Genomic DNA, 56,294 nt, shown 5'->3' with positions numbered 1-56,294 from the left:
TCGGCCGCTCCCAGCGCGGCGTCGATGCTGGAGGCGAAATCGCGCTGCTGTTCGTCGAGTTCGAAGTTCATTTGCTCTTCCCCCCGGAGACCTCACGCGGCAACCCGAGCAGGCGCTCGGCGATGATGTTGCGCTGAATCTCGTTGGTGCCGGCGTAGATCGGACCGCCCAGGGCGAACAGCAGACCTTCGGTCCAGGAGTCGACGATCTCGGCGTCGGCGCCCTGCATGTCGAGCGCGGTCTGGTGCAGTGCGACGTCGAGGTCCGACCAGAACACCTTGGTCACCGACGATTCCGCGCCCAGCTCACCACCGCCGGCCAGCCGGGTGACCGTGCCGAAGGTGTGCAGCCGGTAGGCCTGGGCCTTGATCCAGGCGTCGGCCACCCGATCGGTGAACACCGGGTCGCGGTCGGATTTCCACAGCGCGACAAGCCGTTCGGCCGGGGCCAGGAATCGGGCCGGGCTGCGCAGCGACATGCCGCGCTCGTTGCTCGACGTACTCATCGCCGCCCGCCAGCCGTCGTGCACGCCGCCGATGACATCACGGTCGGGCACGAACACGTCGTCCAGGAAGATCTCCCCGAACCCGGTGTCCCCGCCGAGCTGTGCGATCGGCCGCACGGTGACACCGTCGGCCTTCAGGACGAACATGAAATATGTCAGGCCCTTGTGCCGCTGGGCTTCCGGGTCGGACCGGAACAGGCCGAAGCCGCGCTCGCCGAACGGTGCCCGGGAACTCCAGATCTTCTGACCGTTGAGCAGCCAGCCGCCGTCGGTCCGGGTGGCCGTCGACCGCAGAGAGGCCAGATCGCTACCGGATTCCGGTTCCGACCAGGCCTGCGCCCAGATCTCCTCGCCGCTGGCCATCTTCGGTAGCACCCGGTCGAGCTGCTCGTCGGTGCCGTGCGCGAACAGCGTCGGCGCCAGCATGGAGGTGCCGTTGGCGCTGGCCCGCCCCGGTGCGCCGGCGCGGAAGTACTCCTCTTCGAACACCACCCACTGCAACAGCGTGGCGTCCCGGCCACCGTACTTTTTCGGCCACGCGATCACCGACAGCCCGGCGTCGAAAAGGACTTTGTCCCAACGCCGGTGCTGCTCGAACCCCTCGAGGGTGTCATAGGACTTGGTGGGGAACGCGTCCCGGTTGGCGGCGAGAAACTCCCGGACCTCGGCCCGGAACGACTCGGTCTCCTCGTCGAAATGCAGATCCAACTCAGTTCCCTCCGCCCATCTCACGCAGCATCGGTTTGACCACTTTGCCTCCTGGGTTTCGCGGCAGAACGTCGAGGAAGGCCACCGACCGGGGCACCTTGAAATTCGCCAGATGCTCACGGGCGTAGGCGATCACCGCGGCCTCGTCGAGTTGTGTTCCGGGCTTGGTCACCACGAAGGCCTTGCCCACTTCACCGAGCCGGTCGTCGGGCACCCCGATCACCGCCGAGTCGGTGACACCGTCGAGGCGCGCCAGCACCTGCTCGATCTCGGCGGGGTAGACATTGAACCCACCGCAGATGTACATGTCTTTGAGGCGGTCGGTGATGGTCAGGTTGCCTGCCGCGTCGAGGGTGCCGATATCGCCGGTGTGCAACCAGCCGTCGGTGTCGATCGCGGCGGCGGTGGCCTCCGGGTCGTCGAGATAGCCGAGCATCACGTTCGGCCCGCGCAGCAGTACCTCACCCGATTCGCCAAGGCGCAGTTCGAAGTCGGCGATGGGCCGGCCGCAGGTGGTGGCGACGGTGACGGCGTCGTCGTCGGGCCGGCACATGGTGCCGAAGCCGCTGGCCTCGGTCAGGCCGTAGGCCGTGAGCACGATGTCGATGTCCAGCTCGGACTGCATCCGCTCGATGAGCACCACGGGCACCACCGCCGCGCCGGTCACCGCGAACCGCAGCGAGCTCAGGTCGTAACTGCTGCGGCTGGGATGGTCGAGCAGCATCTGGTAGATGGTCGGGGGGCCGGGCAGCACGGTGATCTTGTGCTCGGCAACCGCTTTCATGGCCTGCTCGGGATCGAAGGTCAGCTGCGGGATCAGCGTGGCCCCCGTCTGCAGGCAGGCCAGGATGCCGGCCTTGTAGCCGAAGTTGTGGAAGAACGGGTTGATGCACAGGTAGCGGTCGGCGCTGGTGACCTGACCGCAGGCCGCCCAGGCGGCCGAGGCGTCCAGCGACTGCCGGTGCGCGCAGCGCACACCCTTGCTGCGCCCGGTGGTACCCGAGGTGAACAGGATGTCGGAGACGTCGTCGGGGCCCACGGCGGCGGCGCGGGCGTCGACCGCGGCCAGCGCCTCTTCTGTGTCGCCGTGCGCCACGAACCCATCCCAGGTGCCGTCGTCGGCGTCGATGGGGATCCGGACGATATGGCGCAGCGCCGGCAGCGCGGCCCGGTCGAGTTGCGCGGTGCGGTCGGCGCCGAGGAACTGCCCGGCGGCGAACAGCAGCGGGGCCTGCGTGCGGGCCAGGATGTCGGCCGCTTCGCTGGCGGTGTAGCGGGTGTTCAGCGGGACGACGACGGCGCCGGCGTAGTGCGTGGCCAGCGCGGCGACCACCCAGTGCCAGGTGTTGGGGGACCAGATCGCGACCCGGTCACCGGGCTGCACACCGTGTTCGATCATGGCGCCAGCCGCCACCCGGACCTCGTCGCGCAGCTGCCGGTAGGTGAGGCTGCGCTGGTCGGTCACCACCGCGTCATGGTCGGGAAGCCGCCCGGCCACCCGATCCAGCACCGCTGGAACGGTCCGCGGTTCGCTCGTCATTGACGCTCCTCTAACAAAGCAAGTGCTTGGTAGGTTAGCCTACAAGGGTGATAGAGGTCGAGGACTTCCGGGCCGAGGTCCGGCAATGGCTCGCCGAGAATCTCGTCGGCGAATACGCAGCGCTCAAGGGCCTCGGCGGTCCCGGGCGGGAGCACGAGGCCTTCGCGGAACGCCGCGCGTGGAACCAACATCTGGCGGCCGCCGGCCTCACCTGCTTGGGCTGGCCCGAGGAGCACGGCGGGCGCGGCCTGACCGTCGCGCACCGGGTGGCGTTCTACGAGGAGTACGCCAAGGCCGACGCCCCCGACAAGGTCAATCACCTTGGTGAGGAGCTGCTCGGACCGACCCTGATCGCGTTCGGCACCCCCGAGCAGCAGCAGCGTTTCCTGCCGGGCATCCGCAACGTCACCGAACTGTGGAGCCAGGGCTATTCCGAGCCCAATGCCGGCAGCGACCTGGCCAACGTGTCGACCACCGCGACCCTGGACGGTGACGAATGGGTCATCAACGGGCAGAAGGTGTGGACCTCGCTGGCGCACTGGGCGCAGTGGTGCTTCGTGGTGGCCCGCACCGAGAAGGGGTCCAAGCGGCACGCCGGCCTGTCCTATCTGCTGGTGCCGCTGGATCAGCCCGGGGTGCAGATCCGCCCGATCATCCAGCTGACCGGTGACTCGGAGTTCAACGAGGTGTTCTTCGACGACGCCCGCACCGAGGCGTCGCTGGTGGTGGGGCAGCCCGGCGACGGCTGGCGGGTGGCCATGGGCACACTGACCTTCGAGCGCGGCGTCTCCACCCTCGGCCAACAGATCCGTTATGCCCGTGAGCATGCCAATCTGGTCGAGCTGGCCAAGCGCACCGGCGCGGTCGACGATCCGCTCATCCGGGAGCGGCTCACCCGATCCTGGACCGGGCTCAAGGCCATGCGGTCCTACGCGCTGGCCACCATGGATGTCGAACAACCAGGCCAGGATTCCGTGTCAAAGCTGTTGTGGGCCAACTGGCATCGCGAGCTCGGTGAGATCGCCATGGACGTCCGGGGGATGGCCGGGCTGACGCTGCCCGACGGCGAGTTCGACGAATGGCAGCGGCTGTACCTGTTCTCCCGTTCGGACACCATCTACGGCGGATCCAACGAGATCCAGCGCAACATCATCGCCGAGCGGGTGCTCGGCCTTCCCCGAGAGGCAAAGGGATGACCGACCTTTCAGTTGCACCGCAGGAGATCGAGGGACATGGCCTGCTGACGGGCAAGGTGGTGCTGGTGACCGCCGCCGCGGGGACCGGCATCGGGTCGACGACGGCGCGGCGCGCCCTGCTCGAGGGCGCCGATGTGGTGGTCTCCGACTACCACGAGCGCCGGCTGAACGAGACCAGGGACGAACTGGCCGCACTCGGCCTGGGCAAGGTCGACGCGGTGGTCTGTGACGTGACCTCCACCGAAGCCGTCGATGCGCTGATCACCCAGGCGGTGGCCGCGGCCGGCCGGATCGATGTGCTGGTCAACAATGCCGGCCTCGGTGGTCAGACACCCGTCATCGACATGACCGACGACGAGTGGGATCGTGTCCTCAATGTCACGCTGACCTCGGTCATGCGCGCCACTCGGGCCGCGCTGCGCTACTTCCGCGACGCCGGGCACGGCGGCGTCATCGTCAACAACGCCAGCGTGCTGGGCTGGCGCGCACAGCACTCCCAGTCGCACTACGCCGCCGCCAAGGCCGGAGTGATGGCGCTGACCCGTTGCAGCGCAATAGAAGCCGTCGAATACGGGGTGCGGATCAACGCCGTGTCACCCAGCATCGCCCGGCACAAATTCCTGGAGAAGACGTCGTCGGCGGAACTGCTGGACCGCCTCGCCGGTGACGAGGCTTTCGGCCGAGCCGCCGAACCGTGGGAGATCGCGACCACCATCGCCTTCCTGGCCAGCGACTACTCCAGCTACCTGACCGGAGAGATCATCTCGGTGTCCAGCCAGCGCGCCTGACCATTCCGCCAATTTCCGGCCCGGTGTCGGTTAGCGTGCGAATTCATGCAGCAACTCTCGGCGTGGATGGGTGCGGGCCTGGTCACCGCAGGTGTGTCTGCGGCGATGCTGGCCGGTGCGGGTGTGGCCGCGGCCGACACATCCACCGGATCCGACACCGGAACCTCCTCGGCGAGTACCAGTGAGTCGAAGACCGACGAGTCCAAACCGGCTGACACCAAGACTCCGGCTGACACCAAGACACCCAAAACGGAAACCGACGGCCAGGATTCACCCAAACCGCCGACCACGCATCGCAAGAAGAAAAAGGCCGACGCCCAGACGAGGGCCTCCTCGGCCACCACGGCCGAGCCCGCCACCCCCTCGGTGCGTGCCACCTCGGTACCCAAAGAGCCGTCTACCCCGGCTATTTCGGCCTACGCGGCCCCGCTCGCGGCGGCGAGCGGCAACGCCGTGCCGCGGGTGCCGGCGGTGGTCGGGCTTGTCCAGTCCGTCGTCACCGGGGTCGCCCGCCAGGTGCGGGTGATCGTCAACGGGGTCAGCGCGGTCACGGTGGCGGTGGTGCGCGCCGCGCAGACCGTGGTCACCGGCCCGCCGCCGAAGTCGTCGGCCGAAGCATTCCGGCGTTTCGTCTACGCGCCGGTTCACACGGTGGCCGAGGCATGGATCGATACCGAGCTCGGCCGTCAGGTCAACGGTGTCATCAACAGGGCCGCCGGATCGTACGTGATCGGTGACGGAGCCGACGGCACCGCAGCGCATCCCGACGGCGGGGCGGCCGGTTGGTTGCTCGGCGACGGCGGCAAAGGCTGGAACAGCACCGAAGCCGGGGTGGCCGGCGGGGCCGGTGGCAAGGCCGGACTGCTCGGCAACGGCGGTGAGGGTGGCAACGGCGGAACCGCGGCGGCCGGCGGCCGGGGTGGCGCCGGTGGTCTGCTGATGGGTATCGGCGGCGACGGCGGAGACGGTGGGGCAGGCCAGGTCGGCGGTGCCGGTGGATTCGGCGGCGACGCAACCGGTTTGGTGTTCGGCATCGGCGGTGCCGGCGGGGACGGTGGTGCCGGACCCGATGGCGGCAGGGGCGGCAACGGTGGGGACGGCGCGCGGCTGCTCGGCAACGGTGGCGACGGCGGGGATGCCGGTAAGAGCGGCGTGGGCGGAACTGCCACCACGCTGCCGGCCCTCGGTGGTGCCGGCGGCAATGGCGGCCTGCTCGGAACACACGGGGACGTCGGGCATTTCGGGACCGGCACGGTGATCCCGGGGAGTTCGGGCACGGGCCTGTCCACCACCGGAACCTGGATCACCAACAGCGACGGGCAGGTCGTCATCCTGCACGGCGTGAACGAGGTCTACAAGATCGCGCCCTATGATCCGGCCGCCAGCGGCTTCAGCGAGGATGACGCGGAGTTCTTGGCGGCCAACGGGTTCAACGTGGTGCGCCTGGGTGTCATCTGGGCGGCGGTGGAACCCGAACCCGGCGTCTACGACACCGCTTACCTGGCGTCGCTCGAACAGACCGTGCAGATGCTGGCCGATCACGGCATCTACACGCTGCTCGACATGCACCAGGACCTCTACGGTGGCACCTTCGCCGGTGAGGGCGCGCCCGAGTGGGCGACGCAGACCGGTGGGCTGCCCAACCAGAACTTCGGTTTCCCGGGCAGCTATTACCTGAACCCCGCCATGAACTACGCCTGGACCCGGTTCTGGAACAACGCCGAGTCGCCGACCGGGCTCGGGTTACAGGACGCCTACGCCCAGATGTGGGAGAACGTCGCGAGCCACTTCAGCGGCAATCCGGCCGTCATCGGGTACGACGTGATGAACGAGCCGTTCCCCGGCTTTTCCTGGTTGCCGACGCTGCTGGGTAGCCCGCACTTCGGATACCAACAGTTGACCCCGTTCTACAACCAGGTGATAGCGGCCATCCGGGCCGTCGACCCGACCACGGCGGTGTATATCGAGCCGGCCAACCCGGCGGTCTCCGAGATCCTGGACATCCTCGGTTTCCCCACCATGCTGGGCACCGTCGACGACCCGAATGTCGTGTTGGCATTCCACGACTACTGCGGCGGGCCCAGCCTGAGCGCGCTGTGCGGATACATCGCCAAAGCCCTGGCCCGCGGCGCGCACGATTACGCCGAGCACCGCGACATCCCGGCGTTCATGAACGAGTTCGGGGCCACCAGTGCCAGCGGTGATCTGACGGCGCAGCTGCGCGCCGCCGACCGCTACCTGATGAGCTGGGCGGTGTGGGCCTACACGGGTAAGGGCGATATCACCACCAGCGGAACGCACGACGATGAGGCGCTGGTCTATGACCCGGCGTTGCCGCCGACCGGTGACAATGTCAACACGGGCAATCTGAAGCTGCTGTCGGCGCCGTATCCGCAGGCCGTGTCGGGCACCCCGACGTCGTGGAGTTACCGCGACGGCACCTTCCGGTTCAGCTACTCGACCGCCAAGGCCGACGGTTCGGGGAGCTTCCCGGCCGGGGCGCAGACCACCATCTCGGTGCCCGCCGTCCAGTTCCCCGACGGGTATCAGGTGAGCGTCACCGGCGGGCAGGTGGTCTCGGCGCCCGGGGCGGCGCAACTGGTCATCGCCGCCGACGGGGCGGGCGCGGTGAGCGTGGTCGTGACGGGTGCGGGGGTGACGCCGGCATCGGCATGAGCCAAGCCATCAACCACATATTCGACCTAGCAAGCGCTTGGTTGCTATGCTGCGGAGATGGGGACGGAACCGCCCGGTCAGCCGGCGAGCAGGCGTGACGAGCTTCTCCAGCTCGCCGCGACGATGTTCGCCGAACGGGGCCTCAAGGCGACCACGGTTCGCGATATCGCCGATTCCGCCGGCATCCTGTCCGGCAGTTTGTACCACCATTTCAAGTCCAAGGAGCAGATGGTCGAGGAGGTCCTCCGGGACTTCCTGGATTGGCTGTTCGCCAAGTATGAACAGATCGCGGCCTCCGAGGACAGTCCCCTGGAACGACTCAAGGGACTGTTCCTGGCGTCGTTCGAGGCGATCGAGCACCGGCACGCGCAGGTCGTGATCTACCAGGACGAGGCCAAGCGGCTGTCCGCGCTGCCGCAGTTCGACTTCGTCGACAAGCGCAACCGGGAACAGCGCAAGATGTGGCTGGACCTGCTGAATCAGGGCGTCGCCGACGGCTCGTTCCGGCCGGACCTCGATGTCGACCTGGTCTACCGGTTCATCCGCGACACCACCTGGGTGTCGGTCCGCTGGTATCAGCCGGGCGGACCGCTCACGGCCGAGGAAGTCGGCCGGCAATACCTGGCCATCGTTCTCGGCGGCATAACGAAAGAGGAGATCAATCATGGGTGAGGCGTACGTCATCGATGCCGTTCGCACCGCGGTGGGCAAGCGCGGGGGATCGCTGTCCGGAGTACATCCGGTCGACCTGGGGGCAGCCGCCTGGCGCGGACTGTTCGACCGCAACGATCTGGATCCCAGTGCCGTCGACGACGTGATCGCCGGCTGCGTGGATGCCATCGGAGGCCAGGCCGGCAACATCGCCCGGCTGTCGTGGCTTGCCGCGGGCTACCCCGAGGAAGTTCCAGGGGTGACGGTGGATCGCCAGTGCGGATCCTCGCAGCAGGCCATTTCCTTTGGCGCCCAGGCCATCATGTCCGGCACCGCCGACGTGATCGTGGCCGGTGGCATGCAGAATATGAGCCAGATCCCGATCAGCTCGGCGATGATCGTCGGTGAGCAGTTCGGCTTCACGTCACCGACCAACGAATCCAAGAGCTGGCTGCACCGCTACGGCGACCAGGAGATCTCGCAGTTCCGCGGCTCCGAAATGATCGCCGAGAAGTGGAATCTGTCCCGCGAAGACATGGAGCAGTACGCGCTCACCAGCCATCAGCGCGCACAGGAGGCCATCCGGGCCGGCTACTTCGAGAACGAGATCATTCCGGTTGACGGATTCGTCACCGACGAAGGCCCGCGTGACACCTCGTTGGAGAAGATGGCCGGGCTCAAGACCCTGGTCGAGGGTGGCCGGCTCACCGCGGCGATGGCCAGCCAGATCTCCGACGGTGCCAGCGCGGTACTGCTCGCCTCGGAGGACGCCGTGAAGACGCACGGGCTCAAGCCGCGCGCCCGCATCCACCACATCAGTGCCCGCGGCGCGGACCCGGTGTACATGCTCACCGGTCCGATCCCGGCCACCCACTACGCGCTACAGAAGACCGGGCTGTCCATCGAGGACATCGACACCGTCGAGATCAACGAGGCGTTCGCCCCCGTGGTTCAGGCGTGGCTGAAGGAGACCGGCGCGGATCCGGCCAAGGTGAACCCGAGCGGCGGCGCCATCGCGCTGGGCCATCCGCTCGGCGCCACCGGTGCCAAACTGTTCGCCACCATGCTGAACACGTTGGAGCGCACCGGCGGTCGTTACGGTCTGCAGACCATGTGCGAGGGCGGCGGCACCGCCAACGTGACCATCATCGAACGGCTCTGAGCGCCCGGCCGGCGGTCAGCCGTCGACGATGACGAAGGACTTGCGGATCGTCTCCCGGACGACCCAGGTGCCACGCCATCCGCGCGGCAGGACCAGCAGTGAACCGGGACCGATGTCGGCGGCGGTCCCGTCTTCGCCGGTCACCGTGCCGTACCCCGAGATGATCTGGCACACCTCGGTATTGGCGCTACGGTCGGCGGTGAACTCGCCGGGTCCGCATTCCCAGACCCCGGTGGACAGGGTTCCCGCCGCCCACACGTCGAGGGTGGCTTCCAGCTGATTGCTGCGGCTGGTCGGCTTGGGTTCCGGTGCGGGCAGTTCGGTCTCCGTGACGTGCACGTGGCGCAGGCCCACCGGGCTGTGCGGGTCGCTCGGTTCGGCAGGCACCATGCGGTCCTTCGCCCTCAACGTCCGGTGATCATGTTTGCGATACGGGCAATCCGGCTGGTGGCCGGGAGATTACGCTCGCTTTCCCGCCGATCGGCCATCCGGTACAGCACGTACATGCTCTGCACGCCCAGCCACCGCAACGGTTCCGGTTCCCAACGGCGGACGCGGCGGCCCACCCACGGCAGCCGGGTCAGCTCGGTGTCATGGCGCAGCACCAGGTCGGCGAGGGTGCGGCCGGCGAGGTTGGTCGTGGTCAATCCGCTACCGACATAGCCGCCGGCCGTCCCCAGACCGGTCACCGGATCCAGGTCGACCGTTGCCGTCCAGTCCCGAGGCACACCGAGCACCCCGCACCACGCGTGCACGATGGGAACCGACCGCGTCGCGGGGAACATGTCGTGCATCAACTCGGTCAGCGCGTGGACCGTCCAGTCCTGGGTGGCGCCGTCGATATCGGTGCGCGAGCCGTACCGGTAGGGAATCCCCCGCCCACCCAGGGCGATCCGGTTGTCGGCGGTGCGCTGGGCGTACATGTACCCGTGCGCGCAGTCCCCGAGCAGTTCCGCACCGCGCCAACCGATCTCGTCGGATGCCTGCGCAGGCAGCGGCGCGGTGATCACCATCGAGGAGTTCATCGGAAGCCAGTCGCGTCGCTGCCCTTCCAGGCTCGCGGTGAAGCCCTCCAGACAGCGCAGCACCACCGGCGCCCGGACCACCCCGTGGTCGGTGACGGCGCGGCCCTGCTCGATCCGGGTGACCGTGGTGTTCTCGAAGATCGTGACACCGGCGTCCTCGACGACTCGGGCCAGGCCCAGCACCAGTTTGGCGGGTTGCACCCGCGCGCAGTGCGGACTGTACAAGCCGCCCAGTGCGCCGGCGACCTTGATGCGCTCGTCCAGTTCGTCACGCGACAATGCGACGAAATCCTCCGGCTCTGCACCCCATTGCTGTTCGTAGCGCAGGGTCTCGTACATCCGGCCCAGCTGCGCACGCGACCGGGCGACCTCCAGCAGGCCGTCCTTGACGATATCGGCGTCGATCCCTTCGGCCTCGGTGACGGCGATGACGTCGTCGACGGCAGTCCGCATGGCCCGCATCAGGTCGGCCACACCCTCACGGCCGTGCGTCGCCGCATAGGCGTCACGGTTGCCTGCCAACTCGGCCGACAACCACCCGCCGTTGCGGCCGGAGGCGCCGTATCCCGCGAACTCCTTCTCCAGGATGGTGATACGCAGGTCGGGCTGTTGCCGCTTGAGGTAGTACGCGGTCCACAGACCGGTCAGGCCCGCGCCGACGATACACACGTCGGCCTCCTGGTCGCCCGGTAGCGCGGGCCGCCGCTCGGGGAGACCGATCGATCGGTACCAGTACGACACACCACCATTGATGAACTGCGTCGGGGTGTCGGAAGGCATCTGGGAAGGCACCTCGGATGGCACTGATGTACTCCTGTTCGTCTTCGTCACGTAAGCCGGTGCGGCAGAGCGCCCTCGCCGAGGGGCACTCCTCATATCGTCGGCGGGCTGACGATCCAGAGAAGTTCGGCGCGTTCGGCGCTGTGGTTGTGGACGGTGTGCGGCACCGATGTCCGGTATTCGGCACTGTCACCGGCCTCGAGCTGATGCATCGCCCCGTCCAGCTCGAGCACGATGCTGCCGGAGATGACGAGCATGATCTCCTGCGAGTCGTCGTGCACGTAGGCGTCTCCCGCGCTGCCACCCGGGGCGAACTCGGCGACATAGACCTCAAGATTGCGCAAAGGCTTCTGGGACAGCAGGTATTTGGCGCTGGTATCCGAGACGTGGATCTCCGGCCGGTCCCGCCTGCGCAGGATGCGGGCGCCGTGCGCATGGTGGTCGGTGAACAGGTCGGGCAGCGTGACACCGAGTTCCTCGCACAGCCGGCGCAGGGTCCCGACGCTGGCGTTGACCTGACCGCGCTCCAGCTGGCTGAGGAAGCCCGCCGACGTCGCGGCCCGGCCGGCGAGTTCGCGCAGAGTCAACTTGCGGGCCAACCGGAATTCGCGGATCCGCGCACCCAGATCGGATTCCGCCGTCGCGGGGGTCGCGGCGACACCCGCGTCCCCAGATTGCATCAAGGTGAGACGTCCGTTCGTGGTTGCAAACAATGCATTCTGTATCACTAAACAAAGTGTTCGTCGAACGTATGGCATCGATGGCGGTGACGCAACCCCGACGACGGAATCGGCATGACCACGACCGCATCTATCGCTCAGATGATTCGCATCGACGATGGTCGTTGGACCTGCTCACGCCGCCCTGGTGTCATGGAGGGCATGAAACGAACCCTGATCCGTGCGGCCGGGATCGTCGTGCTGGCCGCCGTCACCGGCGCGGCGTGCGTGCTGGAGGCAGTCGCCGCCTGGCCGATGCGCTGACATCGGTCCGCCGTTCGGCCGGAGCCTCGGCGCTAGGGTTGAGCATGGGCAATTCGGGGGAGAATTCCGCAGCCGATGCGGTTCAGAACGAGAGCCTGCTGACCGTCGCCGTCGCGCTCGGCGCGAATGTGCTTATCGCCGTTGCCAAGACCGTTGTCGCCGGGCTCACCGGGTCGGCGTCGATGTTGGCCGAGTCCGCGCACTCGTGGGCCGATACCGGCAATGAGGTGTTCCTGCTGATCGGTACCCGCCGGTCGATGAAACCGGCCGATGCCGACCACCGGCTGGGGTATGGCCGCGCCGGTTATATCTGGTCGATGTTCGCGGCCTTCGGCCTGTTCACGGTCGGGGCCGCGGTGTCGGTCTGGCACGGCGTGCAATCACTCGGCGGTGAATCGGAGGCGACCTCATATGGCTGGGCGTATGCGGTCCTCGGGGTCTCCTTCGTGCTGGAGGGCACATCGTTTCTGCAAGCGTTGCAACAGACCAGATCCGGTGCCGCGCAACGCCGGATCCATCCGTTGCGGTACGTCCGGGTGATGTCCAACCCGATGTTGCGCTCGGTGTTCGCCGAGGACCTCTCGGCGTTGATCGGGATCGTCATCGCCGCGGCCGGCATCCTGGCCCATCAGCTCACCGGGGCCGCGGTCTGGGATGCCGTCGGCTCCATCCTGGTGGGCGTCCTGTTGGGCGGGGTGGCGCTCTTTCTCATCGGCCGCAACATGGACTTCCTGACCGGTGAAGCCGTCACGCCGCTGGCCCGCAACACGGCGCTGCAAGGCCTGCTGGACCACCACGATGTCGAGCGGGTCAGCTACCTGCACATGGAATGGGTTGGTGCCGATCGGATCTACCTGGTCGCCGCCGTCGACCTGGTCGGGGATGCGGCGGAATCCAACGTGGCCGCCCGGTTGAACGCCATCGCCGACGAGCTGCAGTCGCGGCCGACCATCGTGCGGGCGGTGCTGACGCTCACCCGGCCCGGTGACACCACCGATCTGCGCCCGGGTGAGCTTCCGGACTGGTATCGCTGACCGATCACGAATTCTCTCCGACGGTAGGCATCGGCGCTCGACGTCGAGCAGACTGGGGTCATGACCGACCGAGGGACCGAGGACAGCGACACCGACCGGCACCGCCCGGAGTTCCACCCCTATCACCACCCGGCCGCCGGCTGGGGAGCCGCCGTCAGCGTCACCAAGTTCCTGGCACGTGAGCGTGAACCCTTCGACGGACCCCGCGCCATCATGAAGATGAACCACGAGGACGGTGGGTTCGACTGTCCCGGCTGTGCGTGGCCGGACGACCTCAAGGGCCTCAAGCTCGACATTTGCGAGAACGGCATCAAACACGTCACGTGGGAGATGACGCACAAGCGTTGTGGGCGGGAGTTCTTTGCCGCGCATACGGTCTCGGAGCTGGCGAACTGGAGTGACTTCGCGCTGGAAGACCAGGGCCGGCTGACCGAACCGATGGTCTACAACCCGGATACCGACCACTATGAGCCGATCGGCTGGGCGGATGCGTTCGCCTTGGTCGGCGCCGCCCTGGCCGGCCTCGACGATCCGAACCAGGCTGCCTATTACACATCGGGCCGACTCGGCAACGAAGCGACCTTCCTCTACCAGCTGATGGCCCGCGAGCTGGGGACCAACAATCTTCCCGACTGTTCGAACATGTGTCACGAGGCCAGTGGCCGCGCGATGCAGGCCGCGCTGGGCACCGGTAAGGGCACCGTGGACCTGGCCGACTGGGAGACGGCCGACGCCCTGTTCGTTCTCGGGGTCAACGCCGCGTCCAACGCGCCGCGGATGTTGACCGCGCTGTCCGAGGCCTATCGCCGCGGCGCGCAGATCGTGCACATCAACCCGCTCGTCGAGGGCGGCGCCACCAGGACCATCATCCCGCACGACTTCCTGCGGATGGCGACGTTCAAATCGACCAAGACCAGCACCTTGAACCTGCAACCCAGGATCGGCGGCGATCTGGCCCTGATCCGTGGCATCGCCAAAGTCGTTCTGGAACAGTCGAAAACCGACCCCAAGGCGCTCGACGCGGAGTTCATCGAACGCTTCACCGCCGGATTCGAGCAGTACCGTGACGTGGTCGAAGCCACCCCGTGGGACGAGATCGAAGCGAAATCGGGCGTGTCCGAGCGCGATATCCGCGCTGCGGCCAAGATCTACCGGGACGCCGACCGCAGCATCATCAGCTGGTGTCTGGGCGTCACCCAGCACGAACACGGCGTCGACACCGTCCGCGAGATCGTCAACCTGCTGCTGCTGCGCGGGAATCTGGGCCGGGAAGGCGCCGGCCCGTCGCCGGTACGCGGCCACAGCAATGTGCAGGGCAACCGCACCTGCGGTATCGATCACCGACCCACCGAGGAATTCCTGGACAGGCTGGCCGAGGTCTGCAAGATCGACCCGCCCCGCGCGCACGGACTGGACACCGTCAGGACCATCGAAGCCATGCACAGCGGCGCACTGAAGGTGTTCGTGGGTATGGGAGGCAATTTCGCCGCCGCCGCACCCGACACCGAATACACCTATGCCGGGCTCCGGAAATGCGAGCTCACCGTGCAGGTCAGTACCAAACTGAACCGTAGTCACGTCGTCCACGGCCGCCGTGCGCTGATCCTGCCCTGCCTCGGCCGGACCGAGAAGGACCACCAACGCTCGGGCGTGCAGTCGTCGTCGGTGGAGGATTCGATGAGCATGGTGCATCTGTCCCGGGGGATGAAGAAGCCCGCATCCCCCGAGCTGATGTCGGAGCCGGCCATCATCGCCGGTATGGCGGCGGCGGCCCTTCCCGGCAGCGCCACCCCGTGGCAGTGGTACGTCGAGGATTACGACCGGATCCGCGACACGATGGCCAAGGTGCTCGACGGATTCGAGGACTTCAACAGGCGGGTCCGCCTGCCGCTGGGGTTCCGGATCAAGCAGCCGGCCCGCGAACTCGTCTTCCTGACTCCCTCGGGCAAGGCCGAATTCTGGGCGCCCCCGCTGCCCGACGACGGTGTCGCCGAAGACAGCCTGATCCTTGCGACACTACGGTCGCATGACCAGTGGAACACCACGGTGTACTCCGACAATGACCGCTACCGCGGTGTGAAGAATCTGCGCACCCTGGTGTTCATGAACGCCGAGGACATGGCCGACCGCGGAATCCGGGAATTCGACGAGGTCGATATCGTCGCCACCGCACGTGACGGCAGTACCCGATCGCTGCGCCGGTACAAGGCCATCCCGTACAGCATCCCCCGGGGGAACGCCGCCGGCTATATGCCGGAGATGAACGTGCTGTGCGCCATCGGCGACTACAGCACGCAAAGCGATCAGCCGATCATGAAGAACATCAAGGTCCGGGTGGAGCGCTCGGGCTGACCCCGGCGACGAGCGCCGCCGGAGTCAGGCCTGGATGTACTTGGCGGCCGACTCCAGATGTTCGATCGCCTCGGCGACGATCGCCGGGACCAGTTCGGCGCAGGTCGGCAGGTCGTCGAGGATGCCGGCCACCTGGCCCGAGGCCAGCACGCCGGCCTCGGTGTTGCCCTCGACCAGCCCGGCCTTGAGCAGCATCGGGGTGTTGGCCGCCATCACCACCTGCGACCAGGTGAGGTCTTTGCCGTGCCGCATCGCCAGACCGTCGGTGATCATCGACTTCCAGGTCATGCCGGACATCTTCTTGAACTTCTGGGCGTTGGCCACCGCGGCGGCCAAACCCCGTACCGGCGAACCGCTTTCCAGCTTCTCGACCAGGCCGGTGCGCAGCACGCGGTGCGGCATCCCGTCCACCCGGGTGGACACCACGGTGCCGTCCAGCGCCGCATCCAGGTAGCGGCGCTTGACCGCGTCGGGCACCGTCGAATCCGCCGTCAGCAGGAAGCGGGTGCCCATCGCGACGCCGGCCGCGCCGTACGTCAAGGCGGCGGCGAGTCCGCGACCGTCGAAGAACCCGCCGGCGGCCACCACCGGCATCCCGGTGTCGGCGACCGCGTCGAGTACCGACGGCAGCAGCAGGGTGGTGGCGATCGGACCGGTGTGGCCGCCGCCCTCACCGCCCTGCACGATCACCGCGTCGGCACCCCAGCTCGCCACCTTCTTGGCGTGCTTGGCCAGCCCCACCGACGGAATGACCACCACGCCGGCGTCTTTGAGCTTGGCGATCAGGTCGGGCTTGGGGGCCAGGGCGAAGGAGGCGACTTTGACTCCTTCGCGGATCAGGAGGTCGACGCGGTCGTTCGCGTCGCCGGCGTCGGCACGGATGTTGATGCCGAACGGTTTGTCGGTCGCGGCCTTGACCTTGGTGACGGCGGTCCGGAGTTCCGCGAGCGTCATGGTCGCCGACGCCAGGATGCCCAGGCCGCCGGCATTCGAGGTCGCGGACACCAGCCGGGCGCCCGCGACCCAACCCATCCCGGTTTGGACGACGGGGTGCTCGATGCCGACCAGTTCGGTCAACGGGGTCTTCAAGCTGGTCACAGCTTGACCTCTGTGTCCCGCAACGACTTCGGATCGATCACCTCACGCAGCAGGCGCTGCTCCTCGGTATCGGGCAGTCGGGTGGTCTCGGCGTCGCCCAGGCCGTGCACCTCGAACGAGGTGTTCTCGGCGACCTGTTCGGCCTCGACGCCGGGATGCAGCGACACGGCCCGCATCTGGTGCTCCGGACCGTTGAAGTCGAACACCCCGAGGTTGGTCACCACCCGGTAGATGTTGGCGAACCGATAGGCGGGGTTCTTCGGATCGACCTTGTCCCAGCCGATTCCGGACACGATATCGACCTTGTCGGTGAACACGCGCTTGGAATGGTTGCCCACCCAATAACTGGTGGCGTGGTTGATCGAGTTACCGGGCGCGCCGCGCACCCCGAACATCTGGCGAGTCGGGTGCTGGATCGGCCCGAACGCCGACAGGTTCTGGTTGCCGTACCGGTCGATCTGGTTGGCGCCCATCACCACGTGGCGCTTGCCCCAGGCCAGGGTCTCGAAGACTCGGTTGAACGGCATCCAGCCCTCGATCGCGGCGGCCGCACCGATGGCCGGGGTGTCGGCGATGATGCGCGCCTCACCGTCGGTCAGCACGATGTCGGGGGAGAAGGTCAGCCGGGCCAGCCGGGCACCCACGGACACGATGGTGGTCATCGGCGACACCATGATCTCGCCGGCATCGCGGAACAATTCGGCGCACGCGACGGCGCACACCTCGGCACGGGTGGGGGTCATCGGTTGGCCTCCTCGGCGAATTTACGCACGGCGGCTTGGTAGTCGTCCTCACTGCCGGACAGGTACGTCGTGACGAACTGGGCCCAGGTTTCGGCGGAGCCCGCGGCCTCGGCGTAGTGCCGCTGGAACTTCTCAGCCCGCCGGTAGTCCGGCTCGTTGGTGGTGAAGTGCGCACCGCCCGGTGCCTCGACGACGGCGTCGACCATCATCCGGTTGATCAGCAATGCCTGCGGCGGAACGGCTTTCACCAGTTCGTCGGTGGAGACGACGCGTTCCACCGACAGCAACCGCCGCTGCGCGGACATCAGGAACAGGTCGTCGAAGTAGGGGTCGATGCCGGTGTAGGCGGCATTGCCCCGCTCGTCGCCGAGGTTCATGTGCACGAACGCCGCGTCCAGGTTCAGCGCCGGCATGGCGATGAGTTCCTGGTCGTCGTAGGGAGATTTGACGGTCTTGAGTTCGTCACCCCAGAAGGTGCGGACATCGCTGCCCAGGCCGGCTCGGATCGGCAGGAACGGCAGCCGCTGGGCGGCGGCCTGCAGACCGCAGCGCAGCATGCCCTCGTCCATCTCGCGGGCCTCGATGGCGCCGCTGGTACGGGCCTTGGCGAACCACGGATCGTAGAACGGCGGCGAGTCCAGTGACACGAAGCCGTAGTACACCCGCTTGACCTTGCCCGCCGAGCACAGCAGGCCCAGATCGGGGCCGCCGTAGGTGACGACCGTCAGGTCCGTCACGTCGGTGCGCAGCAGTGCGCGGACGAAGGCCATCGGCTTGCGCCGGGAACCCCAGCCGCCGATGCCGATGGTCATGCCGCTCTCGATGGAGGCGACCGCCTCGTCGAGCGTTGTTCTCTTGTCAGACATTATTTCCCCGCTCGCTTCGCTCGTACCCGCCGAATCATGGCTATTTGGCCCCCTTGTCGGTACCGGCGAAGGCATCACGGTGCTCGTCGGACACGCCGGCGAGGTTGAGTTCGAAGGTGAACCCCTGTTCCATCCGGTATCTCGCGTTGACCGGCTGGACGTCGATGAAGTTCAGCGCCTCCTTGGCGGCCCGGATCACCCGGGTGTCCTTGTTGGCGATATCGCGCGCGACCCGCAGGGCCGACTCGTCGAGGTCGGCGCGCGGCACCACCTCGTGTACCGAGCCGAAGTGGTGCAGGGTTTCGGCGTCGACGGTGGCGGCGGTGTAGAACAACCGGCGCATCAGGTGCTGGGGCACCAGGCGGGACAGGTGAGTGGCGGCCCCGAGGGCGCCGCGCTCCACCTCGGGCAGCCCGAACTTGGCATCGTCGGAGGCGACGATCACGTCGGCGTTGCCCACCAGTCCGATACCACCGCCGACGCAGAAGCCGTTGACGGCGGCCACCACCGGCACCTCGCATTCGTACACCGCGCGGAAGGCGTGGTAGCAGCCGCGATTCGCGTCGATCAGGGCGGTGAAGCCCTCGGTGTTCTGCATCTCCTTGATGTCCACGCCGGCGTTGAAGCCCCGGCCCTCGGCTCGCAGGATCACCACGTGGGTGCTGCGGTCGCGGCCGGCGGCGGTGATGGCGTCGCCGAGTTCGAACCAGCCGCGGGAGGGGATGGCGTTGACCGGCGGGTAGTTGACGGTGACCGAGACGATGCCCGGCTCGACTGTCTCGGTGGTGATGGTCTTCGCTTTTTCTGACACGGTCACTTCCTGAAGGGGTCGCTACCTAAGCAAGCACTTGCTTGGTACGCTAGCACAGTGACCGACGCGGCTGGAATCAATCTGCAACTGGCGGGCCGGGTGGTCCTGGTGACCGGCGGGGTGCGCGGGGTCGGCGCCGGGATCAGCTCGGTGTTCGCCGCCCAGGGCGCCACCGTCATCACCTGTGCGCGCCGTCCCGTCGAGGGCCTGCCGTACGAGTTCCATGCTTGCGATATCCGCGACGACGAATCCGTCAAGGCCATGATCGACGCGATCGTCGCGGCGCACGGCCGCCTCGACGTCGTGGTCAACAATGCCGGCGGCTCCCCGTACGTGCTGGCCGCCGACGCCTCGGCGAAATTCAGCACCAAGATCATCGAGCTGAACCTGATCGGCGCGCTGTCGGTATCCACCCACGCCAACGCCGTCATGCAGGCCCAGGGCAGCGGCGGGTCGATCGTCAACATCTCCAGCGTCAGCGGGCACCGGCCCACGCCGGGCACCGCCGCCTACGGGGCGGCCAAGGCCGGCATCGACAACCTCACCTCCACCCTGGCCGTCGAATGGGCGCCCAAGGTGCGGGTCAACTCGGTGGTGGTCGGCATGGTCGAGACCGAGCAGTCCGAACTGTTCTACGGCGACGCCGGGTCGGTGGCCGCCGTGGCCGCCACGGTCCCGCTGGGCCGGTTGGCCAAGCCCGCTGACATCGGTTGGGCCGCAGCCTTTTTGTCATCCGAAGCAGCGTCGTATATCAGCGGAGCCACGCTCCAGGTGCACGGCGGCGGGGAGCCGCCGACCTACCTGGCGGCATCCAGCGCCAACAAGTAAAAGGAGAGAACAACAATGGGTTTGCTCGACGGCCGCGTGGTCATCGTGACGGGCGCCGGCGGCGGCATCGGCCGCGCGCACGCGCTCGCGTTCGCCGCCGAAGGCGCGCGCGTGGTGGTCAACGACATCGGTGTGGGCCTGGACGGGTCGCCGGCCGGCGGTGGCAGCGCCGCGCAGGCCGTCGTCGACGAAATCGTCTCCGCCGGAGGCGAAGCCGTCACCAGCGGTGCGAACGTCGCCGACTGGGCGCAGGCCGAAGGCCTGATCCAGACCGCGGTCGACGCGTTCGGTGGACTCGACGTCCTGGTCAACAACGCCGGCATCGTGCGGGACCGGATGTTCGCCAACACGTCGGAAGAGGAGTTCGACGCCGTCACCGCCGTGCACCTCAAGGGACACTTCGCCACCATGAAGCACGCCGCCGCGTACTGGCGCGCCCAGTCCAAGGCCGGTAACACCGTCGACGCCCGCATCATCAACACCAGTTCCGGGGCCGGCCTGCAGGGCAGTGTCGGGCAGGCCAACTACAGCGCCGCCAAGGCGGGCATCGCCGCCCTGACCCTGGTCGCCGCCGCCGAGATGGGCCGCTACGGCGTGCGCGTCAACGCCATCGCGCCCTCGGCGCGCACCCGGATGACCGAGACGGTGTTCGCCGACATGATGTCCACGCAGGACCAGGATTTCGACGCGATGGCCCCGGAGAACATCTCACCGCTGGTGGTATGGCTGGGCAGTGCCGAATCCCGCGACGTCACCGGCCGGGTGTTCGAGGTCGAGGGTGGCGTCATCCGCGTCGCCGAGGGCTGGGCGCGTGGTGCCGAGATCGACAAGGGCGCCCGCTGGGACCCGGCCGAACTCGGGCCGGTGGTCGGCGACCTGTTGGCCAAGTCGCGGACCCCGCTACCGGTGTACGGCGCCTGAGCGGCGGCCGTCGGCCCCCGGCGCGACCGGGGGCCGGTTACGCCGGGTCGCAGATGACGATCGGGATCTTGCGGTCGGTGTAGGACCGGTAGTTCGCGAAGTCGGCGTACATGGCGTCCAGCTTGGGCCAGTACTCGTCGCGTTCGGCGTCGGTCGCGTCGCGTGCGATCAGGTTCAGCTTCTCTTTCTTGGTCTGGAAGCTGATGTTCGGGTTGGCCTTCAGGTTCAGGTACCACATCGGGTTGGTGGCGCGACCGCCCTGCGAGGCGACCAGGACGATCCGGCTGCCCTCCTGCAGGAAGAGCAACGGACTGTCCCGCAACTCTCCGGTCTTGCGGCCCGTCGTGGTCAGGATGCCGACCTCGGCACCGCGCAGGAACTTGTTGGCCAGCTTGCCGCCGGACTTCTTGAACAGCCAGGTCTGGGCTCGCGACATCCACTTGATCGCGGTGCCCGTGGCCGGGGCGTTGAGCCGTTCGACCTGCTTGGCATTGAGTGGGCGAGGCGGAGTGGCCATGTCTGCGGTCCCTATCGGCCGATGAAGGGGGTGAGTTTGGCGTTGATGTGGTGGATCAAGCCATCGGATTCCGGGATCAGGAACGTCTCGTCGACGTGCGAGCACACCCGCCGGCCGAACAACCGCGGCTTGGTCAGCACATCGAACCGGGCCCGCACATGATCACCGTCGACGGAGAACTCCGGCGGCGTCGTCGCCTCGATGATCTTGAACTGCGGGCCGTTGTTCAGGCTGCGCCGCAAGTGATCTCCGGAGCGACCGGTCTTGACCCCCATCTCGATGCGGATGCATCCCGGCGCGAACGGCACCTCGTCGGCGCGGTGGGTGACCAAGGCATCGATATACGCCTGTGCCGCTGCGATGCGGTCTGCTTCCGTAGCTGGCACCGGCCGGACTCAGATCCGCTCGATGATGGTGCCCGTGCTCAGCGCCCCGCCGGCACACATGGTGATCAAGGCGGTGCTCTTGCCGGTGCGCTCCAGCTCGTGCAGGGCCGTGGTGATCAGCCGGGCCCCGGTCGAACCGACCGGGTGGCCCAGCGCGATGGCGCCACCGTTGACGTTGACCTTGTCCATGTCGGCGCCGTGCACCTGGGCCCAGGACAGCACCACCGAGGCGAACGCCTCGTTGATCTCGACCAGGTCGATGTCGCCGAGCTTCATCCCGGCCTTCTCCAGCACCCTGGCCGTGGACTGCACCGGTCCGTCGAGGTGGTAGTAGGTTTCGGCGCCGACGTTGGCCTGCGCGACGATGCGAGCACGGGGCTTGAGGCCGAGCGCGCGCGCCTTGTCCTCGTCCATCCAGAGCACCGCCGCCGCGCCGTCGGAGATCTGCGACGACGTGCCCGCGGTGTGAATTCCGCCGTCCAACACCGGCTTCAGCGACGCGAGCCCCTCGGCGGTGGTGTCGCGCAGGCCCTGATCGCGGGTCACCGGCGCCCATTCGGCGGTCGGTTGCTTGTTCTCGTCGAGCACCGGGGCGGAGATGGGCGAGATCTCGCGGTCGAAGCGGCCCTCGGCCCAAGCCTGCTTGGCCTTGAGCTGGGAGGCCAGGCCGAGGGCGTCGATGTCGGCGCGGGTGATGCCGCGGCGCTTGGCAATCCGCTCGGCGGCCTCGAACTGGTTGGGCATGTCGATATCCCACGACGACGCCCGGATCAGGCTGCGGTCCGGGCCGGCGTTGGCGCCCAGGCCGACCCGGCTCATCGCCTCGATGCCGCACGCGATGCCGATATCGATGGCGCCGGTGGCGATCAGGCCGGCGATCAGGTGGTTGGCCTGCTGGGCGCTACCGCACTGGCAGTCGATCGTGGTGGCGCCGACGTGCTCGGGCAGGCCCGCGGTCAGCCAGCCGACGCGGGTGATGTTGTTGGACTGCTCGCCGTACTGGGTGACGCAGCCACCGATGACCTGTTCGACGTCACCGGCGGCAATCCCGGCCTTGTCCACCACGGCCTTCTGTACCGCGCCGAGGAGTTCGGTGGCGTGCAGGCCGGACAACCAGCCGTTGCGCTTCCCGATCGGGCTGCGGGTGGCTTCGACGATGACAGGATTACCCATGTCGTCAGGCTAGAACACGTTTCATTACTCTGACAAGCGACGATGCCACCGTGCCTTTTATCTGCGGTGGAGGCATGTTTTACTGGCACTAGAACACGTTGCATTCGTAGGAGCGCAAACTCATGCCATGCCCAATCTCGCCCGACTTCGACTTCCTCGACGCCAGCCTCAACCTGGAACGGCTGCCCGTGGAAGAACTCGCCGAACTGCGTAAGTCCGAGCCCGTGCACTGGGTCGACGTGCCCGGTGGCACCGGTGGGTTCGGTGACAAAGGCTACTGGCTGGTCACCAAGCACGCCGACGTCAAAGAGGTGTCCAAGCGCAACGACATCTACGGCAGCTCGCCCGACGGCGCCATCCCGGTGTGGCCGCAGGAGATGACCCGGGAAGCGGTCGACCTGCAGCGGGCCGTGCTGTTGAACATGGACGCCCCGCAGCACACCCGGCTGCGCAAGATCGTCTCCCGCGGGTTCACCCCGCGGGCCATCGGCCGGCTGGAGGCCGAACTCGCCGAGCGCGCCCAGAAGATCGCGCAGACCGCCGCCGCCGAGGGCTCCGGCGATTTCGTGGAGCAGGTGTCCTGCGAGCTGCCGCTGCAGGCCATCGCCGGACTGCTCGGTGTTCCGCAGGAGGACCGCGACAAGTTGTTCCGCTGGTCCAACGAGATGACCGCCGGCGAGGATCCCGAGTACGCCGACGTCGATCCGGCCATGTCGTCGTTCGAACTCATCAGCTACGCCATGAAGATGGCCGAGGAGCGGGCCAAGAACCCGACCGAGGACATCGTCACCAAGCTGATCGAGGCCGATATCGACGGTGAGAAGCTCTCCGATGACGAGTTCGGCTTCTTCGTCGTGATGCTCGCGGTGGCCGGCAACGAGACCACCCGCAACTCGATCACCCACGGCATGATCGCCTTCTCGCAGCATCCCGAGCAGTGGGAGCTGTACAAGAAGGAACGCCCGGAGACCGCCGCCGACGAGATCGTCCGCTGGGCCACCCCGGTGTCGGCCTTCCAGCGCACCGCGCTGGAGGACACCGAACTGGCCGGCGTGCAGATCAAGAAGGGCCAGCGGGTGGTGATGTCCTACCGGTCGGCCAACTTCGACGACGAGGTCTTCGAGGATCCGCATGCATTCAACATCCTGCGCAACCCGAACCCGCACGTCGGCTTCGGCGGCACCGGCGCGCACTACTGCATCGGCGCGAACCTGGCCCGGATGACCATCAACCTGATTTTCAACGCGGTCGCCGATCACATGCCCGACCTGAAGCCCATCGGTACGCCCGAGCGGCTGAAGTCCGGCTGGCTCAATGGTATTAAGCATTGGCAGGTCGATTACACCGGTAAGTGCCCGGTCGCGCACTGAATTAGGAGTACACGGGTGGACTTCGCACCGAACCCGGAGCAACAGGCCGTCATCGATGTGGTGACGTCTGTGCTGGATCGGGACAACAGTTGGGACGCACTGGTTTCCGGTGGCGTACTTGCGCTCGCCGCACCTGAGCGCCTCGGCGGTGACGGTCTCGGACTGCTCGAGGTGGCGACCGCGCTGACCGAGATCGGCCGGCACGGCACCATCAGCCCGGCGCTGGCGACGCTCGGTCTCGGGCTGGTGCCGCTGCTCGACCTGGCCTCCGCCGAGCAGCAGGATCGCTACCTTGCCGGGGTGGCCAAGGGAGCGGTGCTGTCGGCCGCCCTCAACGAGCCGGGCTCGTCGCTGCCCGAGCGGCCGACCGTCACCTTCACCGGCGGCCGGCTCAACGGCACCAAAATCGGTGTGCCCTACGCCGAATCGGCCGAGTGGCTGGTGGTGACCGCCGACAGTGCCGTCGTCGTGGTACCCCCGACGGCCGCCGGCGTGAGCCTGGTCATGACACCGGCGGCCAACGGCTCCGACGAGTACGTGGTGACCTTCGCCGACGTACAGGTGCCGCCCGCCGATGTGCTCCAGGGCGCGAGCACGCACCGGGTGAACCAGTTGGCGCTCGCGAGCACCGGGGCGTTCGCCGCCGGTCTGGTCGCCGGTGCGCTGCGGCTGACTGCCGACTACGTGGCCACCCGTGAGCAGTTCGGCAGGCCGCTGTCCACCTTCCAGACGGTGGCCGCGCAGCTGTCCGAGGTCTACATCGCCTCGCGCACCATCGATCTGGTGTCCACCTCGGCGGTCTGGTTGTTGTCCGAAGGGCTGGACGCCGATGACGACCTGGCCATTCTGGGTTACTGGGTGACATCGCAGGCCGCCCCGGCGATGCGGATCTGCCACCACCTGCACGGTGGCATGGGCATGGACATCACCTACCCCATGGACCGCTACTACTCGTCGATCAAGGACTTGACCCGGCTGCTCGGCGGTCCGACGCATCGTCTCGACCTGGTGGGAGCGTAGGGCACATGTATATCGAATTGACCCCCGAGCAGCGGGCGCTGCAAGCCGAACTGCGGCAATACTTCTCGAATCTCATCACGCCCGAAGAAGCCGCGGCGATGGAGACCGACCGCCACAACGAGGCCTACCGTGCCGTCATCAAGCGGATGGGTTCGGACGGCAAGCTGGGTGTGGGCTGGCCCAAGGAATACGGCGGCCTGGGTTTCGGGCCGATCGAACAGCAGATTTTCGTCAACGAGGCCAACCGCGCCGACGTTCCGCTGCCGCTGGTCACCCTGCAAACCGTGGGGCCGACGCTGCAGGTGTACGGCACGGAGGAGCAGAAGAAGAAGTTCCTTCCCGGAATTCTGTCCGGCGACATCCATTTCGCCATCGGCTATTCCGAGCCCGACGCGGGTACCGACCTGGCCTCGCTGCGGACCACCGCCGTCCGGCATGGTGACGAGTACGTCGTGAATGGGCAGAAGATGTGGACCACCGGCGCGCACGACGCCGACTACATCTGGCTGGCCTGCCGTACCGATCCGTCGGCGGCCAAGCACAAGGGCATCTCGATCCTCATCGTCGACACCAAGGATCCGGGCTACAGCTGGACCCCGATCATCCTGTCCGACGGCGCCCATCACACGAACGCCTCGTACTACAACGATGTCCGCGTTCCCGCCGACATGCTGGTCGGTGAGGAGAACGGCGGCTGGAAGCTGATCACCACCCAGCTCAACCACGAGCGGGTCGGCCTGGGTCCGGCCGGGCGCGTCGCCGGTATCTACGACCAGATCAAGACGTGGGCCTCCAAACCCGGGTCGGACGGTGTCACACCGATCGAGCATGATGACGCCAAACGTCTGCTCGGCCAGATCAAGGCCATCTGGCGGATCAACGAACTGCTCAACTGGCAGGTCGCGGCGTCCGGTGAGACCATCGCGGTCGCCGACGCGGCGGCGACGAAAGTCTTCTCCACCGAACGGATCCAAGAGGTCGGCCGGCTCGCCGAGGAACTGGTCGGCCGGTACGGCAACCCGGCCGATCCGGAGACCGCCCACCTGCTCGACTGGCTGGACAAGATGACCAAGCGCAATCTGGTCATCACCTTCGGCGGTGGCGTCAACGAGGTGATGCGGGAGATGATCGCGGCGTCGGGTCTGAAGGTCCCGAGGGTTGCCCGATGAGCGATCTGCAGCAGGGGATCGAGGAGATCCTCGCGTCAGGCCGTGGTGAACCCACCATCGCGCGAGACCCGGTGAACCAGCCGATGATCCACCACTGGACCGACGCGATCGGTGATAAGAATCCGATCTACGTCGACGACGAGGCGGCAAGGGCGGCCGGCCACGACGGTATCGTCGCGCCGCCGGCGATGATCCAGGTGTGGACCATGATGGGGCTGGGCCGCACCCGGTCCGACGACGATCCGTTGGCCCGCGCGATGAAGCTGTTCGACGACGCCGGATATGTCGGCGTGGTCGCCACCAATTGCGACCAGACCTATCACCGCTACCTCCGGCCCGGCGAGCAGGTCGCGATGAGCGCCGAGATCGTCAGCATCATCGGCCCCAAGCAGACCGCGCTGGGCGAGGGCTACTTCATCAACCAGAAGATCCGTTGGCATGTCGGCGACGAGGAAGTCGCCGACATGGACTGGCGCATCATGAAGTTCTTGCCCGCCGCCAAGCAGGCACAACCCGAGGCGTCGGCGATCCCCGAGGATCTCGACCCGGACAAGCTGATGCGCCCGTCGTCGTCGCGTGACACCAAGTTCTTCTGGGACGGCGTCAATGCCCACGAGTTGCGTATCCAGCGCCGCCCGGACGGCACGCTGCAGCATCCGCCGGTGCCCGCGGTGTGGGCCGACAAGGATGCGCCCGCCGATTACGTGGTCGCATCGGGCAAGGGCACGGTGTACAGCTATGTGGTGCACCACGCCCCGAAGGTGCCCGGCCGCAGCCTCCCGTTCGTCATCGCGCTCGTGGAACTCGAGGAGGGCGTCCGCATGCTCGGCGAACTGCGCGGGATCGAGCCAGATCAGGTGAAGATCGGATTGCCGGTGCGCGCAACGTATCTCGACTTCCCCGACAGTGACGTCAGCCCGGCATGGACCTTGTACGCATGGGAGCCGCAAGCATGAGCCGCACGGTCGACGCCATCGAGGTCGGCACGAAGCTGCCCGAACTGCAGATTTACGGCGACCCGACATTCATCGTGTCCACCGCCATCGCCACCCGCGACTACCAGGACGTGCACCACGACCGGGACAAGGCGCAGGCGAAGGGATCCAAGGACATCTTCGTCAACATCCTCACCGATACCGGTCTGGTAGGGCGCTATGTCACCGATTGGGCGGGTCCCGACGCCGTCGTCAAGTCGATCAAGCTGCGCCTCGGCGTGCCCTGGTATGCCTACGACACCATCACTTTTCGGGGTGAGGTGACCGCGACCGACGGTGATGTGGTGACGTTGAAAGTGGTGGGCAGCAACAGCCTGGGCGATCACGTCATCGCCACATCCACGGTTGCGTTGGGAGGCACGCAGTGAGCCTGTCGGGTAAGGCGGCCATCGCCGGTATCGGCGCCACCGACTTCTCCAAGAACTCCGGGCGCAGTGAGTTGCGGCTGGCCGCCGAGGCGGTGCTCGACGCTCTCGATGATGCCGGGTTGTCGCCGTCGGATGTCGACGGTCTGGTCACCTTCACCATGGACTCGAACCTGGAGACCGCCGTGGCGCGCTCGACCGGGATCGGTGACCTCAAGTTCTTCAGCCAGATCGGCTACGGCGGTGGCGCCGCGGCCGCGACCGTTCAGCAGGCAGCACTGGCCGTTGCCAGCGGGGTGGCCGAGGTCGTGGTCGCCTACCGCGCGTTCAACGAACGCTCGGAGTTCCGGTTCGGCCAGGTGATGACCGGCCTGACGGTCAATGCCGACTCCCGCGGGGTGGAGTACAGCTGGTCCTATCCGCACGGGCTCAGCACGCCCGCCGCGTCGGTGGCCATGATCGCGCAGCGCTATATGCACGAATACGGCGCCACCAGTGCCGATTTCGGCGCCGTGTCGGTGGCCGATCGCAAGCACGCCGCCAACAACCCGAAGGCGCACTTCTACGGCAAGCCGATCACCATCGAGGATCACCAGAACTCGAGGTGGATCGCCGAACCGCTGCGGCTGCTGGACTGCTGCCAGGAAACCGACGGCGGTGTCGCCATCGTCGTCACCACCGCCGAACGGGCCAAGGATCTCAAGCATCGGCCGGCGATCATCGAGGCCGCCGCGCAAGGCGCCGGCACCGATCAGTTCACCATGTACTCCTACTACCGGGATGAGCTCGGTCTGCCCGAGATGGGTTTGGTGGGCCGGCAGCTGTGGGAGCAGAGCGGGCTGTCACCCGCCGATATCCAGACGGCGATCCTGTACGACCACTTCACCCCGTACACGCTGATCCAGCTGGAAGAGTTGGGTTTCTGCGGTAAGGGCGAGGCCAAGGATTTCATCGCCGGCGGCGCCATCGAGATCGGCGGGCGGCTGCCCATCAACACCCACGGGGGCCAGCTCGGCGAGGCCTACATCCACGGGATGAACGGCATCGCCGAGGGTGTGCGTCAGCTGCGGGGCACGTCGGTGAACCAGGTCGACAATGTGGAGCACGTGCTCGTCACTGCGGGCACAGGCGTGCCGACGTCGGGACTGATCCTGGGCTGAGCCCCCGGGTGGTGACGACTCTCAGAATCCCAACCGCAGGATCCCCCCGCGCCCGTTGCCCACGTTGACGGCCCCGAGATTGAACTGCCCGACATTGAGCAACCCGACGTTGGGACCACCGATGTTGGCGATGCCGCCGTTGAAGGCGCCGATGTTGGCGATGCCGCCGTTGAAAGCGCCGATGTTGGCCACCCCGACATTGGCGTTGCCCAGGTTCGCCACACCCTGGTTGCCGGAACCACCCAGCAGACCGTTCGCGATGCCGTTGTTCAGACCGCCGGGGCCCAGCAGGTTGTTGGCGATGCCGGTGTTGGCGACTCCGAAGTTGAGCACACCCCGGTTGCCGGTGCCGCCGTTGAGCAGTCCGTCGTTACCCGGCGTGAAGTTGATTCCGCTGTCGGCGCCGGCGATCGCCGCCCCGGCCAGGGCGACGGCACCCGCTCCCGCGGCGGCAGCACCGAACCGGAGGATCGGGCGCATCCATGTCGTTGCAGTCATCGCACTCTCCTTTGCTAGTACGTGTCGATGGTGGCCGACAGTAAACCTCGACCAACGCGACTGTCAACGGTCCTAGCAAACTCAAATAACACCGCTGAGCCTGACGGTTCGGCCGCCTGTCGGCCTGATTTCGCCGCGCTGCCCGTGACGTAATAGGTGATGCGACAACGCTTTTGGCGGCCGTCGGCGGTGAATGACGCCGGAATGTGGGGATGTTCCGAGCGGGGATGCCGGCGCCATCTCAGGTCCATGGCAAACTCCGTGCATGCGGGCAAGGCCCGTCGCCCCGACCATGTGAACGGGTGTGTGCGGGGATGGCCATCTGGGGAAGTGCCGGCGGCTCCAATGGGTGGTGGTTCGCTCGGGGGTGGCTCGGTTCGTAGTATTGACGTGTTTGCTGATATTGCGGTGATATGCCCCATCGTGCCTCCGCGTGACGACCTCGATCAAGCCTCAGTTCTGACTTGTGGCAAATAATTGCTAGAATTGTCAATATTGCTGAATGTCGCCGATGTCGTACGTTTGACTGACCTCCGGCGGTTTTCAGGCGCTCCGATAGCGTGCCGAAAACCACGCTAACTAGCTGGTCAATTACCATATCCGCGCTGCTCGGACGCATTGTTCAGTGTGCTCGCTTTTACGTTTTCAACAATCGCACAGATTTTGCCAGATTCGCGTTGTGGCGTATTTCAGCGAATGCTATCTTTCTGGCTAGTGAAGGCGGGTGACCGACAGTTGCGGGGTTTGCGGCGATAGCATTCAGCGCTTGCTGGTCGGGGTCATCGGGTCCCGAAGAAGCTTCACTCGATGGGAGCACCGATGTCCGGAAAGACACTCCGATGACCGGGGTAGCGCATATCAGGGACGTGGTCCCACACCATCTTCCGCGACCGCGCGTGAGTGTCGTCATCCCGGCTCTCAACGAGGAACGCAATCTGCCACTGGTCGCGGCACGCATGCCGCTGGATGTCGACGAGATCGTCTTCGTCAATGGCGACTCGCAGGACCGCACCGCGGAGGTGGCCCGCGAACTGTGGCCCGATGGTGTGCACATCCGGCAGACACGGCGTGGCAAAGGAAACGCGTTGGCATGTGGGTTCGCCGCCGCAACCGGCGACATCATCGTCATGATCGACGCCGACGGCAGCACCGATCCCGCCGAGATCCCCCGGTTCGTCGGAGCGCTGCTCGGCGGTGCCGAATTTGCCAAGGGTTCCCGCTTCATCCAGGGCGGCGGGAGTGCCGATATCACCAGGATCAGGCGTTTCGGGAACAAGCGGCTGAACGGACTGGTCAATGTGCTCTTCACCGCCAACTACACCGATCTGTGCTACGGCTACAACGCATTCTGGCGGTGCTGTCTGGATGTGATGCAGCTGCCGGACTGCGCCACGAGCCAATCGCAATGGGGTGACGGATTCGAGATCGAGACGCTCATCAACGTGCGCCTCGCCGCCAGCGGCGTCAAGGTGGCCGAGGTGGCCAGTTACGAGGCCAGTCGGGTCTACGGGGTGAGCAACCTGAACGCGGTCGGCGACGGCCTGCGGGTGCTGTCGACCATCCGGCGTGAATTTCGGCGGTCTCGCAGACATCAGGAGCCGCAACCGGGACAGGTGGTCGTGCTGGCCGGTGTCCGGGCTGCCCACCTTCGACAGGGCCCGTCGGCGGCGGTCCAGCCCGCTCCGCCGACGGTGCGATATCCGCTGTGATCGTCATCGGCGCCGACCGGGACGTGTCGACCCCCGTTCGCGAGGAGCATGTCAGCGCACCGGAACACGAAGGGCAACTGTGGCGTTGGGTCGCCAACGCCACACTGGTGATGGCCGGCGGGGTGCTCTTGGTCGCATGGGGTTACGCGCGTGGCCGGGCCGGCACCCAGTACGCCGCACCGTTCTTCTGGGTGGGGCAACTCGTCATCTTCGGTTATCCGTGCTGGCGGGTACTGCGAACCGCGACGTCACCGCGGGAGCGGGAGATTCTCGTGCTGCTGTTCGCGGCGGCCCAGTCGATGATCCGCTGGATGTACAGCCCACACGGATTCACCTTCTCCGACGAGCTCCAGCATTACCGCTCCCTCGAAAACGTACTGACCACGCACCACCTGTTCAGCCCCAACTACAACCTGCCGATCAGCCCTCGCTATCCGGGTCTGCAGAACGTCACCAGCGAACTCGTGCACACCACCTCGGCGAATCCCTTTCTGGCCGGCACCCTGGTGGCAGCCGTCTCGCACGTTCTCCTCGCGGCCTGTTTGATCCTGCTGTTCCGCGAGCTGGCCCACTCGACCCGGGTCGCGTGTGTCGGGGTGCTGCTCTATCTGCTCAACCCGCACGCGTCCTACTTCGACACGTCCTTCATCTACGAGACCGCCGCCCTACCCTTCGTGGTGCTGTCGCTGCTGTTCGCCATCCGGTTCGCGACGCACACCCAAAACCGTTCTCGCAGCTTCTACGCGCTCATCGGGTGCTTCGCGGTGGTCACGGTGACCCACCACGTCTCGTCACTCGTCACCGTCGGAATGCTCGGCGGAATCAGCGTGGCGGCGCTCGCCTTCAGGGACGGGCGGCGCCTGGCCCTGCCGATGGCGACATGCACCGCGGTCACCGGTCTGGTCATCTCCTGCTGGATCCTGGCCGTCGCGCCGATCACCATCACCTACCTCGGCAGCCCCGCCGAGATGATGTTGGACAGCTTGCACAATCTGGCCAAGTTCAGCGGAGGGATCGATCTTCCCGGGCCGCCCACACCGGCCTTCGACCGGATCCTTGCTCCGGCAGGAGTATTGGTGATGTTGACACTCATCATCGTCGGTGTGCGGTACGCGCGGCACCGAACTCCGCTTGAGCGAATCTTCGCCTGGGTCGGCCTGGCGATGTACCTCGGAGCCGTCGGGATGCGCGCCGTCGTCACCAACGGCGCCGAACTGGCCGGACGGTTGTTGACTTTCGCCGCTTTCTTCACCGCCGTGGTAGCCGCGACCACACTGTGCCGGCTCGCCTCGGCCGAGCGGACCCGAGCCGGGTTGCGCAGGATCACCAGCCATCTGCCCACCGCCACCGCGCTTTCGGTGGTGCTCTTCGTCAGCTCGATCACGGTCAGCATGCCACCGTGGTGGGGACGGATTCCCGGCGAATTCTGGATCGAGGGTTATGCCAGCGGAATCGATCGCATCGGTGTGAGCAGGGCCGAGTGGGTGGCGAAGTATCTGCGGCCGGGCTCGCGGTACTTCAGCGATGTCACCGGGCTGACGCTGCTGTCGACGATCGGTCAACTCGATCCGGTGGATGATCCGGACACGCTGTACTACACCGAAACGGTGACGCACGCCAATGTCGCACACGTCAAGTCACATTCGGCGATCTATGTCGACGTGGATCTGCGGATGGCCCGCTATACCCCCATCAACGGCAAGTACTTTCCGCAAGACGTCATGTCGGCCAAGACCAGGGACCCGATTGCGCTGCCGGGGCTGACGAAATTCGATGCCGTCAAGGGCCTTTCGCGCATCTATGACTCCGGCCAGGCCCGCATGTACGACCTGCGCGGCGGGGGAGGTTCACCGTATGCGAACTAGGATGGACAGCGCCGGCTGGACGGCGGTCGTCGCGCTGGTGAGTTACGCCGTCGCGGTGCTGCCCTCCATACCTCGTCTGCTTGCCACGGTCGCCGCTGTCATCGTCTGCTTCGGGTGCACCGGAATCGCGATCGCGATGGCGATCCTGCCGAGGCATCGCAGCGCCACCGTATGGGGAACCACGGTCGGCGCGGGCACGGTGGCCGTGGGAATCTTCGGGGGGCTGGTCCTCGATCTGATCCCGTCCGGGCTCGTCCGGTTCAACTGGCTGACCTATGCCCTGGTGGTCACCCTGGCCGGCTGCGCCATCGCCCACTTCCGGCGGACGGGCGCCCCGGTGCACCGGCCGCACATCGAATTCGGTCGGTCCACCTGGCAATCGGCGGCGAAGCTGGTGACCGCCGCCGCGGTCGTCGTGGCGGCCGGCCTCGTCTCGATGCACAGCTTCAACCGGCACGAACAGCCTTTCACCGAATTATGGCTGGTCCCAGATAATCCGGCGCGCTCCCCGTTGCGGGCCGTGCACGCCGAACTGGGCATCCGCAGCCACGAATCGGCGACGGAGGACTTCACGGTCGTGATGGACACCGGCGCCCGGACCGTGACGAATCAGGTGACCTTGGTGCCTGGGCAGGTGTGGACCCTGCCCGTCGTCGCGGAGGGCGCCGAAGCCCGCGCGTCCCTGTACCGCGGAGAGGTCGCCGGTGAACCGTATCGGATGGTGTGGATTGCCACCCGCTGAACTGTCGCGACCGAACGCCCGTCACCGCACGGATGGCGGGCGGCGGCGCATCTTCGGAACACGCCGTGCCGCGGGACCCCGGTCCGGCGGGCACCTGGTGGTCCGGGTCGCCGCGGCGCTGTGCAGTACCACCGTGCTGACCGCAGGACTGGGGTTCGTCTTCTGGGCGGTGGCCGCCAGGCTGGGAACCCCGGAGATCGTCGGACGCTCGGCCGCCGTCATATCGGCCATGGAGTTCATAGCCACCTTCGCCACCCTGGGCCTGCACACCTTGCTGATCGCCGAGTTACCCCGGCGCACCGGAACCGACACCAAGCGACTGGTGGTGACCACGTTCGGTATCGCGGGGTGCGTCGCGTTCGTCGCCGCCACCGGTTTCGCGCTGGTGCACCACATCCTGGCCGACTCGACCTGGATGTACGGGACACCGCCGGGGGTGCTGTTGTTCGCGTTCGCCACGGCGGTCAGCACGGTCACCATCGTGGTGGACGGCGCCCTCATCGGTTTCCAGCAGAGCCGCAGGCAGGTTCTGCGCAACCTGACATTCGCGGTGGTGAAACTGGCCGCCCTGCCGCTCGCCGCCTACCTGGCCGGGTTGTCACCTCGGATCATCCTGTTGTGCTGGCTGCTGGGCAACATCGTGTCGCTGTTGTTCCTGGCGGCACGCGTCGAAAATCTCGGCGGCTGGCTGCGAATGCTGCCGTCACCTCGCGGATTCATACCGATCTGGCGCACGGCCGCCGGGCATCACTGGGTGAACGTGGCAACCCAGGCTCCGCGGTTGGCGTTGCCGATCATGGTGGCGGCTCAGCTGGGCGACGAAGCCAACGCCGGCTTCTATGCCGCGCTGCTGATGGTCACCTTCATCTGGATCATCCCGAACCACCTCGGAACCGCGATGTTCGCGCTGCACAGTGGGGATCCGCAGCACTTCCGCACCGGATTGGATATGGCGCTGAAACTCTCGGCGGTGGTCTCCGCCGCTGCGGCACTCGGTGGGCCGATCCTGGCGGGCCCCCTGCTGGCGGTGTTCGGCCCGACGTACGTCGACGCCCGCTATTGCCTGATGGCGCTGCTCATCTGCACCTTTTGCGGGGCCATCAAGTCGATCTACATCGCGGTGCGCCGCGCGCAGGGGGCGCTGGGCCGAGCCGCCCGGGCGGCCGTGCTGGGAGCGTTACTCGAGCTGGCAGCTGCCGAGGTGGGACTGCAGGTTGCCGGGGTGACCGGGGTCGGCGTCGCCATGGGCGCGGCGACCGCGATCGAAGCGGTGTGTTTCTGGCCGGCGATCAGCAAGGCCAGGGCGCAGTCGGCAGACGAGGCACCGAAGGGAGGATGCGATGCGGATTCTGGTGGACCACAGCGGGTACGCCTTGCTGAACATCGGTGATATCGCCATGCTGCAGGCCTGCGTGCTGCGACTGCGATCGCTCTGGCCTGACGCCACCATCGAGGTGATCACCGAATCCGCCGAACGTCTCGCGCGGTATTGCCCCGAGACGACGCCGGTCGTGGCCGCCATCGCCCATCGCGGGCCACTGGCCAAACTACCGCCGAGGGCACAACTCGCCGCCGAGCAGTTGTGGAAGATGGCGGCGCCGTTGGCCGCCGGATCGGGCCGAAGCCCGAGCACCGACGACCGAACCGATCTGCTGCCGGCGATCCGGCGCGCCGATGTCGTGGTCTCCAGCGGCGGCGGATTCATCAACGACACCTTCTGGTGGCATGGTGTCGGCGTGCTGAGCGTGCTCGCGATGGCGCAGCGCCTCGGCACACCGACAGCGATGTTCGGACAGGGCATCGGCCCGCTGACCAACCCGATACTGAAGCGTCTGCTGCGCGTGGTGACCCCTCGACTGGCGGTCCTCGGGCTGCGCGAAGGCGTGGGTTCACTGCCGATCGTTTCCCGGGCTTCCGTTGCGCCAGAATCGGTCATCGTCACCGGTGACGACGCCCTGCTGCTCGCCACACCGCCGGCCAGACCGGTCACCGGTATCCGGATCGGCGTGAATGTCCGGGCCGCGGGGTACAGCGGAGTGACGGAGGCGGCCGGCCGGCAGGTGATCGGGGTCGTCGAATGCGCCGCGCGCCGACGGGGTGTGGACACCGTCGCCTTGCCGGTCGAATACAACAGTGCGGCCTCGGATCTGCGCGTCCTCGGCGACGAGGGATCCGACGGCACCCCAGAACAGTTGATCAGCAGGGCGGCGGGCTGCCGCGTCGTCGCCACCGGCAGCTACCACGCCGCGGTGTTCGCCCTGGCGGCCGGCGTGCCTGCCGTGTGCATCACGAATTCCGGCTACTACGACGGGAAGTTCCGGGGATTGGCGGCGTTGTTCCCCGGCGGATGCCACATCGTGCGCAGCGGACCGCAATTCGGGCGTGACGCGACGCGCGCGTTGATCCGGGCATGGGACACCACGGAATCGGATCGCGACGCCATCCATCGAAACGCGCGACGACAGGTGGCCGCGGCCGACGCCGCGTACCAGCGATTCGGTGCGATCGTCGAGCACTCCCTGCGGCGGGCACGGGTATGACCACCGCACCGGCGTCGGTGGTGATCGCGGCGTACGCAGACGAGCGCTGGCCGGACACGGTCAGCGCGGTGGCTTCGGCGCAACGTCAGGTGCCTGCCCCGCGGGAGGTGATCCTGGTCATCGATCACAACCCCGCACTCGCCGTCCGCGCCCGGGCGGAACTGCCCGGCGTCACGGTGCGGGAAAACACCGGATCACCGGGCGCATCGGCGGCCCGCAACACCGGCGTGCGGCACAGCGGCGGCGACATCGTGGCCTTCCTGGACGACGATCAAACCGCGGTGGATACGGAATGGCTGCAGCGACTGTGCCGCCATTTCGACGATCCACGCGTGGTCGGCGTGGGCGGCAGGATACTGCCGCACTGGCCGGAGCGGCGACCCCGCTGGTTTCCGCCCGAGTTCGACTGGGTGGTCGGCGCCTCGTATGCCGGACTGCCGGAAACGGTGGGCCGGGTTCGCAATGTGTGGGGCGGTAACACGGCGATTCGGCGGACAGCGCTCGACGCGGTGGGCGGCTTTCGCCCGGGATTCTGCAAGACCGGCGCGGTGTCCCGCCCCGAGGACACCGATCTGTGCCTGCGGATCGGGCGCGCGATACCGGACGGTTACTGGTTGTACGAACCGGCGGCCGCGGTGGCACACCATGTTCCGGAGGCCCGCAGCACTCCCGGCTATTTCCTGCGGCGGTGCTGGGACGAGGGCCGGGGGAAGGCCGCGCTGGCCCGCTTCGCCGGATGGCAGTCCAGCACATCGGCGGAGCGGCGATTCGCCACCCGTGTTCTGCCGCAGGCGTTCTTGCGTTCCTGTCGGTCCGCGCTGTTCGATCACGATGCGGCAGCATTGGCCTGCGGCGTGGCGATGGTGGCGGGACTTGTCGCCACGGCCGCCGGCTGGCTGGCCGAAACCGTCATCGGCAAGAGAAAGCGGTGAAGAGAGTTGCCACAGATGATGACCCGAGCCGTCGGGACGGTGTTACGCAAGACCGATCGGCAACGTTGGTCCGACCCCCGCAGCCTGGAGGCCTGGTGGGAGCCGCGAACCAGGCAGGCGGCCGCCCTTGTCCCTATGGGCAGTCGGGTCATCGAGTTCGGCGCCGGCAATCGGCTTCTGGAGAGGCACCTCCATCCCTCGTGCAGTTATGTCGCATCCGACCTGGTCGACCGAGGCGTGGGTACCATCGTCTGCGATCTCAATCGTCGACCCCTTCCCGATCTCGGCTCGGGCACCTTCGATGTCGCTGTGCTCATGGGAGTACTGGAATACCTCGTCGACGTACCCGCGACCGTGGAGTGGTTGTCGCGCAGCGTCCCAACCTGTGTGGTGTCCTACGTGTGCGTGGAGTCCAAACGCCGATCGATGGAAGGACTGTACGAGAAGGCCGGCAGGATGGCGCAGGGCTGGATGAATCACTATCGCCCCGACGAATTGCGGACACTGTTCTCGGTGCACGGCTTGTCGACCGAACACGAGCAGCGCTGGGGCAACAACCGACTGTTCGTGCTGTCGCGTCGCGCCCAGGCCAGTGACCCGTGCTCGGGTGACGCGGCTACGGTGTGTAGCTGAACCAGTCGACCAGCATGGTGGCGGGGAAGTGCGTCGTCGCGTCCGGTGACCCCGGCCAGTCGCCGCCGACCGCGACGTTGAGCACCGCATACATCGGACGTTCGAAAACCCAACGGGCATAGGACGGTAGCGAGTCGGGCGTGAATTCACCGAGGGTGCGCTGGTCGACGCCGATGGTGATACGGCTGGGTCGGCGGGTGACCCAGTAGTTGTGGAAATCGGTCGTGAGATCGGCGATGGCACCCTGCGTGCTGACGGCATCGGAGTCCGCGTACTGGGAACCGGCCGGCGGGCCGTGTATCGACACATGAAAGGTGGTGCCGCTGCTGACCAGTTCCATGATGTCGATCTCACCGCATTCCGGCCAGCCGACGGTGTCGATGTCTGATCCCAGTAGCCAGAATGCCGGCCAGATCCCCTGTCCCGACGGCGCTTTGATGCGTGCGGTGATCGTGCCGTACATCATGTCCAGCTTGCCGCGGGTGGACAATCGACCGGATGTATACCCGCCGGCGGTGCGACGGGCCTCGATGACCAGATTTCCCAGATCGTCGATGCGCACGTTGTCGGTCGAATCGGTGTACTCCTGCAGCTCGTGGTTGGCGATTCCCGGGCGACCGTATTCGTAGTTCCAGTACCGGCTGGTCACGTCGAAATCGTCGAAGTCGTCGAACACCATGCCCTGCCACCAATATGGCGATCCGGTATGGGGGCTTGCCGCTGCCGGTGCACAGTTCACCGACAACGCGATGAGGGCGACGGCGGGAAGTACCCGCAGTCGGCAGAGCTTGCGGCGCTTCGATGCCCTGCTCCAGTTCATGGCACGTCCCGCACCCGGCGATCATAGCGAACTGATTGCCGCGGTGTCGACCACGATGGCGGCATCGGCGCCGGTGGCCCTGTCGAATGCTTCGCGGCGAGATACGTGATTCATCAAATACACTGATGACAGCCATAATTGACCCACGTGACAACTGGTCTGACGGAGCAAGCCAACCCTGTTCTCGGTGGTGGTCGCGGGGTTATCATTACCCATGACCGAGAGGCGGCAGCAAATATGTACCGGTTAGTCGAACGGATTGGGATCGGCATCGCGTGTGCACCGGCCGCGCTGCTGTTCGCGTCGATCTGTCATGCCGATCCCGACGTGGTGGGCATGACCTATTCCGACGCCAAAGGTGTTTTCGGCCAAGCGAACCTGACGCCGGTGGTGGCCACCAAGACCGGTGACCGGGTGTCGCTGAACGACTGTTTCGTCGTCGGTACGTCACAAGCCAAGTTCAACGACGACTCGGGTATCCAGCGGGGCAACGTCGTTCAGGTTCATCTGAGCTGTTACCCCAAGGCTGCAACGGCCCTCAATCCCGGTTATTCGGCCGGCAATACGGCCGCGGACGCCGAGGCAGTTCGCGCCACCAGTGAACGAAAGTCGATGGAGTGGAAACAGAGCTCCGACGGACAGCGATGGTGCGCCAGGGCGCACGAACAGCATCCGGAATGGGGCGCCATCGATGGATGTCCACCGATCGCATCCGAATGACCGGAGGGCATGCGTGGCAGCGGGTGCTGCAGTCGGCGTGCGTGGGTGTGGTCATCGCCCTGCCGGCCTCGACGGTGCAGGCCGTCTGCGTCGCCGACACTGCCGTGCCCGGGTCCGATTCAGCGGTGTTCGACGACTTCGACGGTGCTGCGAACAGCGCTCCCGATGACGCGGTCTGGGGTTATGACGTCGGTCGATGGCGGACGCACGGCCAACTCCAGGAGTACACCAGCTCGCGCGACAATGTCCGGGTCGACGGCGCGGGGCATCTGATCATCGAGGCGAAGCCGACCGCATCGGGTATCACCTCGGGACGGTTGGTCACGCGCCGGCGGGTGCCCATGTTGTACGGCACCTTGTCCGCGCGTATCCAGATGCCCACCGGTAAGGGGATTTCACCGGCTTTCTGGTTGGTGGGCACCGATATCGACACGGCAGGCTGGCCGGACTGCGGTGAGATCGACCTGGTGGAAATGCCGAGCTCCGGGACGTATCGCTATACGACACTGCACGGTCCGTGGACCGCCCGCCCGCCCGGCGCGCGAATTGACTATCAACTGCAGACGCAGGCGCAGACTGTCGACCTGAGCGCCGCCTTCCACACCTATTGGGCGGTGCGGGCGCCCGGTTCGATCGTCATCGGCATGGATGACACGACGTTCGCGACATTCACCCCGGATTCGTTGTCACCAGACCAGCGATGGGTTTTCGACCATCCGATGTACGCCATTCTCAACGTCGCGGTCGGCGACGACTGGGCCGGACCTCCCGACGACACCACCCGGTGGCCGGCCACCATGGTGGTCGACTGGTTTCGGTGGGAGCCCGCGGCGTGACCCGTTAGCACGTGGAGGGCGCGGGTCTGCCGGCGAATCTGTCGGCGATCCAAGCATGTACCGCGCCGTCGGCAGCGGGCATCCCGTCATGCCCGGCACCGGCGATCTCCAGGTGCTGGATCTGTCCACCGAGGGCGCAGCTTTCGGCGACTGCGGCATTCACCCAATCGGCAAGCACCACCGGGTCCTCGCTGCCATTGGCCACCAGCATCGGCTTGTCGATCTTGCGCTGCGGCAGGGCGATCCGCTGCAGAGCAGACCGTAGCGCATCGGTCTGTGCCTCGGTATCCGGTTTCAGGTCCACCGCGGCGCTGTCGGGATCCGTTATGGGTGACTTGCAGGTGTCCAGTGCCCCTTCGTTGGCGGCGGCCTGCCCGTGCAAGTACGACCATTCGGGGATGTCGCCGTTGTAGCGGCCCAAGCCGACGACCACCAAGGGGTACATGGCGGCCTGGCGTTCGGTCAGCGACCCCGTCCACGCGAGACGGGCCATGCCGGTGATGTTCGCCGGTGGTGACAAGGCGACGCTGCCGAGCAGATCGAGCCCGGATCCGTAGTACGAGTTCAGTTCGTCGGTGGCCCAGGCGGCCTGGCCGCCCTGTGATGCGCCGTAGGCGATCCAGCGCGGTGAAACATCCGGTGTGAGCGCGCGCAGTGCACGAACGGCGTCGATCATGTTGAAGGCTGCCGTTCGTGGTTCCAGATAGGGGTGGGTGCCGGGTTGCCCCAGGCCCTCGTAGTCGGTGACCGCCACCGCATAGCCCTCGTCGAGAAAGGTGCGGACCAAGGGCAGGTGTCCCAACAGATCCGGATCGGATGACGGGCCGCAGGCGGGGGCGATACCGGTCGTGCCATGACCGAAGGAGATGACCGGCCAACCGCCGGCCGGCGGCCGGCCGCGGGGTGTGAAGAATGCCCCCGAGACCTGGCGCACCCCGCCGTCCACGCCGGACACCGACAAGTAGACGGCGCGCCGGGACATCCCGATCACCGAGTCGGGGTCCGCCAGCCGGTCGAGCGGCTCCTGTTGCTGCACAATGCCTCTTTCTGCCCAGGCGGCAGCGGAAATCTGGACCAGCGGCGTCACCACCGGGGGAGCCGGAGCCGACGACGGCAAGGCGGTGCACGCGCTCGTCAGAAGTGCGAGGGCCAGGAACGATGCCGAGTTTCGGGGTGTCATCTGGTCACGGTGTAGCGGCGTTGATGGCGGTTCTCCCACAGGTACATCCACGCCCCGCGGTACAGTCCACGCCGACTGGCGCGGAGCAGATTCTCCGGGAAACCGGCAGGTGGGCCGCCGGGCCGGCCCGAGCGCCGCGTCGCAAGGATCCGCCGGACACCGCGAGGGATCAAACCGGCGATCTCCAGGGCCGAGCGGGGGGATGCCACCAACCAGCTCATGTAGAAGCCGGTCAGACCCGCCGCGTATCCGTACAGCTGCTTCTCCAGCTCCTGGTTGGTGCGCCGGTGGTAATGCCATGTCACGGCCGGTGGCCAGTGCAGAATCAAGGATCCGCGGTGCAGAAGTTCCGACAGCGCCCGGGTTTCCTCCCCGCCGTGGATGATGGCGCTCCCGAGCCGGTTGTCGAAGCCGCCGATGGAGCGCAGTGCGTCCGTCCGGAAAGCCATGTTGCCTCCGGCGCCGAAACCCGGTAGGGGGTAGAGCGGGCTGAGCACCGCCCGGCTACCGGTACGTAGTTCCTGCGGTTGCATGGGCCTGCCCTTGTTGAACCCGCCGTACCGCTCGAAATCGACCTGGGCCTGGGTTTCCAGCTCCGCCGGTAGCATCACGCCGGCCACCGCGTCGGGCCGGCCCGGTGCGGCAAATCCTCGTTTCAGCCAGGCGACCCAGTCCGGATCGGCCACTTCGTCATCATCGAGCCAGGCAACCAGATCCGTTCTGACGTAGGCGATCCCACAGTTTCGGGCGCGCGAGATGCCCGGTAACGGTTCATGGCAGGTGCGCAGTGTGAGGCCGCCGAAGTCGGTCATGGCGGCCGCGATCCTGCCGTCGGACGAGTTGTCGATGATCAACACCTCGAAGTCCGGATCGGATTGCTTCGTCAGACTCTGCAGTGCGATCGGAAGGCTGTCGGCGCGATTCGTGGGGATGGCTACGGTCAGTGACGCGTGACCCGAACAGGAGGGCGTCGCGGCGACCGGTAGCCCGGCGGCGGCGAGCTCGACGCGCACGTCGTCGAGGGTGAGTGTGGCGCGGTCTTCGATATCGAAGAATCTCGCCTCGACCACGACGCCCCCGTCCCGCACCAGGCACCAGGCCGTGCGGTACCGCTCTACGTCGACGGTCGTGGACCCGTAGCTGGTGCGGACGTCGATGTCGAGCACCACAGCGGGGCAACGCAGTTGATCCCGGCGAATTTCACGCATGTTCGATCCCCCCGATGGCAGAGTCGGCCTTGTCGTAGAGCGCACCGATCAGCCGCAGTGCCAGCACCACGATCAGAAACGTGGAATTGGCCTGCCCGGACGTCACGAATACCGAGCTGCTCACCACGTGCAGATTCGGGATACCGTGTACCGCCAGGTCGGTGTCGACGACACCGTCGGCGGGACTGGCCGCCATCCTGGTGGTCCCTATCTGATGGAAGCCGCCACCGGCCCGCGCCAGCACAGCGGCAGCCGGATCGTCGACCACGTACTCCAACCGGCCGACGCCGGCTGTCCGCAGATAACGGTCCCAGTGCCGGTGTGCCGCAAGCACTCCCTGGATGTCGTCGTCGGTGAATTTGATGTCGATGTCCAGACGGGGCATGCCCAGCTCATCGGTCGCGGCGGCCAACCGCACGCAACTCTCGTAGTGGGGCAGGTGTTCGCCGTGATATTGCAGCGGATAACGGTTGTCCGCGCTCCAGACGAAGAAGCCCGGTGGTTTCCGGCCGCGGGAAAATACCCGCTTCGCCCCGAAATCCACCGCGAAGCGAGCGGCGCCGGCGGGGTCGGACAGCACATTGCGCAGGTGCGCACGCATGGGGGATCTGGCGGCGGTGCCGTAGGGGGTGCCGGGAATCTTGGTACCCGTGAGGGAGAGGCGTTGCGCCGGCGGGGCGAGCCGGGATCCCAGCGGCGAGACCAGTGCGAGATAGGTGAGTGACAGCTGGACGTTGCGGTGTGAGGCGTCCGGTAGCTCCGGGTTGGCGATCCAGCCGGCGATGTTCGGCAGGCCGTGCTCCAGCTGATAGCCGGGTGCGAAGGTCAGTCGCCGCCGGACATAGGTGCCGTCGACATCGCGTTCGTAACCGTGCACCGTCTCGGCGGCAGGTGTGCACAGGACGAGATCGGCGATCACGCCCTCCAAATGCGCCATGTACCAATGGCCGAGGTGCCCGGAGTGGTCACCGGCGCTGCGCCCGCCCGCGGCCGGTGAGCACATGAGCAGCCGGGTACTCTCCAGTCCACCGGCCGCCACGATCACGCGGTCCGCCTCGACGGAGAAGGTGCCGCCGGCCAGGGTCTTGCACGTCACTCCGGTGGCCCGGGACAGGTCCTCGTCTATGTCGACACGCACGCAGGTGCTGTCCGTCAACACCCGCAACCTCGTCGACCCGGTCAGCACATCGCCGTACTCCCGACCGAAGTGTGTGGGCAGGGACCAGCGTTCCAGGGTGGATGCCAACACGTCACCGTCCGGAAGTCCGGGCACCATGTGTGCCGGAAGATGCGGCAGATCCTTGACGTCGAAAGCCGAACGGCCACATTTGAACCAGTCGCAGGCGGCATCGAAGTAGGGCTGCACGTCCGGATAGCTCAGCGGCCAGCGCGACGGTGCGGTGATCGGGCGGTCGAGGAAGTCCACCTCGTCATAGGGCACGCAACGCCCGCCCCAGATCGCGGAGGTACCGCCGATCTGGCGGCTCACCGTGAGCTCGACGGGCGCGTGCAGGTTCGGGTGCCGGACGGTGGCGGTCGACAATCGCTGGCGGTGCGGGTCGGGTTCGCGGCCGCCGCTCTCGATCAACAGCACATCGACCCCACGCCGCGCCGCTTCGACCGCGCAGACGATGCCTGCCGGTCCGGCGCCGACGACGACGAGCGAGGCCCGAAGCCGGGCACCGGGAGCCAGTTCGTAGCCCGACTGGACCGTCATTCGCCGAACTCCTTCCTGATCGCCCTGGCGACCTCGGTTTCGTTGGGCAGCGGCGTCGTGGCCGCCCGGTGGATCAGACGCAGGTGCCCCAGCTTCGTCGTGGACGCCAGCACGGTCCCGAACGGGTTGTTGCGGAAGGCATCCCGGGCGAGCAGCCAGATCACGGTGCGCCGGTCCGTGACGTCCGCGTCGAGGAGCTCGGTGCAGTGACGGCTCAGCGCGGGGGAATTCGCCAGCGCCTGTTCCACGCGGGGCAAGGCCGCGGAGATGAACCCGTAGGTCACGGTGTGCGGCGCGGCGGGCCGGCCCGCCGCACCCTGAACCAGGTCGTACGGGAATTGTTGAACGCCTGCGTGATCGCAGATGTAGGCCAGTGCGGGGTTCATCCGGGACAGATCGCCGGCGGGCCCCCAGCTGCCGATGAGGCCGTCGCGGCGACACTGCTCCAGGTATTCGACGACCTCCAGGTGAGTGATCGGATACCCGGCGGGCTCATGTATCAGGAAGTGGTCGATGTGGTCCCGCCGCAGCACCCGCAGGCTGTCCAACAGAGACCGCCGCGCGGCGGCGACCGAGTAGTCGCGCTCGGTGTAGAGAATCCGGTCCAGCACACCGGGGTCCTGCCGGCGTGCGGCTCCGCGCATCCTCGCCTGGAGGGCGGGCAGCCGCGACAGTCCCTGCCTGACCGGATGCTGGGTGGCTCCGGCGATGCGGCCCAGGATCGATGGACGCAAGCCGAACTTCGTCGCGACGGTCACATCGGGGCGGTGGTGCAGAAAGTCCGCGAGTTCCTTCTCGGCGATCCCGAGCCCGTACGTCGGTGCCACGTCGAAGTGCCGGATGCCCAACTCATAAGCGGCTTCGAGCATGGTGCGCCGATGCTGCGCCGAGGGCAGCGCGTACAGGCTGGCGCACCCGAAACCGAGCGTCCCAGCGGGCGCCGACGCCGCCTCGTGCGCAAATTCGCGCACCGCGTCGTCCGAAATCTCGGGGTGACCATCCATGATGCCTGCACCCGTCTTCCGTCCGCTGGGGTTCTGCACTGAACCAGCGCACGATGGCAAATCTCAACATTCCCGAACCTGGACCCACATTAGCGCATGATGAAGCCGTATGGCAGTGCTTTGCGGGCCACCACGGCCATCAGACAGCTAATTTCAGACCATCGGATGACACGGTCCTGGCGCCGCGCGAGGTGGCCCGTGGCCGACATCGTGAGATGCCGGTTCCAGAGGCCTGTCACGCCGATACGGCCCGAGTCGAGCAAACTCGTCACGGGTTGGCAAACCAGTGCGATGATGACCTGATGCGTGGGCACTGGGCGGGCGGAACGGACCAGTATCTGGCCGGGCGCCGGTTCACGTGTCTGTTCGGCGACCTGGAGATGCCCCCGCCGTCCGTGGTCGCCGCGGCCCTGTCCGAGATAGCGGCGGCCGGCACGCACACCAGGCTGGCGCTGTCCCCCGAACCGGGCCGGCGGATGTGGAATCGAGACCTCGCGACGCCGATTCCGGTGTGCCGCCTACCCGACGACGTGGCAGCCGGGAATCCCACGGATGTGCTGCAACACGTGCGTCGATCGCCCGACCCCAGGAGTCCCCTCACGGCGCATGTATCGGCGCGGCACCTGGTTCTCGATATCGACCACGGGCTGGGCGACGGACGTTTTGCGGTGGATCTGACCTCGGCGCTCTTCGCGCACTGCAAGCATGGCAGTACACCGTGGGTGTCGAGCCGTCCCACCCGACTTGCGTTGCCCCGCGCGCTTTTTCACATGTTCGCCGGCAATCCTGGACGGCTGCGTACGGTTTGGCGGCAGGCAACCGAATTCCGTTCGCCGCCGGCCCAGATGGCGGTGTCCGCGGTGCCGTGGACACCGTCGCACGCGGTGGTGCTCGCGCATGTCGGCGCGGACCAGGAGCGGGCGGTGAACCAATGGTGCCGAGCGCAGGGCGAGAAGCCGGGCAGCGCCGCCGTGTGGCTGCACCTGGTGCGCCGGGCGCTGGCAGCCGCCGAGGTGCCGATGACATCGCGGGTGATCGTCGCCTTCGACTGCCGTCGTTATCAACCGCAGGGACACGCGGCCAACGGGAATTTCATGATCGGCCTGGACCTTCCGTGTGACGTCGACGCGCCCGTCGCGGTCCTCGCCACCCGGTTGCGTGAAGTGATGGCGGCCGGCACCCCACTGGCGGGAATGGCGGCCATCTCGGCGCGGGCATTGCTGGGGTACCGGCCCGATCGAAGCGTTCCCGGCGAGCGCGCGGGGGCCGCGGCCGGGGAGGTGATGTACACGGATATGGGGCTGCTCACCCGGCTCGACGTGCCGTGGCGAGCCGGCGGCAGCAGGATCGCCACGGGTCTGTTGGACCCGGCGGGCCCGTGTGGCATCACCGTCCTGAGCGCCCGCGCCGACGACACCCGCACCATCGCAATCTCGTTTCACGACAACGTCTTCGAGCGCCAGGCCATCGAACGCGCGGCCGCGGTGCTGTGCGATCCCATGCGCATCGTCACCGGATAGCGACGGTGGCGACGACTCCGAGATGGTCCGATCCCGGCAGCGGAACCGTTCGCGCCGATATGGCCGCGCAGTCGTGCGTCAGCACATGGTCGATACCGATCACGGGTGGCGCGACGGTGTTGGCGGGATAGCTCCGGAGCAGTCCGGCACCGGCGTCACGCGCCGCGTCGTGGTAGCCGGATTCCGCCAGCGCGGTGCGGAGGTCCCGCATGTCGACGCTGCTGTTCAGGTCACCGGCGGCGATGACGCATCCCGCCCCGGCCTGATCGGCCATGGACCGCAAGGTGCGTGGGAGCTGCGCCATATCGCTGCGCCAGTCGTCGATGGGCTGGGGCCACGGGCCGGAGAGGTGCACCACCAGCACGACGGGGTCGACCTCGATACCCGGTACGTCGACGCGGGCACTCAGGAGCGGGAGCATGAAACCGGCAACGCGGCCGGTGGCGGACAACGGGAAGCGGCTCCACAGACCCACCCCTTCCGCGGCCGGACCGTCTGCGATCCAGCGGAAGGGGAAGTCGATGGCCACACCGGCGGCGGTCAGCCGCTGGACGATGTCGGGTGTCAGCTCCTGGACGGCCAGGACGTCGGCATGCTCGCGGGCGGCGGCGAGCAATCGGCCGGCGTCGGCGCGCCCCTCGTAGAGATTGGCGGTCAGTACCCGAATGGTGTTCCCGGCGGCGGTGTCACCGGACCGCACGAACACCGGCGCCTGCACGGCCGCCGCCGCGACCGCGACCAGCGTGGCCGCCGCGGCGAACACCCAGCGCCGGGACACGGCGAGCAGGACGGCCGCCGATGCGGACAGCGGCACGGCGTACGGCGCAGCGGCGGCGGCGATGAGCACGACGTGATTGGTCACCTCCAGCCAGCGCGCCAGGAAGGCACCGCCGGCAACCACCGTGGCGATGCAGGCGGCGGTGGTGGACAGCGCCCGGATCAGGTCGGGCCCTAGGGCGCTTCGTCGCGGCCGGTGCGCAGCGCCCGCAAGACCCAGCGCAGCGGATGCTTCCATGCGGCCGGTGAACGGTAGGACGTGCAGTCACACAGGGCGCAGTCGGATCCGGCACGGTAATGCTGGTGCGCAGTGCGGCCATGGCCACACAAGCAGGCACCATCGGCAGGCACAGCCTCAACATACGTGACCGGGCCGCCGTGTGTTCGGGTCTCAGATTTGTGTGTCCGCGGTACGTGGCCTGCACGGTAGGGTCGAGTGGTACGGAGGGTGCGCGGAGAGGGGGCCGTGTCATGGGTATGCAGCCCGATATGAGTCCGTTCGGCTCGCAGACGGTGACGGGACCGGGCTGGCCGAACGTCGACGAGGATGCGCTGGGTGCTGCGGCCGCGCAGTACGAGGCGCTGGCGGCGAAGATCACCGGGACGGTGGTGCCGCAGCAACAGGGCCAGCTGATGAAGCTCGCCGACGCGTGGCAGGGCGGGTCGGCCGTCGCCGCGGCGGGTGAGGCGACCACCATCATCGGCGGTCATGAGTCCAACGGCGCCTTGGCGGCCGCCATCGCGGCCAAGCTGCGCAGCATGGAGGCCGCCGTCATCGCCACCAAGACGCTGGTGAACACCATGGCCGAAGAGACGAATGCCGAGTGCATGGCCATCCAGGCCATGCCGGTCAGCAATGTGCAGGAACTGGTGCAGGCCAGGATCAAACTCGGGCTGTCGCAGAACACGGCCACGGTGACCGCCAACGCCACCGAACTCGCCAACACCATCGGAGCACCGCCGAGCCTGCCGGCCTCGGGTCCGCCCGCGGTCGGTGCGCAGCAGTTGGCCGGTCAGGACCCGCAACAGGCGATGCAGATGCTCAGCCAGATGGGCTCGATGCTCACCCAGCTGCCGCAGCAGTTGGGACAGGCGCTGGGGCAGGCCCCGCAGCAGATGATGCAGCCGTTGCAACAGCTGACCCAGCCCCTCCAGCAGCTCACCTCGATGCTCGGCAAGGGCGGATCACCGTCGGCCGGTGGCGGGCCGTCGCCCTTCGCGGCGTTCTCCAACCACCCCCTGGCGGGTGGTTCGGGCGCCGGCGGCGGCGCGGGGATGGTGCGCGCGGCGGGGCTGCCCGGCGCCGGTGGCGGATCGGCGCAGACCCCGCTGATGGCCAGTCTGGTCGGGAAGACGTTGCCGGTGGCGGTGGCCCCGGCTGAGGCCGCGGCCGGCGCCGTGGTGGGCGGCGTCGCGCCGGTCGCCGCCGGTGCAGCCGGCATGGGCGGTGGGCCGATGGGCATGATGGGCCAGCGCGGCGGCGAGGGTGGGGGAGTCAAACAGGGTCTGGCGCTACCGCCGTCACTGGATTACGGGGAAGACGAGGTCGACGACGATGAGTGGTGATCGACGATGACGAGTCCGCTGGAGAAACCCGAGGGGCTGAGCTGGGATGCGGCGTCGGTCGAACTGCCGCCGATGCCGACCATCCCACCCGGCGCCGACGCGATGAGCATGACCATCTCGGCCGTGCTGCCGACCCTCGAGGCGGCCCTGACGGCCAATGTGACCGCCGTGTCGACGAAGGAGAACATGTTCTCCGGCAAGGTGGGGGCGGCGCAGTCGGCGTACCAGAACGCCGACGAGGCCGGCGGCCAGTCGGTCGGCCAGCTCGGCAGCATGCTCGGGCAGATGGGCCAGATGAGTCAGCTGGCCCAGACACCGATGCAGGCCGCCGGCAGTCTCGGTGGGCAGACCGGAAGCTTCGGCTCGATGATGCAGCAGGCCATGGGCAGTGCCGGTCAGGGCGGCGGCTCCGGTTCGGGTGCCGGCGGCGGCGCCGGCGGACTGGGTTCGCTGGGGTCCTTGGGCTCGCAGCTGGCAGGGCAGATACCGCAGGAGCAGGGCCGCCCCGACGATCGTCAGCAGCAGGATCAGCGGGAGCAGCAGCTCAACGACCGGCAGGCGCAGCAGGACCAGCGCCAAGCCGAACAGGATCAGCGTGAGCACCAGCAGGACCAGCGGCAGGCGCAGCAGGACGCGCGTGACGCCGTGCCCCAGCACGGCGCGGCCGGGCCGGCACCCGGTGCCGCCGGTCCGGCGCCGGTATCACCGCATGAACACGGCCGACCGTCCGGTGGCGAGGACCTGTCCCGCCGGGTCTGATCAGGCGGGAACGAGCTCCACCCCGGACAGCACCACGGTGTTGTCCCGGCTCGGTGCCGTCAGTTGCCCGATGAGCTTGCCGTCCTGCTTCCAGATGTCGGCGCGCAGCGTCTCACCCGGGATGACGGTGCCGGCGAACCGTGCCCCGTAACTGCCGACCTGCGTGACATCGCCGTCGAAGAAGTGATCGACGATGGCCTTGCAACCGATGCCGTAGGTGCACAGCCCGTGCAGGATCGGCCGGTCGAACCCGGCCGCCTTGGCGAACGCGGGATCGGAGTGCAGCGGGTTACGGTCGCCGCACAGCCGGTACAGCAGCGCCTGCTGCGGCAGCGTCGGCAGCGCGATCTCGGCGTCGGGGGCGCGCTCAGGCAGTTCCACCGAGGTGGAGGGCCCCCGCTCGCCGCCGAATCCCCCCTCACCGCGGGCGAAGATGGACCGTTTGGTGGTCCACAGCACGGTGCCGGATTCGTCGGTCACGGTGGACTCGCTGACGATGACGGCGGCCTTGCCCTTGTCCCAGATCTCGGTGAAGCGCTGTTTGGACCAGGCTTTACCGCTGGTCGGGATGGGGCCGGGCACGGTGACGCCCTCGCTGGCGTGCAGCACCTTGGACAGTTCGATGTCGATGCCGGGGAACTGCACCGTCGGCGCCTCGGTCATGTGGAAGCTGACCGCGACATTGCCGAAGGTGGGCAGGACCTGCGGGGTGTTGTCGGTCAGATAGCGCAGCTCGCGTTCGTCCATCGGGTCCGCGCCCGCGCCGAGGCCCAGGTGGTACAGCTGGATATCGCTGCTGGTCCACGAGAACTCGATGGGGTCCAGGTCGGCAGCGAGCGCCTTGTCGACATCGATCGGCATGTCAGGCCTTTCCTGCCAGGTGGAGTGCGGCGAGGTAGCCGAACGTCATGGCGGGTCCGATGGTCCCACCCGGGCCGGGATAGGTGTGGCCCATCACCGGCGAGCTGACGTTACCCGCGGCGTAGAGCCCCTCGATGATCGAGCCGTCGTCGCGCAGCGCCCGGCCGTGCACGTCGGTGCGGATACCGCCCTTGGTGCCCAGGTCACCCGGCACCATCTTGGCCGCGTAGAACGGCGCGTGCTTGATCTCGCCGAGGTTGGGGTTCGGCTTGTTGGTGGGATCGCCGTAGTAGCGGTCGTAGGCACTCTCGCCGCGGTGGAAGTCCTCGTCCACCCCGGTGCGGGCGAAACCGTTGAACCGCTCGATGGTGGCGCCGAGGGCCTCGGCGGGCACGCCGGTCTTCTCGGCCAGTTCGGCCAGTGTGTCGGCCTTGACGACGACGCCGGACTCCAGCCACTTCTTCGGGATACGCTGTCCCGGTTGCAATCCCGCGAAGATGTAGCGGTCCCGGTATTGCTGGTCGAAGACCAGCCAGGCCGGCACGTTCTCGCCGGGGCCGGAGCCCTGGCCGAACTCGCCGCCGTACATGTGGTGGCAGGCCTCGACATAGGGCATCGACTCGTTCATGAATCGCTTGCCGCTGAGGTTGACGATGATCGACCCGGGCGAATTGCGTTCCGACAGCGCGAACCACGGCGCATCGACCAGCGGGACCGTCGGGCCCCACCACGAGTCCTCCATGATTTCCAATGCGGCGCCGAGCTTTTCGGCGGCCAGGATGCCGTCCCCGGTATTGGCCTTGGCCCCGACGGTCCATTCCGTGGTGATGGGCTGCCGCTGATACTTGGTGCGCATCTCCTGGTTGTGCTCGAAGCCGCCGCACCCGAGGATGACCCCTTTGCGGGCGCGGATCAGTTGCGGCTCGGCCGATTCCGGGTCACCTGCGGCACGCACATAGATGCCGCGGACCACGCCGTCCTCGACATGCAGATCCGTCAGCGCGGTGTTGAGCAGCACCGGTACCCCGGCTTCGCGCAGGCCGATGCGCAGCGGGGCGATCAGCGCGCGACCCATACCGACCAAATTCTTGCCGGTGGCGTTGGCCCAGACCGACCGTACGCCGACCTTGATGCTGCGCAGCACGCCGCGCGGGTGTCGCTTGAGTTGGTTGAGCCGTACGTAGTCCTGCTGCAGCACCACCATGTTCATCGGGACCTTGCCGTAGGGCGGTTCCAGGCCCGCCTCGTCGGGCCCGAGTTTCTTGGCGTCGAACGGCTTCGGTTCCACCGAACGGCCGGTGGCCTTGCCGCCCGGCGTCTCCGGGTAGTAATCGGAGTAACCCGGCACCCAGCACAGCTTCAGCGGCGAGTTCTTCAACACGAACGACAGCATCTCCGGACCCCGGTCCAGGTAAGTGTCGATCTTCTCGGCGGGGACGACATCGCCGATGATGGCGTGCAGGTATTTGCGGGCCGCATCGGCGGTGTCTTTGACACCGTCACGCTGGAGAATCTCGTTGTTCGGGATCCAAACTCCGCCACCTGACCGCGCAGTGGAACCACCATAGTGCGGAGCCTTTTCAACGACTACTGTCGAGAGGCCCTGGTGAGCGGCGGTAAGGGCGGCGACCATGCCGGCGGCACCGCTTCCCACCACGACCACGTCGAAGGCACCGTACTCCTGTCCAGTCATGTAGAACACGTTATAGAATTGCAGAGCCTTTCGACAACAGGCCCGCAACTGCGCCGGTCGAGGGCTTGATGAGCTTATGAGGGGAATTCACCAGATGCTGAGTGTCGAGGTTCGCGACGAGCTCGCGGCTGATCTCGCCCAGGCCGAGCGCAGCAGGGTCCCGACCACGCCGTTGACCGACCGCTACCCCGATATCGACGTGGTGGATGCCTACGAGATCCAGCTGATCAACATCCGGCAGCGCGTTGCCGAGGGAGCCCGGGTGATCGGGCACAAGGTGGGCCTGTCCTCGGAGGCCATGCAGAAGATGATGGGCGTCGACGAGCCCGACTACGGGCACCTGCTCGCCGACATGGAGGTTTTCGAGAACAAGCCGGTGAAGACGGCGAACTACCTGTACCCGCGGGTGGAGGTGGAGGTGGGCTTCGTGCTGGCCGACGACCTGCCCGGCGCGGGCTGCACCGAGGACGACGTGCTGGCCGCGACCGCCGCCTTCGCGCCGTCGATCGAACTGATCGACACCCGCATCACCGACTGGAAGATCAAGCTGTGTGACACCATCGCCGACAACGCCTCCTCGGCCGGTTGGGTGCTCGGTCCGGAACGCGTGTCGCCCAAGGATATTGACATCAAGAACATCAACGCCGTGCTCAAGCGCAACGGCGAGGTGGTGGCGGAGGGCCGCAGCGACGCGGTACTGGGCAATCCCGTCACCTCGGTGGCCTGGCTGGCCCGCAAGGTGGACAGCTTCGGCGTGCGGCTGAAGGCCGGTGACATCGTGCTGCCGGGTGCGTGCATGCGTGCGATAGATGCACGTCCAGGTGACGATTTCGTAGCAGATTTCGACGGACTAGGTTCGGTCCGACTGAGTTTCGAATAGGGGACGTTTGCAATGGCCGATAAGGCGTCAGTGGCGATTGTCGGGTCGGGCAATATCAGCACCGACCTGCTGTACAAGTTGTTGCGGTCGCAGTGGCTGGAGCCGCGCTGGATGATCGGGATCGACCCGGAGTCCGAGGGGTTGGCCCGGGCCCGCAAGCTGGGCCTGGAGACCAGCCACGAGGGTGTGGATTGGCTTCTGGCGCAAAGTGAATTGCCGGATCTGGTGTTCGAGGCGACCAGTGCGTATGTGCATCGTGCCGCGGCGCCGCGGTATGAGGCCGCCGGTATCCGGGCGATCGATCTGACCCCGGCGGCCGTGGGGCCCGGGGTGATCCCGCCGGCGAACCTGCGCGCGCACCTGGACGCGCCGAACGTCAACATGGTCACCTGCGGCGGGCAGGCGACCATCCCGATGGTCTACGCGGTAAGTCGCGCAGTGGCCGATGAAGGGGGCGTGCCCTATGCCGAGATCGTGGCGTCGGTGTCCTCGGCGTCGGCCGGTCCGGGCACCCGGGCCAATATCGACGAATTCACCAAGACCACCAGTGCCGGGGTGCAGAACATCGGTGGGGCGGCCAAGGGTAAGGCGATCATCATCTTGAACCCGGCCGAGCCGCCGATGATCATGCGCGACACCATCTTCTGCGCCATCCCCGAAGATGCCGACCACGCGGCGATCACCGCGTCGATCAAGGAGGTGGTGGCCCAGGTGCAGACCTATGTGCCCGGCTACCGCCTGCTCAACGAGCCGCAGTTCGACGAGCCGTCGGTGGTCAACGGCGGCAACCACGTCGTCACCGTGTTCGTGGAGGTGGAGGGTGCCGGTGACTACCTTCCGCCGTACGCTGGAAATCTGGACATCATGACCGCCGCGGCCACCAAGGTCGGCGAGGAAATCGCCAAAGAACGCGTCGCGGCTACCGCTGGAGGTCAGGCATGAGCACCGCCGATATCTTCTTCAACCCGATCTGGGACGTCCGGATGACCGACACGTCGCTGCGCGACGGGTCGCACCACAAACGGCACCAGTTCACCAAGGACGAGGTCGGCTCGATCGTCGCCGCGTTGGATGCGGCCGGGGTGCCGGTCATCGAGGTCACCCACGGCGACGGCCTGGGCGGCTCGTCGTTCAATTACGGGTTCTCGAAAACCCCTGAGCAGGAACTGATCAAGCTCGCGGCCGAGACCGCCAAGAACGCCAAGATCGCGTTTCTGATGCTGCCCGGGGTGGGCACCAAGGAAGACATCAAGGAAGCCCAGAACAACGGCGGCGAGATCTGCCGGATCGCAACCCACTGCACCGAGGCCGACGTCTCGATCCAGCATTTCGGGCTGGCCCGCGAACTCGGTCTGGAAACCGTCGGGTTCTTGATGATGAGCCACACCATCTCCCCGGAGAAGCTGGCCGCCCAGGCCCGCATCATGGCCGATGCCGGCTGCCAGTGCGTCTACGTCGTGGATTCGGCAGGCGCGCTGGTGCTCGACGGGGTCGCCGACCGGGTGGCCGCGCTGGTCGCCGAACTCGGCGACGACGCCCAGGTGGGCTTCCATGGCCACGAGAACCTGGGGTTGGGGGTGGCCAACTCCATCGAGGCCGTCCGCGCGGGCGCCAAGCAGATCGACGGGTCGTGCCGCCGGTTCGGTGCGGGCGCGGGCAACGCGCCCGTCGAGGCACTGATCGGGGTGTTCGACAAGATCGGCGTCAAGACCGGGATCGACTTCTTCGACATCGCCGACGCCGCCGAAGAGGTGGTGGCCCCCGCGATGCCGGCCGAATGCCTGCTCGACCGCAACGCCCTGATCATGGGCTACTCCGGGGTGTACTCCAGCTTCCTCAAGCACGCCATCCGCCAGTCCGAACGCTACGGCGTGCCCGCACACCAGCTCCTGCACCGCGCCGGGCAGCGCAAGCTGATCGGCGGCCAGGAAGACCAGCTCATCGACATCGCCCTGGAAATCAAGCGCGAACAAGAAGCCGCCGCCAACGCCTGACCCCCTTCCCGCCCAATTGATCAAACGGGCGCAAAAGTGCGGGAGCAAGCCGACAAAACGTCGATTTGGGTAACTACCAGCCGGCACGGGCAAGATAGGGCGCATGGCCACCCCTGCGACCACACGCCGCCGGGCGGGTTCGCTCGAACTGCTGCTGGTCGGTCTCATCGCGCTGGCCTTGTCGGCGAGCGTCGTCAGTGACCTGCTGACGACGAACCCCCGCGTCGCGGCGGCGGCGACCATCTTCTGCGGTGTGTTCGTCCAAGCGCTGCCGTTCCTGGTGCTCGGTGTCATCGTCAGCGGACTGGTCGCGGCGTTCGTCACCGCCGAGCGGTTGCAGCGCTGGCTACCGCGCCGGCCGGTGCTGGCGGTGGCCGCCGCCGGCGTGGGCGGGGCGGCGTTGCCCGGTTGCGAATGTGGTTCGGTCCCGGTGGCGCGCCGGCTGTTCAGCGGTGGCACCGGTGGGGCGGCGCTGACCTTCATGCTCTCCGCGCCGGCGATCAACCCGGTGGTGCTGGTGGCCACCGCGGTCGCCTTCCCCGGTCAGCCGCAGATGGTGGTGGCCCGCTGCGTCGCATCGCTTCTCACCGCCGTCGTCATGGGTCTGCTGTGGCAGCGCTGGGGCCGCACGGACTGGGTCACCCGCACCCTGCCGACCCCGCATGACGACGCGGCACCGCGCTGGGCGGTCTTCACCGGCGCGGCCCGGCACGACTTCCTGCAATCCGCCGGCTACCTGGTGCTCGGTGCGGCCGCCGTGGCGCTGCTGCGGGCGTTCGTGCCGTCCTGGGTGTTCGGCCACGTCGCGGGCAATCTGCTGGTGGGCATCGCCATGATGGCGGTGCTTGCCGTGGTGCTGGCGTTGTGCTCGGAGGCGGACGCCTTCGTCGCCGCCGGGTTCACCATGTTGCCGTTGCTGCCCCGGCTGGTCTTCCTGGTCGTCGGCCCGGCCATCGACGTGAAGCTGTTCGCCATGCAGGTCGGCATGTTCGGGCGCGCGTTCGCGGTCCGGTTCGCG

53 protein-coding genes (2 of these 53 running past the window's edge) are annotated in these 56,294 nt (G+C 67.2%); 31 read left to right on the top strand and 22 right to left on the bottom strand.

Translation table 11 applies throughout. The features are described from left to right. The 3 genes in view from BN977_RS11265 to fadD3 are tightly spaced (at most 1 nt apart) and all read right to left on the bottom strand, a layout consistent with a single transcriptional unit that may run on beyond the window. Positions 1–71: the start of an acyl-CoA dehydrogenase family protein gene (locus BN977_RS11265; protein ID WP_036397615.1), read on the bottom strand. The gene continues 883 nt to the left of window position 1, outside the view; 71 of the gene's 954 nt are visible here — the first part of the coding sequence; its start codon is at positions 69–71; the stop codon falls past the left edge of the window. Then, complete coding sequence (locus tag BN977_RS11260) at positions 68–1,213, bottom strand: acyl-CoA dehydrogenase family protein (RefSeq protein ID WP_036397614.1); 1,146 nt, start codon at positions 1,211–1,213, stop codon at positions 68–70. The genes BN977_RS11265 and BN977_RS11260 overlap by 4 nt, the downstream gene beginning before the upstream one ends. A 1-nt stretch (position 1,214) precedes the next feature. Next, the gene (gene fadD3, locus BN977_RS11255; RefSeq protein WP_036397613.1) at positions 1,215–2,753 is read right to left on the bottom strand and encodes a 3-((3aS,4S,7aS)-7a-methyl-1,5-dioxo-octahydro-1H-inden-4-yl)propanoate--CoA ligase FadD3; all 1,539 of its coding nucleotides are present in this window, start codon (positions 2,751–2,753) and stop codon (positions 1,215–1,217) included. A 47-nt stretch (positions 2,754–2,800) separates the two neighbouring features. Here fadD3 and ipdE1 point away from each other — a divergent pair, with 47 nt between their 5' ends. Genes ipdE1 through fadA6 form a run of 5 tightly spaced genes read left to right on the top strand, consistent with a single transcriptional unit; the run spans position 2,801 to position 9,226 of the window. Next, positions 2,801–3,949, top strand: coding sequence for an acyl-CoA dehydrogenase IpdE1 (gene ipdE1 / locus BN977_RS11250; RefSeq protein ID WP_036397612.1), 1,149 nt, complete (start codon positions 2,801–2,803; stop codon positions 3,947–3,949). Next, on the top strand, positions 3,946–4,737 hold the full coding sequence (gene ipdF / locus BN977_RS11245; protein WP_036397611.1) for a (5R,7aS)-5-hydroxy-7a-methyl-1-oxo-2,3,5,6,7,7a-hexahydro-1H-indene-carboxyl-CoA reductase: 792 nt from the start codon (positions 3,946–3,948) through the stop codon (positions 4,735–4,737). The genes ipdE1 and ipdF overlap by 4 nt, the downstream gene beginning before the upstream one ends. A 45-nt stretch (positions 4,738–4,782) precedes the next feature. Next, a complete protein-coding gene (locus tag BN977_RS31425; RefSeq protein WP_051561284.1) occupies positions 4,783–7,413 on the top strand; it encodes a cellulase family glycosylhydrolase in 2,631 nt (876 codons plus the stop codon). Positions 7,414–7,470: 57 nt separating this feature from the next. Beyond that, on the top strand, positions 7,471–8,085 hold the full coding sequence (gene kstR2 / locus BN977_RS11235) for a TetR family transcriptional regulator KstR2 (RefSeq protein WP_036397610.1): 615 nt from the start codon (positions 7,471–7,473) through the stop codon (positions 8,083–8,085). Further along, complete coding sequence (fadA6, locus tag BN977_RS11230) at positions 8,078–9,226, top strand: steroid 3-ketoacyl-CoA thiolase FadA6 (RefSeq protein ID WP_036397609.1); 1,149 nt, start codon at positions 8,078–8,080, stop codon at positions 9,224–9,226. The genes kstR2 and fadA6 overlap by 8 nt, the downstream gene beginning before the upstream one ends. 15 nt (positions 9,227–9,241) lie before the next feature. Here the strand turns inward: fadA6 and BN977_RS11225 are convergent, their stop codons facing one another. From BN977_RS11225 to BN977_RS11215, 3 genes are all read right to left on the bottom strand, one after another. Further along, complete coding sequence (locus BN977_RS11225) at positions 9,242–9,613, bottom strand: cupin domain-containing protein (protein WP_234709541.1); 372 nt, start codon at positions 9,611–9,613, stop codon at positions 9,242–9,244. Positions 9,614–9,630: 17 nt separating this feature from the next. Further along, on the bottom strand, positions 9,631–11,031 hold the full coding sequence (locus BN977_RS11220; protein ID WP_024451543.1) for an NAD(P)/FAD-dependent oxidoreductase: 1,401 nt from the start codon (positions 11,029–11,031) through the stop codon (positions 9,631–9,633). Positions 11,032–11,123: 92 nt separating this feature from the next. Further along, positions 11,124–11,711 carry a type II toxin-antitoxin system RelB family anti-toxin gene (locus BN977_RS11215; protein WP_051561283.1) on the bottom strand — a complete coding sequence of 196 codons (588 nt, stop codon included), beginning with the start codon at positions 11,709–11,711 and terminating at the stop codon, positions 11,124–11,126. A 347-nt stretch (positions 11,712–12,058) separates the two neighbouring features. Between BN977_RS11215 and BN977_RS11210 the strand changes: the two genes are divergently transcribed. After that, positions 12,059–13,048, top strand: coding sequence for a cation diffusion facilitator family transporter (locus tag BN977_RS11210; RefSeq protein WP_036397608.1), 990 nt, complete (start codon positions 12,059–12,061; stop codon positions 13,046–13,048). Between the two features lie 60 nt (positions 13,049–13,108). After that, on the top strand, positions 13,109–15,400 hold the full coding sequence (locus tag BN977_RS11205; protein ID WP_036397607.1) for an FdhF/YdeP family oxidoreductase: 2,292 nt from the start codon (positions 13,109–13,111) through the stop codon (positions 15,398–15,400). A gap of 24 nt (positions 15,401–15,424) precedes the next feature. Here BN977_RS11205 and ipdC read toward each other — a convergent pair whose 3' ends face one another. Genes ipdC through echA20 form a run of 4 tightly spaced genes read right to left on the bottom strand, consistent with a single transcriptional unit; the run spans position 15,425 to position 18,918 of the window. Beyond that, the gene (ipdC, locus tag BN977_RS11200; RefSeq protein ID WP_036397606.1) at positions 15,425–16,498 is read right to left on the bottom strand and encodes a (3aS,4S,5R,7aS)-5-hydroxy-7a-methyl-1-oxo-octahydro-1H-indene-4-carboxyl-CoA dehydrogenase; all 1,074 of its coding nucleotides are present in this window, start codon (positions 16,496–16,498) and stop codon (positions 15,425–15,427) included. Then, a complete protein-coding gene (gene ipdB / locus BN977_RS11195; protein ID WP_036397605.1) occupies positions 16,495–17,241 on the bottom strand; it encodes a cholesterol ring-cleaving hydrolase subunit IpdB in 747 nt (248 codons plus the stop codon). The genes ipdC and ipdB overlap by 4 nt, the downstream gene beginning before the upstream one ends. Continuing rightward, positions 17,238–18,107 carry a cholesterol ring-cleaving hydrolase subunit IpdA gene (ipdA, locus tag BN977_RS11190; RefSeq protein ID WP_036397604.1) on the bottom strand — a complete coding sequence of 290 codons (870 nt, stop codon included), beginning with the start codon at positions 18,105–18,107 and terminating at the stop codon, positions 17,238–17,240. Before ipdA ends, ipdB begins: the two co-directional genes overlap by 4 nt. A gap of 40 nt (positions 18,108–18,147) precedes the next feature. Continuing rightward, positions 18,148–18,918: a (7aS)-7a-methyl-1,5-dioxo-2,3,5,6,7,7a-hexahydro-1H-indene-carboxyl-CoA hydrolase gene (gene echA20, locus BN977_RS11185; RefSeq protein ID WP_036398920.1), complete on the bottom strand. Its 771-nt coding sequence runs from the start codon at positions 18,916–18,918 to the stop codon at positions 18,148–18,150. A gap of 57 nt (positions 18,919–18,975) precedes the next feature. Between echA20 and BN977_RS11180 the strand changes: the two genes are divergently transcribed. Then, a complete protein-coding gene (locus tag BN977_RS11180) occupies positions 18,976–19,746 on the top strand; it encodes an SDR family oxidoreductase (protein WP_036397603.1) in 771 nt (256 codons plus the stop codon). Between the two features lie 15 nt (positions 19,747–19,761). Continuing rightward, positions 19,762–20,667: an SDR family oxidoreductase gene (locus BN977_RS11175; RefSeq protein ID WP_036397602.1), complete on the top strand. Its 906-nt coding sequence runs from the start codon at positions 19,762–19,764 to the stop codon at positions 20,665–20,667. A 37-nt stretch (positions 20,668–20,704) separates the two neighbouring features. On the opposite strand, the gene BN977_RS11170 is transcribed toward BN977_RS11175, so the two are convergent. Genes BN977_RS11170 through BN977_RS11160 form a run of 3 tightly spaced genes read right to left on the bottom strand, consistent with a single transcriptional unit; the run spans position 20,705 to position 22,743 of the window. Beyond that, positions 20,705–21,184: a nitroreductase family deazaflavin-dependent oxidoreductase gene (locus BN977_RS11170; RefSeq protein WP_024451533.1), complete on the bottom strand. Its 480-nt coding sequence runs from the start codon at positions 21,182–21,184 to the stop codon at positions 20,705–20,707. Positions 21,185–21,195: 11 nt separating this feature from the next. Next, entirely contained in the window at positions 21,196–21,570 is a 375-nt protein-coding gene (locus BN977_RS11165) for a DUF8021 domain-containing protein (RefSeq protein WP_036397601.1), read from the bottom strand. Between the two features lie 9 nt (positions 21,571–21,579). Beyond that, the gene (locus tag BN977_RS11160; protein WP_036397600.1) at positions 21,580–22,743 is read right to left on the bottom strand and encodes a steroid 3-ketoacyl-CoA thiolase; all 1,164 of its coding nucleotides are present in this window, start codon (positions 22,741–22,743) and stop codon (positions 21,580–21,582) included. Between the two features lie 122 nt (positions 22,744–22,865). Between BN977_RS11160 and BN977_RS11155 the strand changes: the two genes are divergently transcribed. The 6 genes from BN977_RS11155 to BN977_RS11130 are packed head-to-tail and all read left to right on the top strand — an operon-like array spanning position 22,866 to position 28,822. Beyond that, the gene (locus tag BN977_RS11155; protein ID WP_024451530.1) at positions 22,866–24,113 is read left to right on the top strand and encodes a cytochrome P450; all 1,248 of its coding nucleotides are present in this window, start codon (positions 22,866–22,868) and stop codon (positions 24,111–24,113) included. A 15-nt stretch (positions 24,114–24,128) separates the two neighbouring features. Next, positions 24,129–25,133, top strand: coding sequence for an acyl-CoA dehydrogenase family protein (locus BN977_RS11150; RefSeq protein WP_036397599.1), 1,005 nt, complete (start codon positions 24,129–24,131; stop codon positions 25,131–25,133). A 5-nt stretch (positions 25,134–25,138) separates the two neighbouring features. Continuing rightward, positions 25,139–26,302: an acyl-CoA dehydrogenase FadE29 gene (fadE29, locus tag BN977_RS11145; RefSeq protein ID WP_024451528.1), complete on the top strand. Its 1,164-nt coding sequence runs from the start codon at positions 25,139–25,141 to the stop codon at positions 26,300–26,302. Further along, a complete protein-coding gene (locus tag BN977_RS11140) occupies positions 26,299–27,258 on the top strand; it encodes a bifunctional MaoC family dehydratase N-terminal/OB-fold nucleic acid binding domain-containing protein (protein WP_036397598.1) in 960 nt (319 codons plus the stop codon). The genes fadE29 and BN977_RS11140 overlap by 4 nt, the downstream gene beginning before the upstream one ends. Then, a complete protein-coding gene (locus BN977_RS11135; RefSeq protein ID WP_024451526.1) occupies positions 27,255–27,665 on the top strand; it encodes a MaoC family dehydratase in 411 nt (136 codons plus the stop codon). The genes BN977_RS11140 and BN977_RS11135 overlap by 4 nt, the downstream gene beginning before the upstream one ends. Then, positions 27,662–28,822 (top strand): 17-hydroxy-3-oxo-4-pregnene-20-carboxyl-CoA lyase, encoded by a 1,161-nt coding sequence (locus tag BN977_RS11130; RefSeq protein WP_024451525.1) that lies wholly within the window; start codon positions 27,662–27,664, stop codon positions 28,820–28,822. Before BN977_RS11135 ends, BN977_RS11130 begins: the two co-directional genes overlap by 4 nt. A gap of 21 nt (positions 28,823–28,843) precedes the next feature. On the opposite strand, the gene BN977_RS11125 is transcribed toward BN977_RS11130, so the two are convergent. Beyond that, complete coding sequence (locus tag BN977_RS11125) at positions 28,844–29,320, bottom strand: hypothetical protein (RefSeq protein WP_051561281.1); 477 nt, start codon at positions 29,318–29,320, stop codon at positions 28,844–28,846. Positions 29,321–30,159: 839 nt separating this feature from the next. Here BN977_RS11125 and BN977_RS11120 point away from each other — a divergent pair. From BN977_RS11120 to BN977_RS11090, 7 genes are all read left to right on the top strand, one after another. Continuing rightward, positions 30,160–31,029, top strand: a complete 870-nt coding sequence (locus tag BN977_RS11120) for a glycosyltransferase family 2 protein (RefSeq protein WP_084172471.1) — start codon at positions 30,160–30,162, stop codon at positions 31,027–31,029. Continuing rightward, entirely contained in the window at positions 31,026–32,894 is a 1,869-nt protein-coding gene (locus BN977_RS11115; RefSeq protein ID WP_036397595.1) for a putative glycosyltransferase family protein, read from the top strand. The genes BN977_RS11120 and BN977_RS11115 overlap by 4 nt, the downstream gene beginning before the upstream one ends. Next, positions 32,884–33,636 (top strand): hypothetical protein, encoded by a 753-nt coding sequence (locus BN977_RS11110; protein ID WP_131590083.1) that lies wholly within the window; start codon positions 32,884–32,886, stop codon positions 33,634–33,636. The genes BN977_RS11115 and BN977_RS11110 overlap by 11 nt, the downstream gene beginning before the upstream one ends. Positions 33,637–33,733: 97 nt before the next feature. After that, positions 33,734–35,026 (top strand): lipopolysaccharide biosynthesis protein, encoded by a 1,293-nt coding sequence (locus BN977_RS11105; protein ID WP_036397592.1) that lies wholly within the window; start codon positions 33,734–33,736, stop codon positions 35,024–35,026. After that, a complete protein-coding gene (locus tag BN977_RS11100; RefSeq protein WP_036397591.1) occupies positions 34,977–36,176 on the top strand; it encodes a polysaccharide pyruvyl transferase family protein in 1,200 nt (399 codons plus the stop codon). The genes BN977_RS11105 and BN977_RS11100 overlap by 50 nt, the downstream gene beginning before the upstream one ends. Further along, complete coding sequence (locus BN977_RS11095; RefSeq protein WP_051561279.1) at positions 36,173–37,108, top strand: glycosyltransferase family 2 protein; 936 nt, start codon at positions 36,173–36,175, stop codon at positions 37,106–37,108. Before BN977_RS11100 ends, BN977_RS11095 begins: the two co-directional genes overlap by 4 nt. Before the next feature lie 15 nt (positions 37,109–37,123). Next, entirely contained in the window at positions 37,124–37,741 is a 618-nt protein-coding gene (locus tag BN977_RS11090) for a class I SAM-dependent methyltransferase (protein WP_234709539.1), read from the top strand. Here BN977_RS11090 and BN977_RS11085 read toward each other — a convergent pair. Beyond that, complete coding sequence (locus BN977_RS11085; protein ID WP_036397590.1) at positions 37,725–38,561, bottom strand: glycoside hydrolase family 16 protein; 837 nt, start codon at positions 38,559–38,561, stop codon at positions 37,725–37,727. The two genes, BN977_RS11090 and BN977_RS11085, sit on opposite strands and share 17 nt — an antisense overlap. A gap of 147 nt (positions 38,562–38,708) precedes the next feature. Here BN977_RS11085 and BN977_RS31420 point away from each other — a divergent pair, with 147 nt between their 5' ends. Together BN977_RS31420 and BN977_RS11075 are read left to right on the top strand one after the other, a co-directional pair. Beyond that, complete coding sequence (locus BN977_RS31420; RefSeq protein WP_131590081.1) at positions 38,709–39,281, top strand: PASTA domain-containing protein; 573 nt, start codon at positions 38,709–38,711, stop codon at positions 39,279–39,281. After that, positions 39,257–40,117 carry a glycoside hydrolase family 16 protein gene (locus BN977_RS11075; RefSeq protein WP_234709538.1) on the top strand — a complete coding sequence of 287 codons (861 nt, stop codon included), beginning with the start codon at positions 39,257–39,259 and terminating at the stop codon, positions 40,115–40,117. The genes BN977_RS31420 and BN977_RS11075 overlap by 25 nt, the downstream gene beginning before the upstream one ends. Before the next feature lie 4 nt (positions 40,118–40,121). On the opposite strand, the gene BN977_RS11070 is transcribed toward BN977_RS11075, so the two are convergent. The 4 genes from BN977_RS11070 to BN977_RS31415 are packed head-to-tail and all read right to left on the bottom strand — an operon-like array spanning position 40,122 to position 45,226. Continuing rightward, positions 40,122–41,297, bottom strand: a complete 1,176-nt coding sequence (locus tag BN977_RS11070) for a lipase family protein (RefSeq protein WP_036397587.1) — start codon at positions 41,295–41,297, stop codon at positions 40,122–40,124. Beyond that, positions 41,294–42,505 (bottom strand): glycosyltransferase family 2 protein, encoded by a 1,212-nt coding sequence (locus BN977_RS11065; protein WP_084172469.1) that lies wholly within the window; start codon positions 42,503–42,505, stop codon positions 41,294–41,296. Before BN977_RS11065 ends, BN977_RS11070 begins: the two co-directional genes overlap by 4 nt. After that, positions 42,498–44,222 carry a GMC oxidoreductase gene (locus BN977_RS11060; RefSeq protein WP_051561269.1) on the bottom strand — a complete coding sequence of 575 codons (1,725 nt, stop codon included), beginning with the start codon at positions 44,220–44,222 and terminating at the stop codon, positions 42,498–42,500. The genes BN977_RS11065 and BN977_RS11060 overlap by 8 nt, the downstream gene beginning before the upstream one ends. Next, positions 44,219–45,226 (bottom strand): aldo/keto reductase, encoded by a 1,008-nt coding sequence (locus BN977_RS31415; RefSeq protein ID WP_024451510.1) that lies wholly within the window; start codon positions 45,224–45,226, stop codon positions 44,219–44,221. The genes BN977_RS11060 and BN977_RS31415 overlap by 4 nt, the downstream gene beginning before the upstream one ends. A gap of 302 nt (positions 45,227–45,528) precedes the next feature. Here BN977_RS31415 and BN977_RS11045 point away from each other — a divergent pair, with 302 nt between their 5' ends. Continuing rightward, positions 45,529–46,746, top strand: coding sequence for a hypothetical protein (locus BN977_RS11045; RefSeq protein WP_024451508.1), 1,218 nt, complete (start codon positions 45,529–45,531; stop codon positions 46,744–46,746). On the opposite strand, the gene BN977_RS11040 is transcribed toward BN977_RS11045, so the two are convergent. Next, positions 46,736–47,761 (bottom strand): endonuclease/exonuclease/phosphatase family protein, encoded by a 1,026-nt coding sequence (locus BN977_RS11040; protein ID WP_051251961.1) that lies wholly within the window; start codon positions 47,759–47,761, stop codon positions 46,736–46,738. The two genes, BN977_RS11045 and BN977_RS11040, sit on opposite strands and share 11 nt — an antisense overlap. Before the next feature lie 233 nt (positions 47,762–47,994). Between BN977_RS11040 and BN977_RS11035 the strand changes: the two genes are divergently transcribed. Together BN977_RS11035 and BN977_RS11030 are read left to right on the top strand one after the other, a co-directional pair. Further along, positions 47,995–49,089: a hypothetical protein gene (locus BN977_RS11035; protein ID WP_036397584.1), complete on the top strand. Its 1,095-nt coding sequence runs from the start codon at positions 47,995–47,997 to the stop codon at positions 49,087–49,089. Positions 49,090–49,095: 6 nt separating this feature from the next. Continuing rightward, complete coding sequence (locus tag BN977_RS11030; protein WP_024451505.1) at positions 49,096–49,848, top strand: hypothetical protein; 753 nt, start codon at positions 49,096–49,098, stop codon at positions 49,846–49,848. Here the strand turns inward: BN977_RS11030 and BN977_RS11025 are convergent, their stop codons facing one another. Together BN977_RS11025 and kstD are read right to left on the bottom strand one after the other, a co-directional pair. Next, positions 49,849–50,709 carry an enoyl-CoA hydratase ChsH3 gene (locus tag BN977_RS11025; protein ID WP_024451504.1) on the bottom strand — a complete coding sequence of 287 codons (861 nt, stop codon included), beginning with the start codon at positions 50,707–50,709 and terminating at the stop codon, positions 49,849–49,851. A gap of 1 nt (position 50,710) precedes the next feature. Then, complete coding sequence (kstD, locus tag BN977_RS11020; RefSeq protein WP_024451503.1) at positions 50,711–52,402, bottom strand: 3-oxosteroid 1-dehydrogenase; 1,692 nt, start codon at positions 52,400–52,402, stop codon at positions 50,711–50,713. A 94-nt stretch (positions 52,403–52,496) separates the two neighbouring features. Between kstD and BN977_RS11015 the strand changes: the two genes are divergently transcribed. From BN977_RS11015 to BN977_RS11000, 4 genes are all read left to right on the top strand, one after another. Then, positions 52,497–53,282 carry a 2-keto-4-pentenoate hydratase gene (locus BN977_RS11015; protein ID WP_024451502.1) on the top strand — a complete coding sequence of 262 codons (786 nt, stop codon included), beginning with the start codon at positions 52,497–52,499 and terminating at the stop codon, positions 53,280–53,282. 12 nt (positions 53,283–53,294) lie between these two features. Then, positions 53,295–54,224, top strand: coding sequence for an acetaldehyde dehydrogenase (acetylating) (locus BN977_RS11010; RefSeq protein ID WP_024451501.1), 930 nt, complete (start codon positions 53,295–53,297; stop codon positions 54,222–54,224). Beyond that, positions 54,221–55,276 carry a 4-hydroxy-2-oxovalerate aldolase gene (gene dmpG / locus BN977_RS11005; RefSeq protein WP_024451500.1) on the top strand — a complete coding sequence of 352 codons (1,056 nt, stop codon included), beginning with the start codon at positions 54,221–54,223 and terminating at the stop codon, positions 55,274–55,276. The genes BN977_RS11010 and dmpG overlap by 4 nt, the downstream gene beginning before the upstream one ends. Before the next feature lie 103 nt (positions 55,277–55,379). After that, positions 55,380–56,294 carry the 5' portion of a permease gene (locus BN977_RS11000; RefSeq protein ID WP_024451499.1) on the top strand. The gene runs 69 nt beyond the window's last position, so only the first 915 of its 984 coding nucleotides appear in the window; its start codon is at positions 55,380–55,382; its stop codon lies beyond the right edge, outside the window.

The sequence above is a fragment of the Mycolicibacterium cosmeticum genome, from assembly GCF_000613185.1.
GTDB classification, from domain to species: Bacteria; Actinomycetota; Actinomycetes; order Mycobacteriales; family Mycobacteriaceae; genus Mycobacterium; species Mycobacterium cosmeticum.
The sequence above is the reverse complement of the archived record's forward strand: the minus strand, read 5'-3'. Positions and strand labels throughout refer to the sequence as shown.

What these genes read in the sequence shown, in the direction of transcription:
- BN977_RS11075 (WP_234709538.1), top strand. Translation starts at nt 39,257, where the DNA reads ATGTCCACCGATCGCATCCGAATGACCGGAGGGCATGCGTGGCAGCGG.
- BN977_RS11100 (WP_036397591.1), top strand. Translation starts at nt 34,977, where the DNA reads ATGCGGATTCTGGTGGACCACAGCGGGTACGCCTTGCTGAACATCGGT.
- BN977_RS11035 (WP_036397584.1), top strand. Translation starts at nt 47,995, where the DNA reads ATGGGTATGCAGCCCGATATGAGTCCGTTCGGCTCGCAGACGGTGACG.
- BN977_RS11095 (WP_051561279.1), top strand. Translation starts at nt 36,173, where the DNA reads ATGACCACCGCACCGGCGTCGGTGGTGATCGCGGCGTACGCAGACGAG.
- fadD3 (WP_036397613.1), bottom strand. Translation starts at nt 2,753, where the DNA reads ATGACGAGCGAACCGCGGACCGTTCCAGCGGTGCTGGATCGGGTGGCC.
- BN977_RS11110 (WP_131590083.1), top strand. Translation starts at nt 32,884, where the DNA reads ATGCGAACTAGGATGGACAGCGCCGGCTGGACGGCGGTCGTCGCGCTG.
- BN977_RS11175 (WP_036397602.1), top strand. Translation starts at nt 19,762, where the DNA reads ATGGGTTTGCTCGACGGCCGCGTGGTCATCGTGACGGGCGCCGGCGGC.
- BN977_RS11010 (WP_024451501.1), top strand. Translation starts at nt 53,295, where the DNA reads ATGGCCGATAAGGCGTCAGTGGCGATTGTCGGGTCGGGCAATATCAGC.
- BN977_RS11090 (WP_234709539.1), top strand. Translation starts at nt 37,124, where the DNA reads ATGATGACCCGAGCCGTCGGGACGGTGTTACGCAAGACCGATCGGCAA.
- BN977_RS11025 (WP_024451504.1), bottom strand. Translation starts at nt 50,709, where the DNA reads ATGCCGATCGATGTCGACAAGGCGCTCGCTGCCGACCTGGACCCCATC.
- BN977_RS11220 (WP_024451543.1), bottom strand. Translation starts at nt 11,031, where the DNA reads ATGCCTTCCGACACCCCGACGCAGTTCATCAATGGTGGTGTGTCGTAC.
- ipdA (WP_036397604.1), bottom strand. Translation starts at nt 18,107, where the DNA reads ATGTCTGACAAGAGAACAACGCTCGACGAGGCGGTCGCCTCCATCGAG.
- BN977_RS11210 (WP_036397608.1), top strand. Translation starts at nt 12,059, where the DNA reads ATGGGCAATTCGGGGGAGAATTCCGCAGCCGATGCGGTTCAGAACGAG.
- BN977_RS11015 (WP_024451502.1), top strand. Translation starts at nt 52,497, where the DNA reads ATGCTGAGTGTCGAGGTTCGCGACGAGCTCGCGGCTGATCTCGCCCAG.
- BN977_RS11085 (WP_036397590.1), bottom strand. Translation starts at nt 38,561, where the DNA reads ATGAACTGGAGCAGGGCATCGAAGCGCCGCAAGCTCTGCCGACTGCGG.
- ipdF (WP_036397611.1), top strand. Translation starts at nt 3,946, where the DNA reads ATGACCGACCTTTCAGTTGCACCGCAGGAGATCGAGGGACATGGCCTG.
- BN977_RS11065 (WP_084172469.1), bottom strand. Translation starts at nt 42,505, where the DNA reads ATGCGTGAAATTCGCCGGGATCAACTGCGTTGCCCCGCTGTGGTGCTC.
- BN977_RS11060 (WP_051561269.1), bottom strand. Translation starts at nt 44,222, where the DNA reads ATGACGGTCCAGTCGGGCTACGAACTGGCTCCCGGTGCCCGGCTTCGG.
- kstR2 (WP_036397610.1), top strand. Translation starts at nt 7,471, where the DNA reads ATGGGGACGGAACCGCCCGGTCAGCCGGCGAGCAGGCGTGACGAGCTT.
- BN977_RS11160 (WP_036397600.1), bottom strand. Translation starts at nt 22,743, where the DNA reads ATGGGTAATCCTGTCATCGTCGAAGCCACCCGCAGCCCGATCGGGAAG.
- kstD (WP_024451503.1), bottom strand. Translation starts at nt 52,402, where the DNA reads ATGACTGGACAGGAGTACGGTGCCTTCGACGTGGTCGTGGTGGGAAGC.
- BN977_RS11140 (WP_036397598.1), top strand. Translation starts at nt 26,299, where the DNA reads ATGAGCGATCTGCAGCAGGGGATCGAGGAGATCCTCGCGTCAGGCCGT.
- BN977_RS11170 (WP_024451533.1), bottom strand. Translation starts at nt 21,184, where the DNA reads ATGGCCACTCCGCCTCGCCCACTCAATGCCAAGCAGGTCGAACGGCTC.
- BN977_RS11215 (WP_051561283.1), bottom strand. Translation starts at nt 11,711, where the DNA reads ATGCAATCTGGGGACGCGGGTGTCGCCGCGACCCCCGCGACGGCGGAA.
- BN977_RS11030 (WP_024451505.1), top strand. Translation starts at nt 49,096, where the DNA reads ATGACGAGTCCGCTGGAGAAACCCGAGGGGCTGAGCTGGGATGCGGCG.
- BN977_RS11155 (WP_024451530.1), top strand. Translation starts at nt 22,866, where the DNA reads ATGCCATGCCCAATCTCGCCCGACTTCGACTTCCTCGACGCCAGCCTC.
- ipdB (WP_036397605.1), bottom strand. Translation starts at nt 17,241, where the DNA reads ATGACCCCCACCCGTGCCGAGGTGTGCGCCGTCGCGTGCGCCGAATTG.
- fadE29 (WP_024451528.1), top strand. Translation starts at nt 25,139, where the DNA reads ATGTATATCGAATTGACCCCCGAGCAGCGGGCGCTGCAAGCCGAACTG.
- fadA6 (WP_036397609.1), top strand. Translation starts at nt 8,078, where the DNA reads ATGGGTGAGGCGTACGTCATCGATGCCGTTCGCACCGCGGTGGGCAAG.
- BN977_RS11045 (WP_024451508.1), top strand. Translation starts at nt 45,529, where the DNA reads ATGCGTGGGCACTGGGCGGGCGGAACGGACCAGTATCTGGCCGGGCGC.
- BN977_RS11125 (WP_051561281.1), bottom strand. Translation starts at nt 29,320, where the DNA reads ATGACTGCAACGACATGGATGCGCCCGATCCTCCGGTTCGGTGCTGCC.
- dmpG (WP_024451500.1), top strand. Translation starts at nt 54,221, where the DNA reads ATGAGCACCGCCGATATCTTCTTCAACCCGATCTGGGACGTCCGGATG.
- BN977_RS11040 (WP_051251961.1), bottom strand. Translation starts at nt 47,761, where the DNA reads ATGGAAGCATCCGCTGCGCTGGGTCTTGCGGGCGCTGCGCACCGGCCG.
- BN977_RS11205 (WP_036397607.1), top strand. Translation starts at nt 13,109, where the DNA reads ATGACCGACCGAGGGACCGAGGACAGCGACACCGACCGGCACCGCCCG.
- BN977_RS11135 (WP_024451526.1), top strand. Translation starts at nt 27,255, where the DNA reads ATGAGCCGCACGGTCGACGCCATCGAGGTCGGCACGAAGCTGCCCGAA.
- BN977_RS11070 (WP_036397587.1), bottom strand. Translation starts at nt 41,297, where the DNA reads ATGACACCCCGAAACTCGGCATCGTTCCTGGCCCTCGCACTTCTGACG.
- BN977_RS31415 (WP_024451510.1), bottom strand. Translation starts at nt 45,226, where the DNA reads ATGGATGGTCACCCCGAGATTTCGGACGACGCGGTGCGCGAATTTGCG.
- BN977_RS11120 (WP_084172471.1), top strand. Translation starts at nt 30,160, where the DNA reads ATGACCGGGGTAGCGCATATCAGGGACGTGGTCCCACACCATCTTCCG.
- BN977_RS31425 (WP_051561284.1), top strand. Translation starts at nt 4,783, where the DNA reads ATGCAGCAACTCTCGGCGTGGATGGGTGCGGGCCTGGTCACCGCAGGT.